We start from the raw sequence: 55,463 nt of genomic DNA, 5'->3' as shown, positions 1-55,463 counted from the left end.
ACCGGGGGCAGCAGCGAGACCAGCATCACCCCGGCGAGCAGCCGCGCGGTCACGACGACGCTCTGCGGCTGTCCCGCCTTGATCGCCACCCCGGAGAAGGCCCACACGAAGACCGCCCCGTACACGGGGTCCCGCCACGCGAAGCGCCCGAGCAGGCCGATGGCCGCGCAGACGGGCAGCATGATCAGCGCCCACGCCGGGGCACTCAGGCCCAGGCCCGTGAAGCCCAGCACCTCCAGCGCCGAGGCCACGGTGAGGACGGTCGCCACGGTGAGCCACCCGGCATACAGGCTGGCGGAGACGCGCAGGACGCGTTCGAGGCCATGCACCCGGACTCGCGGAATCTCCAGCGCGTGGTACAGCCACAGCGCCGTCAGGAATTGTCCGATCAGCACGGCGGTGGACGCGAGACGCCACTCCCGCTGGGTGGCAACGAACCATACGAAGTTGAAGCCCATGTTGACGATCAGGGGCAGCCGGGCGCGGGCGTAGCGCGGATTGTCCCGGCCCGCCCCGAACGCCTGCGCGGCGGCCAGTCCGAGCAGGCCCGGATAGATCGCGCTCCAGATGCCGAACGCGCCGTTGGTGGGCTGAATCAGAATGCCCGTGTTCTGCCGGTCGGAAAGCTGTTCGATGGTCGGCCCGAACCAGCCCCGCGTCCCGCTGAGGACGCCCAGGCCCACGCTGAGAAAGGGCACGACGAGGGCGGCGAGGCGCAACGCACCGCCAGGTTGCCGATCTTCGGGCACGGCGGGCACAGTCGCGGGGGCCGAGCCGACCGCCGCCCCACTCAAACGGCCCGTCACCTGCCGCACGAGGTCGCGGGCAGCGTCCACTGCCGCCGTCGCCACCCGCCGCAGGACCCGGCCCGCCTCCTGCCCGGCGGCCAGCAGAGCCTGGGGCAGGGTGAGGGCGCGCAAAGAACGTACTCCGGTCATAGAGTCCTCCTCGGGGGCGATACGACTTCCTATCCAACAAATCAACCGACCGTTCGATTGATTGAACTACAGTACACTCCTGGGAGGAGGGCAGGTTGTGGCGTCGGGCACACGTTCCAAAAATCCACTTGGGCGTCCCAGGCGGCCCGCAGCGGGCGACGGTGGCACCGACACGCGGGCGACCATCCTCGACCGCGCCGAGGAGTTGCTGGCCGGGCGGGGGTACGCGGGGATGTCGATGGATGACGTGGCCCGTGCGGCGGGCGTCACGAAGGGCACGCTCTACCACCACTTCCCGGAGGGCAAGGACGCGCTGATCGTGGCGGTGGGCGACCGGAGTCTGAGGCGTCACGGGGAGGGGCTGGCGGCGGCCATCTCGTCGGCGGGGGACGCTCGGGCCGGGCTGGAGGCGGTGGCCCGCTGGGTGCTGACGAACAGCGGCGGACCCGAACGGCTCCTGCGGGACAGTGGCCGCTTCCTGCCACCGGAACAGGCCGAGAACATGCGGCGGGGCTTCATGACGCGGATGTACGGGCCGGTGCGCGAGCTTCTGGAGGGCGGGGTTGCCCAGGGTGAGCTACCTCCCCACGACGCGGAGTTCGTGGCCTGGGCCTTTCTGGGCCTGCTGGCGGAGTTCGCCGAGCTGCAACACCTCCTCGCACGCCCCCGCCTCGCCGAGCAGATCGTGAGCCTCATGTTGAATGGCATCGGGGCGGAATAGGTCATCCCAAGTCGTCACGGCAGGGAGTCGTCGTGCCACGTCAACCACGGGGCGCGCGTGCCGGAAGCGGAGAAGTGGAGGAAGGCGGTAATTCCTTCTTCGAGCGGGACGACTCACGACGCGGGGAACTCGTCCACCTGCCCGTTACTCAGAACGAATCCAGAGACCGCCTTGTTCCGGTCCTCACCCTCAGCCGCCCGCGTCGTCCAGCCGGGATGCTCGCCCTCCGCGTCGGGCAGGTGCATCAGGAACGCCTCCAGCCCGTTGCTGAGGAGGCACAGATTGCCGTGCGGCGGATTCTCCAACCAGACTTCGGCGGGGCGGCATTCCCGGAGAGGTGCTAAAAGCTCGCGCAGTTCTTCCACCCCGCGAACCTGAATCCCCTTTCCAGCAAGAATCAGAAGGCACACTCCCACTCGCCAACTGTAGCTGCCCGCCCGGACATGAGACGCGGCCCCTATCCTCTCAGACGGGTTCAGGAAGCTCACGCTAGAGTCTGAGGCACGCCTCAAGCCCACTTCACCCACGTCCCCAAGGAGTGCCCATGAAGAAGTTCCTCGTGACCGCCGCCCTGCTGACCCTCGGAGCGGCCTCCGCCCAGAAGACGCAGATGGAGTTCTGGACGATTGCCCTCGCGCCCCTGTTCAACGACGAGATGAACCGGCTGGTGGCCCAGTTCGAGAAGGAAAACCCGAACGTGGACCTGAAATGGGTGGACGTGCCCGCCACCGCCATCGAGCAGAAGCTGCTGGCCGCCATCGCCTCGGGCCGCCCGCCCGCCGCCGTGAACCTCGCGTCGGACATGGTGGTGAAGATGATGGACCAGGGCGCGCTGGAACCGATGACGTTGACGGACGCGCAGCGCAAGACGTACTTCCCGGCGGCGCTGGGCACCTTCACCTTCGACGGCAAGGTGGCGGGCGTGCCGTGGTACTGGGCACCGAAGGTCGTGGCGTATAACACCGACATCTTCCGCAAGGCGGGGCTGGACCCGGCCAAGCCGCCCCGCACCATCCAGACGATGATTGCGGCGGCGCGGCAGATCAAGGACAGGACGGGAAATTACGGCTTCATGCCGAACATCAACAACCTGAACATGCTCGTCCTCTTTCAGGAGGCGGGGCTGCCCATCTTCGACAAGAGCGGCGGCAAGGCGGTGTTCAACGGCCCCGAGCACGTCAAGCTCCTCCAGACGTACATGGACCTGTACAAGAAGGGCTATTTCCCCGAGGACACCATGCGCCGGGGCTTCACCGCCGCCACCGAGCTGTACTCCAGCGGCAAGCTGGGGATGCTGATCACCGGGCCGCAGTTCATCCTGCGCGTGGAGAACGACAACAAGGCCGTGTACGACGTGACGCGGGTGGCCCCGTACCCCATCAACCTCGCCGGGAACGTCATCCATACGCCGCTGATGGGCTTTTCCGTCCCGAAGGGTGCCCGTGACAGGGCGCTGGCGCAGAAGCTCGCCCTCTTCCTCACGAGCGACGTGAACCAGCTCGCCTTCTCGAAGGTCACGAAGACGACCTTCCCCAGCACCGTGAAGGCCAGCACCAACGCGTTCTTCAAGCAGGGCGGCCAGAACGCCGTCGATCAGGGCAAGCTCGTCGCCAGCACCGAGCTGAAAAAGGCGCGGGACCTGACGCTGGTGTACCCGGACGCCAGCCGCCTGAACAAGGTTTTCAAGGACAACATCGAGTCCGCCATGAGTGGGCAGAAGGGTGCCAAGCAGGCCCTCGATGACATCGTGAAGGCGTGGAACGCGAGCCTGTAAGCGGAGTGATGAGCACTGAGGAATGAGAGATAAGGGGCGGCGCGTGGGCCTGGGAGACTGGGCCGCGTGCCGCCTCCGTTTGGTCTCTGTTCTCTATTCGACTTCGGGAGGCGTTGAGATTCAAGCTCTCTTGAGTGCCATGCTCGTTCACCCCCACCCGGCCTCCCCCCTCAAGGGGGAGGAGCTAACAGCACAAGCTCCTGCTCTTCTTTCTCCCTCTCCCCTTGCGGGAGAGGGGTGGCGAGCCTCGCTCGCCCTTCTTCCCCTCCGAGGTCAACCCATGCGCTTAACTGGCAGTCTCATCCTTCCGTTGCTCCTCTCCCCCGCCCTCGCCGCCCCCCTCCCCGTCACCCCCGTTCCCGCCGCTCGGGCCATTCAACCGGGCGCGACCCTCACACCGCAGCCGAAGAGGGCGGAGTTTCCAACCGGGACGCTTCCCCTCTCCGGCCTCGGCGTGCGGGTGGTCGGCAACGCGCCGGAGTTGGGCTGGGCGGTGCGCGACCTGCGGACCGAGTGGAAGACGCGGCTGGGGGCTGGCCTGCCCGACGGGGGCAGCCGAAGCGTCGTGATCGGCACGCGGGCGGACGCGGGATTGGCGGCGCGGGCGAAGGCGGCGGGCCTCCTCACCGAGGCGGCGGAGGGGTACGCGCTGTGGGTGGACGCGACGGGGGCCTACGTGGTGGGCGCGGATGCGAAGGGGGCGTACTCCGGCGCGCAGACGTTGCGGCAACTCCTCACGCCGGGCGGGCTGAGGTTCGCGCGGGTGCAGGACGCCCCGGCGTTGAGGCAGCGGGTGGCGATGCTGTATCTGGACTCCTCCAGCCAGCCCGTGAACGACCGCCTCATCCCCATGCTCGCGCAGCTCAAGTACAACGCCGTGCTCGTCATGTCCAACTATGTGCAGTGGGATGTGGCGAAGGCGGGCGGCTGGGCACATCCCGGCGGCGCGACGAAGGCGGAGGCGGCCCGCGTGGCGCGGCTGGCGCGGGAGCATGGGATGGAGGTCATCCCCCTCATCGAGACGCTGGGGCACGTCGGCTGGATGTTCCACGGGGGGCGGAACCTCGACCTCGTGCAGGACCCGGACTCGCAAAGTCCCTTCGCCTACGACACGCTCAACCCACAGACCTACGAGCGCGTCGTCTTGCCCGTGCTGCGCGAGGCGGTGGAGGTCTTCAAACCGAAGGTGCTCCACATCGGTCACGACGAGGTGAGGAACCGCGACCGCTTCCCCGCGCGGGCGAACGGGAAGGCGGTAGGCTTCGAGAAGCTGTTCGTGGACGACATGCTTAAGCTCCACGGCTTCCTGAAGTCCAGGGGCGTCGGGACGATGATCTGGCACGACGCGGCCTTCGCGGACAGCGTGGTGGATACCCTCCCGGCGCGGTTGCCGAAGGATATTCAGGTCGCCTACTGGAACTACGAGCCGGGGGCCGACTTCCCGATGCTCGCGCGTATCAAGGCCGCCGGATTCCCGGTGCTGGGCGCGTCGTGGCACGAGCCGGGCAACGCCGAGGGGCAGGCGCGGGCGGCGGCGGGAGCCGGGGCCGTCGGCATGATTCAGACGCGCTGGGCGGGCTACTTCGGCAACGGCAGCCTCTGGGACGGGGCCGCCGAGCAGAGCGTGGCCTACGTGCGGGGCGGGGCGAGCTTCTGGAATCCGGCTGGAAAACCAGTGGACGCAGAGGCCGTGTTCCGCGACCTCTACGCGCCGGGCACCTACCGGAATACGGTGGGCCACCTCGTCAACCTCACGCCGCTCGTGACCCGCAAGCTCACCGACGAGGGCGGGAAGGGCTGGATTCTCAAGGGGCCGGACACCGACCTGCGGAACCTTCCGACCGGGACCGTGCGGGTGGGTGCGTACCGCTTCGACGTGCGCGGGGCCGTGATGCTGCGGGGGAACCGGGCGGCGGCGCGGGAGTTGCCGGAGCGGGTGACGGTGGAGCTGGGCCGCAAGGCCGAGGCGCTGGCCTTCCTCCACACGACGGGCTGGCCCGCCGCCACGAACCGCGAGGTCGTGGGCCGCTACGAGGTGCGCTACGCGGACGGCTCGGTGCAGAACGTGCCGCTGGAGTACGGGCGACACCTCCGCGCGTGGACGGACACCGTGCCCACTAGCCTCGTCGCCGCGCCGGGCTGGGCGGGCAGGACACGTGACGGGCTGGAGGTCAACGTGCCCGTGCTGGAGTGGACGAACCCCAAGCCGGGTGTGGCGATTCAGAGCGTGACGCTGGTGAGCGAGGGCAAGGGGGCCAATCCGACCCTGATCGGGCTGACGCTGATTGGGGGCGGGAGGTAACACCTACTCCGGCTGCACCGCCACCGTGCCGAGGCCGAGCGCGATGTACACGCCCCCGGTCACGTACCTCTGCCGCCGCGCGAAGACCCGGTTGCCTTGCAGCCGCTTGCCGACCGCCCCCGCGAGCAGGGCATACACCCCGTCGCTGAGGGTCGCCAGCACGAGGAACAGCGCCCCGAGGGTCAGGGTCTGGAGGGCGACCGGGCCGCGTTCCGGCTGGATGAACTGCGGCAGGAAGGCGAGGAAGAACAGCGCCGTCTTGGGGTTGAGCGCGTTGACGAGGGCACCCTGCCAGAACACCTAACTCAGCCTCTTCGGAGCCGGGAGGTCGGGCGTGTGAACTTCCTCCTGGGAGAACAAAGTCCTGACGCCGAGGTAGACGAGGTACGCCGCGCCGAGGTACTTCACGGCAGTGAACAGCAGCGCGGACGACAGCACGAGCGCCGAGAGGCCGACCGCCGCCGCGAGGACGTGGAGCAGCCCGCCCACCTGCACCCCCAGCGCGGAGACCAGCCCCGCCCGCCTTCCCTGGTGCAGACTCCGCGCGACGATATAGAGCACCGAAGGGCCGGGCACGACGAGTAGGGCGAGCGCGGCGACGACGAAGAGGGCGAGGGTGGACGGGTCGGGCATGGGGGACCTCCGGTCTGGGTCCAGTTAGTCAGCCTGAGGAGGGCGTGTCAAGTTCGCGGCGGCAAGAGCACCATTCCCATGCGACGATCAGGCCGATGAGCGAGGCGTTGCGGCTGATGGCAGACTATGAATGCTTTCCCCTGTGGTCGGAGGCCGGGAACGCGGACCCGCCGACGCTGTGCCTTTCGCCGGGGCTGACAGCGCGCCTCCTCAATTGGGCAGAGGCTTACGACTCTACGCTCGACCTGAGTGACGCGCCTGCTTCTCTGCCGATGCGCGCGGCCTTCTTGCGGGCTGGAGAGGACGAGTGGCACGCCTTCGAGCGTGAGGAGCACACCTCTTGCGGGAACTGCGGGAAGCTCGGCCCGACCTGCGGATGACGTACTACAGCGTCCTGCTGGGCCGTTCCGTAGAGCCGGAGACGGATGAACTACTCGACCTCTTGAACGACATCGGAGAGGTGGTGGGCGTGCTGTGGCGCTCGGCGTCCGAGGGCGTGCGGCACAAGAGGAGCGTGGTGGGCTTTCTGCGGAACCGGGCCGGGGAAGTCTTCATCCCACGTCGGGCGAGCCACAAGACCCGTTGGCCGGGCGCACTCGACTTCAGCGTGGGCGGGCTGGTGCTGGCGGGTGAGTCCTGCGACGACGCCTTCCTCCGCGAGACACGGGAGGAACTGAATCTCGACGTGGAGGCGTCTTCCTGGCGGCGGGTCGGAACGTTTAGCCCTCTCGACACGACCCTGCGCTGCTTCACTCACGTCTACGAGGTGCCCACCGAGACCACGCCTAACCTCAACCCGGACGACTTCAGCGGCGGCGAGTGGCTGACGCCGAACGAGATCAGGAGGCGGGCAGCAGGGGGAGAGGCGGTGAATGGAGACCTACTGGAAATTGTGAACTTAATGTTCGGCAAGCAGTGACGCCGCCTTCTCTTGCATTCGTATGGCAGAAGGGCGACAACTCCGGGGACTTGTGTTGAACTGTCCCCGATGACTGGTCAAGAACGTCTGTCGGTGGCGATTGTGGGCGGCTCGGGGTACGCGGGCGGGGAGTTCCTGCGGCTGGCGCTGGGGCACCCCCACCTCCACGTGACGCAGGTGACGAGCGAGCGCAGCGCGGGGCAGCCCGTGGCCCTCGTCCACCCGAATCTGCGGGGCCGCACGAACCTCAAGTTCCGCAGGGCCGCCGAGCTGGAGGAGGCGGAGATCGTGGTCCTCGCCCTGCCGCACGGGAGCGCGGCAAAGCGTCTCGCCGAGTTCGAGGGCAAGGGGCGCGTGATCGTGGACCTCTCCGCCGACTTCCGGCTGAAGGACCCGGAGGTGTACCGGGCGACCTACGGGGAGGACCACCCGACGCCGGAGAGGTTGGGCGAGTGGGTGTACGGCAACCCGGAGCTGCACCGGGGGGAGTTGCGCGGCGCGACCCGCATCGCCTGCGCGGGGTGCTTCGCCACGGGGGTGATTCTGGCGCTGTATCCCCTGCTCAAGCTGGGTGTGCTGCTGCCGAAGGACATCATCGCCACGGGCCTCGTCGGGTCGAGCGCGGCGGGGTCGAGCGCGACGGAGGCGAGCCACCACCCGGAGCGGGCGGGGAGCCTGCGCGTGTACAAGCCCGTCGGGCACCGCCACACCGCCGAGGTTCAGCAGGAGTTGCCGGGCAACTTCCCCCTCCACCTCACGGCGATCAGCACGCCGCGCGTGCGGGGCATCCTCACCACGGTTCAGGCGTGGATTCCCGACGGCTACTCGGACCGGGACGTGTGGAGCGCCTACCGCGAGGTGTACGGGGCCGAGCCGTTCATCCGCATCGTGAAGGTGGCGAAGGGGATTCACCGCTACCCCGACCCCATGCTCCTCGACGGCACGAACTACTGCGACCTGGGCTTCGAGATGGACACCGAGTCGGGCCGCGTGGTCCTGATGAGCGCCATCGACAATCTCGTGAAAGGCACGGCGGGGCACGCCATCCAGAGCCTCAACGTCGCGCACGGCTGGGAGGAGCCGACGGGGCTGGAGTTCGCGGGGCTGCATCCGGCCTGAGAAGGTTGACCCGACCCGGCTTCTCCCCCTCAACCTGTTCTTCCAAAACGTTCGAGAGAAGAACAGGGTCATGCTGAGCGCCCCCAAGCATCTCACCTCATGACAGGAGGCCCTTCGCTGCGCTCAGGGTGACAATTCTTCCTTCGTCAACTGCTTCTGGCGACGGGCGACCCCTCTACCCCGGCGGCACCCGTACGATGCTCAGCATGTAGCGCCCGAGGGCCTGGATCGCCTGATAGAAGCGGCCAAACTCGATGGGCTTGACGACGTAGCTCGCGGCGTGGGCCTGGTAGGAGCGCAGGATGTCCTCCTCGGCCTGGCTGGTGGTCAGCATGATGACGGGGATGGTCATCAGGTCGGGGTCGCGCTTGAGCAGGGCGAGGAGTTCGAGGCCGTTCATGCGCGGCATGTTGATGTCGAGCAGGATCACGTCGGGGCGCGGGGCCTCCTCGTCCTTGCCCTCGTGGCGCAGAAAGGCGAGCGCCTCCACGCCGTCGCGGGCGATGTGCAGCCGGTTGGCGATGCCGGCGGCGGCGAAGGCTTCCTCCGTGAGCAGGATGTCCGCCTCGGTGTCCTCGACGAGCAGAATCTCGATGGGGGTGGTCTCGGAGCTGAGCATCGGTGGGTCTCCCGTCCTTCGCCCCGTAGTGTCCTCTACGGTCGTGTTTGCAGCCCCCGGAAGCACTTCACGTTCCCGACACGCGGTCTTGGCGAACTCTTGAGGTGGGACGGGGGAGTCGCCAGGAACCAGTTGTCAAGAGCAATGGGCAGAAGAACTCTTGTGACCCTGAGCGCACCGAAGGGCCTCATTTCTCCCGTTTCTAGATGCTTCGCTGACGCTCAGCATGACCCTTCTCGCCACTGCTTTAGAGCTGTGCAAAGGCGAAGGCCTTGTCATCAGCCTTCTGCCTTCTGCCTTCTGCGTCTTCTGCGGACACCCTCCTCAGCACGGACCGGACCCGACCCCGGTTTTTCTGGCGACTGGATGCTGGCGACTCCGTATGCCCTAGCCTGAGCGCATGAACCTCCTCCAAGCCTCCCTCGCAGGCGGGTCCGCCTTTCGTGAGCCGTCGCAGTTGCTGGACGGGCTGACTCTCGCAGTCGCCTCGCGGGCCGTGCCGGGCGTGCCGTACACGCTCGCGGACGTGCTGACCCACCTCGCCGTGACGGGCCGGGCGAGCCTCGACCTCGCGTCGGGGGGGCGGCAGACGTGGCCGGAGGGATTGGACGTTTGGCCTGATCCGCCCACGACCGAGGAGGGCTTCCGGCGACTCGTGGACGACCTCACCCTGGGACTGGCGGAGGCGCAGGTTCTCGCGGGCGACCCGTCCAGCCGGGCGCGCGACGTGCTGACCGACCTCGCGGCGCACAACGCCTACCACTGGGGGCAGGTGGCGTTGCTGCGGCGTCTGCTCGGCGACTGGCCGGAGGGGGACGAAGCGTGAGGGTCCATGTGGGGAGCCGGAACCCGGCGAAGGTGCGGCCCGTGCGGGACGTGTTCGGGGCATGGTGGCCGGACGCCGAGGTGGAGGGGGTGGACGTGCCGAGCGGCGTGCCGGGGCAGCCCGTCGGGGAGGCGCAGACACGCGAGGGGGCGGTGAACCGGGCGCGGGCGGCCCTCGTGGGCGCGGACTGGGGCGTGGGGCTGGAGGGCGGCGTCACCTTCGAGGGGGAGGAGGGACGGCTCTTCGGGTTCGTGGCCGTGGCGCGCGGGGGACGGGTGGAGGTGGCACGGTCGGCGGAGGTGCGGCTGCCGCCCGTCGTCGTGGCGCGCGTCCGGGCGGGCGAGGAACTGGGCCGGGTGATGGACGAGTTGCTGGGCACGGTGGACGTGAATCGCGGCGTGGGGAGTTTCGGGGCGCTCAGCCGGGGCTTTGTGACGCGGGCGGACGTGTGGCGGCAGGCGGTCGCGTTCGCTACGGTCCCCTTCCTGGAGGCCGGGTTGTACGCTGAGCCATGACCCCAGACGCGCAGGTGACGAACAACGAGGCCGCCCGCCGCTACGAGATCACGCAGGACGGGCGGGTGGTGGGCTTCGCCGAGTACCGCCCCGCCGGAAGCGCGGTGATGTTCACCCACACCGAGATCGAGGAGGGCCACGAGGGGCAGGGTCTGGGAAGCACCCTCGTCCGCGCCGCGCTGGACGACGCCCGCACCCAGGGGCGGCAGGTCGTGCCCATGTGCCCCTTCGTGGCAAATTACATCCGCGAGCACCGGGAGTATGTGGACCTCGTGCAGCCGGGGCAGCGGGGGGTGTTCGGGTTGTGAGGAAGCCGCCAGCGGCCAGCTTCCAGCCGCCAGCAGGGCAGACGGGCTTGTGCTCTCCTCCTGTGTGAGTTGTCCCCGCCGTGGGAACGCACGGTTGACCTGCGACTGAAGGCGCAGAGTCGGGAGTATGACGGTCTCCCCCACCTCCTCCCCCGGCGTGCCGTGGCTCACGCGGTTGACGCTGCTGCTCACCGCCGCGCTGACGATCATGAGCGGGGCGACCATCGCGCCCTCGCTGCCCGCAATGCAGGAGCATTTCGCGGGGTTGCCGAACGCCGATGTCCTCGTGCGGCTGACGGTGACGGTGGTGGGTCTCGCCATCGCGGTGAGTGCGCCGCTGAGCGGATATCTCACCGACCGGGTGGGGCGGCGGCCTGTGCTGGTCGGGGCGATGCTGCTCTACGCGCTGGCGGGGTCGAGTGGGCTGTACGCGCCCGACCTCACGACGCTGATGCTGGGGCGGGTGCTGCTCGGCCTCGCGGTGGGGGCGACGATGACGGCGGGGGCGGCGCTCGTGGCGGACCTGTTCGCGGGAACGGAGCGGGCACGGTTCCTGGGGGTGCAGAGTGCCTTCACCAGCCTCGGCGGGGTGATCTTCCTGCCGCTGGGTGGGCTGCTGGCGGAGGTGGGGTGGCGTGCCCCCTTCGCGGTGTACCTCGCGGCCCTGCTCATCGTGCCGCTGGCGCTGCGGCTGCCGCGCGGGGAGGCGGCGGGTCCGGCCACGGCGGAGGCGGCGAGCGAGCGGGTGCCGTGGCGCACGGTCCTCCCGGCCTACGCGGTTGCGCTGGCGTACATGGTCGTCTTCTACCTGATGCCGACCCAGCTTCCCTACAGGCTGGGCGGGCTGGGCGTTCCCCCGGCGTGGACGGGCTTCGTGATGGGCATCAGCACCTTGTCGGGCGGGGTCGCGGCCCTGTGGTTCGCGCGGCGCGGTGGCACGCGCACGCCGACCCGCACGGCGGGGCTGAGCCTGCTCGCGCTGGCGGTGGGATGGGCGATGGTGAGCCTCGCGCCCTCCGCCCTCTGGGTCGTCCCCGGCCTGATCGTCGGTGGGGCGGGGGCGGGGCTGGTGACACCGAACCTGACCACCTTCCTCGCGGACCTCGCCCCGGCGCACGCACGCGGGCGGGTGATGAGCGGGCTGTCGGCGAGCGTCTTCCTGGGGCAGTTCCTCTCGCCGCTGCTCGCGCAGCCCTTCGTGCGCGGGGGGGACGTGGCCCCCACCTTCGCGGCGGGGGCGGGCGGGGCGGTGCTGCTCGGCGCGGTCCTCCTCGCCGTGAGCTGGAGATTGGCCGCGCGCCGGGCGCTGGCGGGGTGACGCTATCCTGACGCCCATGATCGTCGTCAAGGTGGGCGGAAGCGCCGGAATCGACTATGACGCCGTGTGCGCCGACCTCGCCGCGCGGTGGAAGACGGGGGAACGCTTCGTCCTCGTCCACGGGGGCAGCGGGGAGACGAACCGCATCGCCGAGGCGCTGGGGCACCCGCCGCGTTTCGTCACCAGCCCGAGCGGCTACACGTCGCGCTTCACGGACCGCGAGACGCTGGAAATCTTCGAGATGGTGTACTGCGGCAAGATGAACAAGGGCATCGTCGAGCGGCTGCAACGCCTCGGCGTGAACGCGGTGGGCCTCTCCGGGCTGGACGGGCGCATCTTCGAGGGCCGCCACAAGGACTCCGTGCGGGCGGTCGAGAACGGCAAGGTCAAGGTCCTGCGCGGCGACCACACGGGCACGGTCGAGCGGGTGAACGTGGACCTCGTGAACCTGCTCCTCGGCGCGGGCTACCTGCCCGTCCTGACGCCCCCCGCCGCGAGCTACGAGGGCGTGGCGATCAACGTGGACGGCGACCGGGCCGCCGCCGCATTAGCGGTTGCACTGAAGGCCGACGCCCTGCTGCTCCTCTCCAACGTGCCCGGCCTGCTGCGCGATTACCCGGACGAGGCGAGCCTGATTCGGGAGATTCCCGCGAACGACGTGGAGAGCTATCTGGAGTTCGCGCAGGACCGCATGAAGAAAAAGGTTCTTGGGGCTGCCGAGGCGGTGCAGGGCGGTGTGCGGCGCGTGATCTTCGGGGATGCGCGGGCGGGCGAGCCGGTGAGCGCGGCGCTGGGGGGAGTGGGAACGGTGGTGAGTTAAGCCGTCAGTAAGGCGGCGTGCGCCACGGTCGGGGAGATGAAAGACCCGGAGTTACGCGCCGCCGAGGAAGAGGTGCGAGAGGCGCAGAGGAAAGTTCTAGCTGCCCATATGGAGAAGTGGGAGGAGCGGGGGCCACAGTGGTGGTGGCGGGTTGCGGTCCTTGTTTGCACCGCAGGGTTGGGCTATGCGCTTACCCTGGCGGTCTTCTTACTACGAGAGGGCGTTGTATGGCAAAAACTTCTCTCACCCGCGCTCATTGCCAGCCTCCCACTCTTCCTTCGGCTCTTACCCCCTACCAATCGTCTTCTCCGACGTTTTGACACGGAACTTCTACTTGGCCTCGTCGTGGGGGTCGTGCTGGCGGTCCTCTTCGTCCTCTTTCTATACTGACGGCTGTAGGGGCCTCACCTCTTCGCACGGCGTTATCCTCACCCCCATGCGGGGAGCGGTTCTTGTGTGGCGGGCGGCAGCCCCCCGCCTGTGGCATCACCTCCCGCGCCTGATCGTGGTGAATGTGCTGTGGCTGGTGGCGTCGTGGCCGCTGCTCACGCTGGGGGCGGCGACGCTGACGGCCTACGCCTGGCTACGCCGCGCCGTGTTGGAGGTGGAGGACGAGCGGCGGGAGGGAGCGTCCGTTCCCGAGGAACCGTACTCGTCGCTGCTGCCCCTCCTGCGGCGGCTGTGGTGGCCGGGCAGCCTGTGGACGGGGCTGAACGTGGCGCTGCTCGTGCCGTTGGGAGGCCTCGCGCTGGGGGCGGCGCGGTCGGGGACGCTGGCGGGCACGGCGGCGGGAATCCTTGCCCTGTATGTGGCGTGGTTCTGGCTGGCGCTGCAACCGTTCTTTCTGGACGCTCTGGCCGAGGGAATGCCGCTGCCACGTGCTCTGGCAGAAGCGGTGCAGATCGTACTCGCCTATCCCGCTTACAGTCACTTCAGCGCCCTGCCGCCACTCCTCCTCGCCGGGCTGGCGTGGTGGTTCTCGTCCCTGTGGGCGACCGTGGGCGTGACGGCGCTGCTGCTGTACTGGGCGTGCGTGGCGACCGGGGACCCCGCGCCGCGCCGCAGCCGACCCGTGCGCGACGTGCTGTGAGGCCGAGGTGTAAAGGATGAGCGCATGGCGGATGAATGCGCCCCCCGGTAGGATGGGCGAGTCAGACGGGCGCGCGAAACATAACCGAGGACTCCGGCCAGCACAGGCGGGACCGTCCCCCTCCGCGCCCCGGCTCGCTGACCGATACGAGGTTCGACATGAAAAAGACGTTGTTTCTGCTAACGGTGGCCCTGTTGGGTCAGGCGGGCGCGCAGGCGGTGACGCTGGACCTGTGGGCACACTGGGGGTCCGAGCAGCGCCGCCCGACCATCAACCGCATCATCGAGACGTGGAACAAGAAAAACCCGAATATTCAGGTCAAGTACACCTTCGTGCCCTTCGACCAGCTCCCGACGAAGACGCTGGCCGCCGTCGCCGCGAAAAGTCCGCCCGACGTGGTGGTGATCGATATCCGCACGACGCCGCTGCGGGCCGCCAAGAATCAGGCGAGCAACCTCAGCCGCCTCGGGGCCGAGAGCCTGCGGGCGCAGTTCTACCCGAACCTGTGGGCGACGGCGACCTACAAGGGCGACCAGTACGGCCTGCCCTTCGTGACGGACACGCGCTTCCTGTACTACAACAAGGACCTCTTCCGGGAGGTCGGCCTCAACCCGAACAAGCCGCCGAAGACGTGGGAGGAGCTGGACGCCTACGCGCGGAAGCTCGACAGGAAGACCGGGCCGGTGTACAGCCGCATCGGCTTCCACCCGCTGTACGGCAACTTCGGGCTGGAGAGCTGGGTGGCGAACGCGGGCGGCAGCATCTGGAACGAGGACCTGACGGCCCCGCGCTTCACCAACCCGACCGCCGTGCGGACGCTGGGCTGGCTCAAGGACTGGACCGACCGCCTCGGCGCACGCAACGTGCAGGCGTTCAGGAGCAGCTTCGGCAGCGGGGCGCAGGACCCCTTCATCACGGGCAAGCTGGGCATGATCGCCGACATCGGCGGGTACGCGGCCACCCTGAAGCGGTACGCGCCGAACCTGAACTACGGCATGGTGCGGATGCCCACCCCCACGGGCCAGCCGGGGCCGGGCACGTCCTCGGGCGGCGGCTTCAATCTGGAAGTTCCCGTCGGCTCCAAGCACCCGAAGGAGGCCTACGCCTTCGCCCGCTGGATGGCGACCGAGGGCGCGCGCATCTGGGCGGTGGAGCAGAACGACTTCCCCGGTGCCAAGAACGCCTCTCTCAGCGTGACGACGCCCGCCTTCCGCCTGATGTCGGCCAACATGAAATACACGCTCGTCTCCTCGGCCCCGCCCCTCGCGCCCGGTTACGCCAGCCTGCTCGAAAAGAGCGTGGAGGACGCCGTGTACCGTGGGCAGGACGCGCGGCAGGCGCTGGAAGAGGCGCAGACGCAGGTACAGCGGGTGATTGACAGCAACAAGTGAGGCAGGAGGGCTGGGCAGGGGTTCTTAGGGCAAGCTGTGCTTGCCACCCCTCTCCCCGGCCCTCTGCTTCGCAGCTCTCCGAGTCACCCACAAGGGGAGAGGGAGCAAAAAGAGCAAGAGCTTTTGCTTTTTTCTCCTCCCCCTTGAGGAGGGAGGCCGGGAGGGGGTGAACGGGCAGGGCATCCTTATCAAAGAACCTCCCAACTCCCCCTCTTCCACCGACCCCAACCCAGGAGGAAACCCCTATGTTTTCCGCTCCCACCGGGAACTCCCAGCCGTGAGGGGCACGGCCACCTCTTCCCCTCCCCTGTCCCGCCCGGCCCTGCCGCGCCGCCGTGGGCTGAATGGCCGCCAGCGGGAGGCGCTGTGGGGCTACCTGTTCATCGCGCCGTGGCTGCTCGGCTTCCTCTGCTTTGTGCTGGGGCCGATGCTGTTCTCGCTGTACGCGAGCTTCACGAACTACGACATCACCTCGCGCTTCGACTGGGTGGGCGTGCAGAACTACGTGCGCCTGCTCACCGAGGACACGCGCTTCTGGCGGGCGCTGGGGAACACCGCCTACTACGCGGCGTTCGCGGTGCCGCTGGGCATCGCCACCGGGCTGCTGATCGCCGTGCTGCTCAATCAGGAGGTGCGGGGACAGCGGTTCTTCCGCACGATCTTCTTCCTGCCCAAAGTGCTGACGGGCGTGGCGGTGCTGCTGCTGTGGCTGTGGGTGTTCAATCCGCAGGTGGGGCTGATCAACACGGGGCTGTACCGCCTCGGCGTGGACGAGAACAACCTGCCGCTGTGGTTCGGCGACCCCGCTTGGTCCAAGCCCGCCCTCATCATCATGAGCATGTGGACGGCAGCGGGAAGTTTCATGTTCTATCTGGCGGCGCTGCGGGGCGTGCCGCGCGACCTGTACGAGTCGGCGCAGATCGACGGGGCCTCGCCCGTGCGGCAGTTCTGGGCGGTGACGGTGCCGCTGATCTCGCCCGTCATCTTCTTCAAGATCATTACGGGGATTGCGGGGGCGATGCAGTTCTGGTCCGAGTCGCTGATCCTGACGAAGGGCGGGCCGAGTGACAGCACGCTCTTCTACGGGCTGTACATCTGGCAGACGGCCTTCACCGACCTGCGGATGGGCTACGCCTCGGCGATGGCGTGGATTCTGCTGCTGATCACGCTCCTGATCACGGGCGTGCAACTGTGGCTCTCCAAACGCTGGGTCCACTACGAAGGCGAGGTGCGCTGAGATGGCCCTGACCCGTCCGCAGGTGCGGGTGCGTCCGCTGCCCACGGGACCGGGCCGGAGGGCAGGGGGGGCGTTCCTGGGCCGGGCGCTCGCCTTCGCCGCCCTCGTGGGGCTGTCGCTGCTCATCCTGTACCCGGCGCTGTGGATGGTCTCGACCTCGCTGAAGGCCGACGCGGACGTGTTCGCGTACCCGCCGCGCTGGATTCCCAGCCCCGTCGTGTGGGGCAACTACGCCGAGGCGTGGGCGAGCGCGCCCTTCACCCGCTACGCCGTGAACACGCTGCTCTACGCGCTGAGCGTGACCTTCGGGACGGTGCTCTCGTGTTCGCTGGCGGCCTACGGGTTCGCCAAGCTGCGGTTTCCGGGACGCGACTTCCTCTTCCTGGTGCTGCTCTCCACGATGATGATTCCGGGCCTCGTGACGCTGGTGCCGCAGTACGTGCTGTTCAGCAAGCTGGGGTGGATCAACACGTACCTGCCGCTCGTCGTGCCGAGCTTCTTCGCGGGGGCGTTCTTCACCTTCCTGCTGCGGCAATACTTCCTGGGCATCCCGAACGAGCTGCTGGAGGCCGCGCGGGTGGACGGCGCGAACGAGCTGTGGATTTGGGCGCGGGTCGTGTTGCCGCTCGCCACGCCCGCCCTCGCCACGGTCGCCATCTTCACCTTCGACGGCACGTGGAACGATTACGTCAACCCGCTGCTGTACCTCAACGACGAGCGGCTGTACACGTTGCAGGTGGGCCTGGCGACCTTCCGCTCGGCGAACGACACGCAGTGGCAACTGCTGATGGCCGCGTCGGTCCTCGTGCTGCTGCCCGTCGTGCTGATCTTCTTCGTGTTCCAGAAGTATTTTATCGAGGGGGCGTCGTTGACGGGGAGTGTGAAGGGGTAGGGGGCGGCCAGCTTCCAGCTTCCAGCCGCCAGCAGAAAGAGAAGATCGGCCCCGGATGGCACATTCGCCACCCTCGGGGCCGATTCCCTTTGGCTTACTGCTGGGTCGTGGGGATGTTGAAGGCCTGGAGGTTGACCGTCACCTCGCGGGTCTGCCCGTCGCGGCGGACCGTGAGGCGCACGGAGTCGCCGAGGCGCTTGGCGATGACGGCGCGGCGCAGGTCGTCGCCCTCGGTGAGAGGCTGGCCGTCCACGGCGGTGATGATGTCGCCGCCCGTGGCGATTTCACCCTGACCGTCCGTGGACCCGGTGCTGCCACGTAGACCTGCCTTCTGGGCCGGGCTGCCGGGGTAGACCTGCCCCACGAGGACGCCGGACTCCGGCAGCCCCAGGCGCTCGCGCTCGGCGTCGGGCAGGGCGGTCAGGTCGGTGAACTGGATGCCGAGGGTGGGCGTCCGCAGCTCGCCGCCCGCCTGAAGCTGGGGCAGCAACCTCTTGACGGTGTTCACGGGAATGGCGAAGCCCACGCCCGCGCTCTGGCCGATGCCGCCCGTGAGAATCTGGGTGTTCACGCCGATGACCTGCCCGGCGCTGTTCAGGAGCGGCCCGCCCGAATTGCCGGGGTTGATCGCCGCGTCCGTCTGGATGACGCCCTGGCTGACGCCCTTCGTGCCGACGGGGACGGTGCGCTCCAGGCTGGAGATGATGCCCTCGGACACGCTGAAGTCCAGCCCGAAGGGGGCACCCATGGCGATGGCCTTGAGGCCCACGTCGAGCGCCGAGGAGTCCCCGAGGGGGAGAGGCTTCACGGCACCCTGCGGCAGCCCCTCGGCACGGATGAGGGCGAGGTCGAAGTCGGGGGCGCGGCCAATCACGCGCGCCCTGTACGTCTGCTTGCTGCCGTGGAGGCGGATGGTGATCTCGCTCGCGCCCTCGACGACGTGGTTGTTGGTGAGGATGTCGCCCCCCGCGTTCACGAAAAAGCCGCTGCCCGTGCCCGTGCGTGCGCCGCCGTCGGGGACGGGGAAGCCGAACTGGTCCTGAAGGCGCTGACGCAACTCGGCCTGCGGTCCACTCGCCGTACCCTCGCTCACGCCGATGTAGACGAGGCCATCCTGCCGCGCCTTGACGACCTGCACGGTGTTCGTCTCCGACTGGGTGCGGGCCGCCGTCTCGGAGGAGGGGGAGGGGGAAGCCGAAGTCTGCACGGCTTGAATGGCGGCGGGTGTGCCCGTGGTCTGGGCGCTCGTCCGCTCCGAGAGTTCGAAGCCCACGAACGTCCCGAGCGCGAGGGTGCCGGTGAGGGCGAGCAGGGAGAGGTTCTTCTTCACGTATGCAGTGTGCCGCAGGTCGGTTACGCGGCGGTTAAAGGAGCGCCCCTCACACTCCCAGATATGCCCGGACGATCTCGGGGTCGCCCATCAGCTCGCGGCTCGGCCCCTCCTTCACCAGCCGCCCGAGTTCCAGCACGTAGGTGCGGTCCGTCACCTTGAGCACCTGCCGCACGTTCTGCTCCACGAGGAGGACGGTCAGGCCAAGTTCGCGCAACGAGCCGATCACCCGCATGACCTCCGCCACGACGAGGGGCGCGAGGCCGAGGGAGGGTTCGTCCATCAGCAACACTTCCGGCTCGCTCATCAGGGCGCGACCGATGGCGACCATCTGCTGCTCCCCGCCGGAGAGGGCGGCGGCGGGTGTCGTGCGCTTCTCCGTCAGGCGCGGGAAGAAGTCGTACACCTTCTGGAGGTTGGCCGCCCGGTTCGCCCGCGTGCGGGAGAGGTAAGCGCCCATCAGCAGGTTCTCCTCCACCGTCATCTGCCCGAAGAGCTGACGGCCCATCGGCACGTGCGCCACGCCGAGGTCGGTAATCTTGTGGGGTGGCACGCCGTTGAGGGTGTGGCCCCGGTAGGTCGCCGTGCCCGCGCGGGCCTTCAGCATTCCCGACAGCACGCGCAGGATGGTGCTCTTGCCGCTGCCGTTGCCACCCACCAGCCCGACGAGTTCGCCCTTGTCCACGTGCAGGCCGACCCCGAAGACGACCTGCACCTCACCGTAGGCGACCTCCAGCCCGTCGGCGTTGAGCACCCGGTCGCGGGTTGGAGGAGACGTTTTTTCCAGCAGCGGGCTAGTCATGGTCATCCCCCAGGTAGGCGCGGATCACGTCCGGGTGACTGGCGACGGCCTGCGGGTGCCCCTCGGCGAGGAGTTCCCCGAAGGCCATGCAGATCACGTGGTCGGACAGCGACATGATGACGTGCATGATGTGTTCGACCATCACGATGCCGAGGCCGCTCTGCGCCAGCGTGCGGACGAGGGCCACCATCTCCTGCTGGGCGGGCGGGTTGAGGCCGGCGATGCTCTCGTCGAGGAAGAGCATCCGGGGTTCGAGGGCGAGGGCTTTGGCGATTTCGAGGCGGCGTCGTCGGGCGAGGTTGAGTTCGGCGGCGGGCTGCACGGCCCGGTCGGCAAGACCCACCCGCTCCAGCACGGCGTAGGCGCGGTCCTCGGCCTCCCGGCCCCGGTGGCGCAGGAAGGCGGCCACGAGGACGTTTTCGAGCACGCTCAGGTCCTCGAAGGGCCGCTCGACCTGAAAGGTGCGGGCCATGCCGAGGCGGGCGCGGGCCTGCGGCTGGATGTGGGTCACGTCGCGCCCGTCGAAGGTGACACGCCCGGCGCTGGGGCGCACGAAGCCGGTCAGCGCGTTGAAGAGCGTGGTCTTCCCCGCCCCGTTCGGCCCGATCAGCCCGAGGATTTCGCCGGGCCGCACGGCGAGGCTGATGTCCTTCACGGCGGTGACGCCCCCGAAGCGCACGGTGATGCCCTCGGCGGTGAGGAGGGGAGGCCCTTTCGGGGTGTGGACGGGCTGGCCCGGAAACGTGGTGAGTTCGGGAAGGGGTGGCTGGGTCATCGCGCCGTCCCCAGCCTGCGCCCGCCGCGCGTGAACAGGCCCATGATGCCGTTCGGGGCGAACAGGGTGACGACGAGGATCAGGACGCCGTAGATCAGCAGGTTCGCGCTGGAGAACACCGTGCGGAACACCTCGCCGAAGGTGGCGAGCAGGATCGCGCCGATCATCGGCCCCTGAATGCTCGTCCGCCCGCCGATGACCGCCATGAGCGCAATCTGCACGGAGATGGGCAGTTCGAGCAGGGTGTGCGGCTCGAAGGCTTGCAGGTAGATGGCATAGAGGCTTCCCCCCAGGGCGGTCAGCGCCGCGCTGAGCATGAAGGCGACGAGCTTCATCCGCGCCGGGTCGATGCCGAGCGCCCGCGCACCGTCCTCGTCCTCGCGCACGGCCTGGAGGGCGTACCCGAGGCGCGAGCGGCGGATGAGGTGCGTGACGAGCAGCGTCAGCGTCACGAACGCGAACGCGAGGCCGTACTCCACCTTGCGGTCGAAGAGGTCAAGGCCGAAGAGGGTGGGCAGCTCAGGCATGAACAGGCCCTCCGCGCCGCCCGTCCACTCGGAGTTGATGGCGACGAGCCGGATCACGAGCGCGACGGCGATGGTGGACAGGGTGAAGTAACTTCCCCGCAGCCGGAAGGTCAGCCCGCCCCACACGGCGGCCAGCAGCACGGCGAGGACCATGCCGATCAGGGTGCCCCACCACGGCGCGAGTGGACCGCCGAGGAAGGCCGGGACGCGCTCCGGCGTGGCGAGCAGCGTCATGGTGTACGCGCCGACGCCGAGGAGCGCCGCATGGCCCAGGCTGGTCTGCCCGGCCCAGCCGCCGAGGATGTTCCAACTCATCGCCAGCCCCGCGAAGATCAGGGTGGACACGCCGAAGTTCAGCGCCTTGCCGAACACGAAGGGGTAAGCGAGCATCACCGCGAGGAGCGCCAGGCTCAGCCACACGTTGCCGAAGGTCAGCGCGCGGGGGCGGGCGGCGGGGAGGGGGGCGGCGGTCGTCATACCCGTTTCACCGTCCGCCCGAACAGGCCCTCCGGGCGCAGCAGCAGCACGAGGAGGAAGGCGACCAGCCCGTAGGCGTCGCGGTAGTTGTTGGAGACGTAGAACGCCCCCAGCGACTCGATGACGCCGAGGACCAGCCCGCCCACGACGGCCCCCGGCAGATTGCCCAGCCCGCCCAGCACGGTCACGATGAACGCCTTCGTCGTGTAATTCTCGCCCACCGTGGGGAAGGCGTACAGCAGCGGCATCAGCAGCACGCCCGCGATGGCGGCGAAGGCCACCCCGAGGCCGAAGACGATGGCCTGAATCTGGGTCGTCTTCACGCCCTGCAACTCGGCCCCGAGCGGATTTTGCGCGGTGGCGCGGATGGCGCGGCCCAGTTCGGTGCGGTAGAGCAGCAGGTTCAGGCCCACGATGGCCGTCACCGTCCCCAGCCCAGCGATCAGGAGCGGAATGCTGATCTGCACGCCGCCGAGTTGAAAGGTGTTCGTCGCGTAGGGCACGTTGATGTTCTGCGGCTGTGCCCCGAAGGTCAGCAGCAGCGTGTTGCTCACGATCAATCCGATGCCGAGCGTGGCGAGCATGCTTCCCTCGCCCAATCGGTCCCCGAGGCGCGCGAGGACGAAGCGTTGGATGACGAAGCCGAGCGCGAAGCCCGCCGGGGCCGCCACGAGCAGGCTGAGGTAGGGGTCGAGGTTGAAGGAGCGGAACAGGGCCAGCGTGATGAACATGCCGATGGCGAGAAAGTCGCCGTGCGCGAAGTTGATGACCCGCATCACGCCGAAGATCAGGCTGAGGCCGGTGCCGATCAAGGCATACAGGCCCCCGGTGAGGAGACCCTGCGCGAGCGTCTGAAGGAGGGCGGTGAGGGAGGCCTGGTCCATTGGAACTCCGGGAGATGGGGAGTGGTCAGTGGGGAGTGGCAAAAGCGGTGAGCGTGTGGGCGGTTTACTCCTCCCCCTGAACGCCTGATGTGAAGTACGGATTGGGCAGTGAGGGCGTTTTCGTCGTCCAGTAGGAGGACGAGCGGTGCTCGTCACCCCCCTCCCCGACCCTCCCCCTTGAGGGGGGAGGCCGGGACTGGCACAACTCCGCAGGAGAGGGGGTGAACAAGCCCGGCCTCCCGGAAAACTCGCCCGTCAACTCCCCCAACCCTCGTTCTCACCGCTCGAACTTGATCGCCCGTGGCACCACCGACTTGGGGTACACGGGCACGAACGCCCCGCCCTGAACCTGCTGAGCCACCATCGCCAGCGGGTTCTGGTTGCGGAAGCCCTCGTAGTCCTTGAATTGGATGGGGCCGAAGGCGGTCTGCATCGTCAGGCTCCCCAGGGCCGCCCTCACCTTCTCGCGGTCGGTGCCCCCGGCGCGGCGGATGGCCTCGGCGGCGACGAGGACGCCCGCGTAGGCCTGCGCGGCGTGGTAGCTCGGCTCTTGCCCGCCCAGCGCCTTTTTCAGCTCCACGTTGAGCTTCTGGGTGCCCGCGTAGCGCAGTTGCGGAATCCAGGCGGTCGCCGTGACGACGTTCTCGGCGGCGCTGCCCGCGTCCTTGACGAACTCGGGGAGGGCAAAGCCCGCCGCGCCCCCGGCGAAGAGGCGGGGCCTCAGGCCGACCTCGCGCGCCTGGCGGATCAGGGCCACGGAGTCCTCGGCGTAGGAGACCATCAGGATGCCGTCGGGGTTCCGCGCCTTGATGCGGTTGAGGACCGGGCGGAAGTCGGTCAGGCCCCGGTCGTACCGCTGGTCTTCGAGCACGGTCAGGCCGTATTCCCCGGCGATTTCCTTCGCGGCGTCGGCCACGCTCTTCTCGAAAGCGCCCGTGCCCGCGATCACGGCGAAGGACTTGAACTTGTTGTCGCGGAAGATGTTCAGCAGCACCCGCGCGTACTCGGTGGCGGGCTGGTTGAGGCGGTACACGTAGTCGCTGCCGGGCTTGGTGATGTCGTCGCCGCTGGAGGTGATGACGAGGGCCGGGACCTTCTGCCGGGCGAGGTACTGCGCCTGCGCCTTGACGAGGCTGGAGGAATACTCGTTGATGACGAGGGGCACGCCCGCGTTCACGAGACGCTCGGCGGCGGAGAGGCCCTTGTTCACGTCCGAGGCGTTGTCCTCGATGATCAGCTCGATCTTGCGCCCGAGGATGCCCCCCTTGCGGTTGACCTCGGCCACGCCGACCTTGAAGCCCGCGAGCTGCATCTTGCCGAACTCCGCGAAACGCCCCGTGACGGACGTGATCGCGCCGATCTTGATCGTGCCCTGAGCCTGCGCGGCTCCCGTGACGGCGAGGGTGAGGGCGAGCAAAGCTGCTTTGTGCATGGTTGTCTCCTTGAGTGGAAGAATGGTTGCTGATGGCTGAAAGCTGATGGCTGAAGGCTTACCCTTACGTGTGATGCGCCCGCACCGCTCCCGCCACACGGGTCAGGTGCGCCCGCATGGCCGCCTCGGCACCGGGGCCGTCCCGTTGCCGCAGGGCGTGTTCGACCTCGCGGTGTTCCTCGTGGCTGCGGCGCAGGTGTCGGGCGTCGTTCAGCAACAGCGGCCCAGCGAGCCGCATCTCGCGGGCGAGGAGTTCGGCGTGGCGGGCCAGTCGCGCGTTGCCGCACGTCTGCACGATGATCTGGTGGAAGCGGGCGTCCAGCTCCCGGAAGCTGCGGGTATCCGCCACCGCCGCCGCGCCCTGGGCGTCCAGCACTCCCCGCAGGGCCGCGAGGTCGGGGCCGCCCATGCGCTCCGCCGCGAGACAGGCCGCCAGCCCCTCCACCGCCGCGCGCAGGCTGTACAGCTCCAGCAGGCCCGGCACGTCCAGCCGCGCGACCTCCACCCCCCGCCGCGAGTGCTCCACCGCCAGCCCCTCCCCCACGAGGAGCAGCACCGCCTCCCGCACGGGCGAGCGGCTCACCCCCAGTTGCCGCGCGAGTCCGGGCACGCTCAGCCGACTTCCCGGCGTGAGGTCCCCGGAGAGGATGGCCGAGCGCAACCGCTCCCGCACCGCGTCCACGACCCGCGCGCTGGCGATGGGTTGAAACAGGCTGGCGACACCTCCTTCCATCCGGGCAGGCACAAGGACCCACCGGACAACAGATGAAGCGACGGTTAGAAAACTTGAAGGACAGATGAAGTGTTACATGTAATCGGCAGGAAGGCAAGTTGGGGTCGGCAGATGAAGGTGTTGCTCTGTACCGAGAGCTACGGATCGGAGAGACGAGAACGACGGGCGCGGCATTTCGTCCCCGTAGCGGAGGCGGGCGGAGGTCCGAGGGCCGGGTCATCGGCGGTTCTCGTCTTCCCCGGCCCGGTAGCGGTTGGAATGCGCCGAAGCCTCTACAAGAGAGTCGGAAAAGCTACAGCACGCCCCTTCCATGAATGGAAAATCAAGGCGTGAGGCGAACCGAACCTGTGCGAATTCAGGTCCTCTATGTGGGACAGCAGCGCCACGTCGGTTTCGTCATCGCCTCCGAACACGCGCAAATCCCGGTGGGCACGCTCGCCTTCACCACCCCCCACGGGGAACCCGACGTGCTCATCCCCGTGCTGCTCTCGGCGGGAGGTCAGGTCTACCGGGCGAGCTACTCTCCCCTGCGGGCCGACGAGGACGAGCGGCAGCGGCTGTACTTCGTCGGAGGCCAGTTCCACACGTGGTTCCCGGAGAGGGGGACGGCCACCGCGCGGTCCGCCGGGACCCCACACCCAGGAGGTCGGACCTCCCCCCCTTGACCCGGCGCGGCCTTCCCCTCAGACTCTGGGAACAACCTGAAGGCAACGCTTGCCCGCCCGGCACGACCTCCGCATGACGCATGTGGGGACGACGTGCCGGGCGGTTTCTCTTGGAGGGACGGACATGAACACGAACTGGACGCAGGAGGCACAACACGACCACACGCCGGGCTACACCGAGCGGCTGGGCGCGGGGCTGGGCGAGACGGTGCGCGTGCGGGTGCGCGTGACGCTGCCCGTGACGGGGGTGAAGCTCAAGCTCGTGCGCGTGGGCGAGATCGAGCTGATCCCGGCGCGGGAGGTCAGTGCTGAGATGGGGGGCCTGGAGGGGGAAGGCCGCTGGTTCGAGGCCGAGTTGCCCGTCCACGAGGCGCGGGTGCGGTATGCGTGGCTCCTCCTCTTCCCGGACGATCACCTCAACCTCACAAGGCTGGGGCTGCACCACTCGCGGCGGGGCTTTCGCAACTGGTTCCAATATCTCGCGGGGCACATCTCTCCCGAGTGGGCGTGGCGCAGCGTCTTCTATCAGGTCTTCCCCGACCGCTTCCGCAACGGCGACCCGGCGAACGACGTGCGGACGGGCGAATACGCGTACATGGGCCGCCCGGTCGAGCATGTGGAGTGGGGCACGCCGCTCACGCGGTCGGGCGACGTTCACGCCCATTACGGCGGCGACCTTCAGGGGGTGACGCAGGCGCTGCCATACCTCACCGACCTCGGGGTGAACGCGCTGTGGCTCACACCGATCTTCGTCAGCCCGTCGAACCACCGCTACGACATCACCGATTACCGCCGGGTGGACCCGCACCTGGGAGGGGACGAGGCGTGGGAGGAGCTGGCGGCGGCGGCGGATAGGGTGGGCGTCCGCATCGTGCTCGACGGCGTGTTCAACCACATGGGGAACGAGAACGCGCTGTTTCAGGCGGCGCTGGAGAACGAGGACGCCCCCGAGCGTGCCCTCTTCACCTGGCGGGACGAGCCGGGCAAGCCGCCGTACCACGCCTTTTTCGACGTGCCGACGCTGCCGAAGATCGACTACCGCAACGAGTTCGCGGTGGGCGAGTTCTTCAGCGGCGAGGAGAGCGTGGTGCGCCACTGGCTGCGGCGCGGCGCGGCGGGCTGGCGGCTGGACGTGGCGCACATGATCGGCGTGGGCGGCACCGACGAGGACAACCTGCCACTCCACCGGGCGCTGAAGGAGGCGGCCCGCGAGGTGAGGCCCGACGCCTACGTCTTCGGCGAACGCTTCTACGACCCCGAACACGCGCTGAACGGGCAGGGCGAGGACGGTGCGATGAACTACCACGGCTTCGGCCTGCCCGTCATGCAGTGGATGAGCGGTGAAACGCACATGCGCGAGCCGAGCCGGATGGACGGGCACGAACTCGCGGACATCCTCTGGGACGCCTACCACGCGCTGCCGCCGCAGGTCGCCTTGAGCATGTTCAACCTGCTCGAATCGCATGACATCGCGCGGGCGCTGTTCCGGGTCGGGGATGACCGGACGCGCTTCCTCGCCGCCTTCACGCTGCTGATGGGCTACGCGGGCGTGCCCTGCACCTACTACGGCACGGAGATCGGCCTCAGCCAGCACACGCCGGGCAACATGCCGTGGTGCCGCGAGACGATGCCGTGGGACGAGCGACAGTGGGACACGGAGCTGCGGGCGCGGGTCAAGGCGCTCATCCACCTCCGCCGGGCGACGCACGTTCTCCACGAGGGCAACCTCCGCCTCATCCACGCGGAGGCCGACGCCCTCGCCTTCCTACGCGAGTACACGCACGCCGACGGACGCACCGAGCGGGCCGCCGTGATCGCCAGTCGGCGTGGGGAGGCGCACCCGGTCACGTTGACCCTCCCGGCGGGCGAGTGGCGCGATGGGCTGAGCGCCGAGACTCTAGCGGGCGGCGAGATCACGCTGGATGCGGCGGGCGGGCGACTCCTCCTTCAGGGCTGAGGGAGGCGAGCCAGCGGTCGGCCTCGCGGGGGGAACGCAGCCGGACGACGTGGAGGTGGGGGAACACGGCGAGGAGTTGCGGGGTCTCCCGCCTCCGCCGCCAGTGGGTGCGGAAGAACCACGCCAGAATCCCGTCCCGCGTCAGGAGGTTCACCCCCAGCCGCTCGCGGTTGCCGTTCCACAGTTCCTCGCGCGTCAGGCCGCGCCTCAGTGTCCTTCGCAGGAGTCGCCAAAAGACGACCGGGGCGGGGTAGTCCAGCCAGACGAGCGTATCGGCCCGTGATAAGCCCAGGTCGCGGGCCTTGCTGTAGTTGCCGTCCATCACCCACGCGGGCTGGGCGGTGAAGGCGTCCACCCCGGCGCGGAACTGTTCGAGCGGGGCCTCCTGCCAGTTCGGGAGGTGGTTCCACGCGTCCTGCTCGCCGTGCGGCACACCCAGCCGGGCGGCGATGGCCCGCGCGAGGGTCGTCTTGCCGCTGCCCGTCGTTCCAATCACGAGAATGCGCCGCATCCGGCCAGGAAAACACGGGAGTCCGGGGGAGGGCATCGGCGAAGTGGCTGATCTTGCCTTTGTAGTGTCCACGACCGGGAGAGATCATGCTGAGGTGATGCCGCCCCCCGCTCCTCTCTCCGACGCGGAGTTGCGCCGCCGCCGACCACTCTGGGTCGCCCTCTCGGAGCTGTGGCTCGATCAGGAAGTCACCGAGGACGACCTGCGCCGCATCGCGCGGGTCGCGGCGGCCTCCGGGTACAGCACCGATGAGATCAGCGACATCCACTGGCGGGAGGTGGCCCCCGTGGTCGCGGGCAACCTGCTGGCGGTGGCCGGGGCCTGGAGCGGCTTCGACGAGGACTGGCTGTGCGAGCAGGCGGCACGCCGCGCCGGGGGGCGTCCCCCACGCCTGAACCTCACGCGCCTGTGGGCCGGGCGGCTCCTGACCTCTGAGTGGACGCGCCTCCTCGCCCTGTTGCCGCCCGCCCGCGCCGAGCAGGGGGGTGAGGCGGGAGGTCCCGCACGTCTCCTCCCTCTGCCCCGCTTGTTACACTTTTCCCACATGGCACACGCAACGGACGGGCAACTGTACGCGCAGTGGGTGGAACTGCTGGGCTGGCTGGAGGCGGAGGCCGCCGCACGCGGGCTGGCCTTCCAGAAGGTCGCCGACTTCCCCGACTACATCTACCGCATGGAGCGCCCCTACGACCTGCCCACCACGGTCATGAGCGTGGCGCTGACGACGGGCGGGCAACCTCTCCTCGTCGCGGCGGCCAGTCCCCGACACGTGGACCTCAAGGGCGTCAGTCTGCGGCTGATGGGCGGGAGCAAACACTGGCACCTCCACGCCGGGCAGCGCGGGCTGCTGGAGGGCAAGCGCCCCTTCACCCGCGAGCGGCTGGGGCTGTTGCTGGACGGGGCGTTGAAGGGCGTGGCGTAGGGGAGCGGTCAGGTCAGCCTTAGAGTGAACGGCTCACGGCGGGGCTTCTTGCTGCTCCCCCTTGCGACGCTTGATGTGGATAAAGAGATAAGCGTCCCAGATGTGCTTTTTGCTCCCTCTCCCCTTGCGGGAGAGGGCTGGGGAGAGGGGTGGCGAGCCAAGCTCGCCCTTCTCCCAGACGGCGACAACACTCCTTTTGCCTAATTCACAATTCACATCAAGCGTTTGCGGGGAGGCCGGGTGGGGGGCGGCAGGCAACGCTTGCCCTCTACACATCGCCCTGACGAACCCCCTCAAATTGGCTTCCTCGCGTCCACGATGAGCGAGACGAAGCCGAGCCCGCCTCCCCGGTTGCGGTGGTCCAAGAGCAGAGAGCGGTAGACCGGACCGCTCCTCACGTCCCATTGGTGAGAGTGGAACCGTCCGTCCTCGTCGCAGTATTCGAGCAGTTCGACCTCGAAGCCTGCGCTCTGAAACACGTCCACGAAACGGCGGGCGTCGTACACGATTTTGTGATCGGCGGCGGGGTGATCGGCGGGGCCGGGGCCTCCGACCTGCACCGTGCGCTGATACTCCGGGGCGGGGAAGTTGGCGTCAGGGACGGCGCAGCGCAGGAAGCCACCGGGGTTCAGGAACTCGAAGCACAGCCGGGCGGCGGCGCGGCCCTCGTCCTCGGTCAGATGTTCCCAGACGTGTTCGCATAGCAGGGCGTCGGCCCGGCGCTCCCCGAACCATGCCACCCACGTCGAGCGGTCGAGGAGGTCGAGGTCCTCCCGCTGGGTGGGAATCCAGCCGTCCCACCGCTGCTCGCCCGCGCCGAGGATGACGCGGAGGTTCGTTTCTTCGGGTCCAGAGGGCACGTGCCACACCCTACCCCGAAGCGCCCCTGAAGCTGGCCCTGGCCCAACCTTTAGCGCAGTTGACGAAAGAAGGATGGTCACCCTGAGCGCAACACAGGGCCGTCTGTCAAACGCTCTAAAGGATTCGCTTGTACCGGCTGTACCCCCCCAACGCTTGCTCGCGGGGCATCAGGACCATGACGGTTTCGGCGGGAACCGTGACCGTCAGGCAGGCCGCGTCCACCGTGCCTGCGGGCGGCCCGTTCACGGGACTCAGCAGATCGACCATCGGGGTGCCGTCCATCAGGCCCGCGTTGGCGATCAGCACCCGGTCGGTCAGGGCCGCGCCGGACGGGTTCGCCACCACGACCACCGTCTCCAGCGCCCGCTCGGTGTAGCGCTCGAACGCGAGGAAACGGTCCGACTCGACCAGCCGGAACTCCCCTATGCGCAGCGCCCGGTGCTGCTTTCGCATCCCGATCAACCCTTTGATCCACACGAGTTCCGGGTTGTCGGCGTGTACGAGGTCCCAGCGCATCGGCGCACGGTTCTCGGGGTCCGCCCCGCCGACCATCCCGACCTCGCTTCCGTAGTAGATATTCGGGGCACCGGGCAGCGTGAACTGGAGGGCCTGGACCAGGCGGCGGCGCGAGAGCCTGGGAAGCTGGGTCGCGATGCGCGGGATGTCGTGATTGTCGATGACCACCCAGGACTTGAGCAGCGGTTCGATGCCCGCGTCGCGGACCAACCGGTCGATCCTGCGGCCAGCGGTCGCCGCAGAGATGACGCCTGCGGCCATGTCCAGCACGAGGTGACGGAGGGTGAAGTTCATCACCGCGTCGATGGACTGGAGCCAGGCATCGGGGTAGTTGTTGATCTCGCCGACGATCAGGGAGCCGGGCTTTTCCTCGTGCGCCGCGCGGGTCAGGTCGCGCAGGTAGGCATGGCCCAGTTCGAAGGCGGTGTCGAGGCGCCACCCGTCGGCCCCGTCCCGGAGATAGCTGCGGACGACCGATTCGGGGTCGGCGTAGAGATGGTCCCGGACGGCGGGGTGTTCGAGATTCAGCTCCGGCAGGTTGTGGTAGCCGGTCCAGACCCGCGCGCCACCCGCGTACTGTGGGCCGAGGGCAAACCAGTCCCGCCACACGCTCGCCGGGTTCTTGAGCGCATCCTGAAAGATCGGTGCGTTGCGGCCCATGTGGTTGAACACCCCGTCCAGCACCAGCCTCATGCCCCGGTCGTGCACCTCGCGCGCCAGGCCCCTGAAGTCCTGCCGGTCGCCAAATTCCGGGGAGACCATCTGGAAGTCCAGGGCGTCGTACTTGTGGTTCGTGTAGGCCAGGTGGATGGGATTCAGGTAGAGCACGTCGGCCCCGAGGTGCTGCACATGGTCGAGCCGACGGCTGAGGCTGGCGAGATCACCGCCCCAGAACTCGAGTTCCTGACTGTTGAGCTGTGCGTCGGCCAGGTAGGTCCCGGGGTGCGGCACCTCCGACCAGTCGCGCAGCACTTTGGGCGGTGGATAGAGGTCGCGCTTGGCGTCCAGCCGTACCGACGGTGCGAACCGGTCGACGAGCACCTGATAGACGATCGCCCCGTTGCGCCAATCGCGCTCGCGTTGCGCGAAGGTCTCAGCGGAGGCGGCCTGGTCAACTGTCTTCCCGCTCCTCCATGTCATGCTGGTCGCCCTCCTTGCGGGGATGCCCGCTTCGCACGGGAATCGGGCCAGGCTCACAAGCTTCTCGTACCCTGCGACGAGCTGAGCCGGACCCGGAGACCCCAGGCTTTTTCCGCGACGTGTAGGCCAACTCTTTCTCGCCAGCCGGCGCTTCAGTCGCTCGTTCCCGCGTTCCAACTCGCTCTGCCGATCTCCTTGCAGATCACCCGAAAGCCCCTCATCCCCAAAATCTGACGCCTCACCCCTCCCTCGCTCATGCCATCCGCCAGCCGCCAGCCGAGCAGCAGGGCCAGCACGGGCACGGCCAGCAGCGCCCCGCGTGTGCCCTCGGGAGGCGGGGCGCGGGAGGGAACAACAGTGGCCCCCGGCCCCCGGTCGAGGCGGGACGTGCGGTGGGCAGCCGCCGGGGGCGGGGAGCAGCCGGAAGGTGGACGGGAGAGGGGCTTCCAGTCCACCGTTCCGGGGCACGCTCCCTCCTTGTCACTTGCTTGTCACTTGCTTGTCATTTGCTCGTCACTTGATGTTGGAGTTGATCTCGGCGACCGCCTTCTTGAGCAGGTCGGCGTAGGGTTGGTTGGGTTTTTGCACGGCCTGCGCCGTCGCGGCGGCCCAGGGACCCCACACCGCTCCCATCTCCGGCACGTTGGGCATGGAGGTGCCCGCGCTGATCGCCCGCCCGAAGCCCACGACGATCGGGTCACTCTTGAGGCGGGAGCGCGCCGAGAGGCTCACCGGAATCGTCCCGCTCGCCGTGTAATGCGACAGTTGCGCGTCGGGACCTGTGAGCTGCCGCGCCAGCGCCACCGCCGCCGGCTTGTTCTTGCTGTAGGCGTTCACCAGCACCGCCCGCACCCCCACGAACGGACTCCACTTGCCGGTCGCGCCGGGAGGCGTCGGGAAGTTCACGATCCCGTAATCGATGCCCGCCTTCTTGATGTCCTCCATGTCCCAGGGTCCGGTGTAGAACATCGCCGCCCGTCCACGAACGCACTCTTCGCGGCGTCCTGGCTCAAACCCTCCGGCACGAGGTTGTACTTGTAGCGCAGGTCGTTGAGGAATGCCAGCGCCCTCGCCGTCCCCGCGTTGCCCAGGCCCACGTTCTTCACGTTTAGCGTCCCGCCAGTGTTCTTGAACACGTACCCGCCATACGCGCTGACGAAGCCGTAGCTCTTGTAGGGTTCGGTGACATCGAATAGCAAGCCGAACTTGCCGCTGCCGGTGTTGGCCTGCGCCGCCTTGAGCACCGCCGCCCAGGTCGTCGGTGCCCCCGGCACCAGCTTCCTGTTGTAGACCAGGGCCACCGCCTCGGCGCTCAGCGGCAGGCCGAACAGCTTGCCCTTGTAGGTGAAGGCACCCAGCGCGGTCTTGTCGTAATCGGTCCTGGTCTTCGAGGTGACGTACCGGTCCAGCGGCTCGATCACGCCCGAGGCGGCGTAGCGCCCCAGCCGGTCGTGCGGCTCGGTGGCGATCAGGTCCGGCCCCTGCCCCTTCGGCGCGCTCTGGATGAACTTGTCCTGCGTCTGCGCGAACGGCACGCTCACGATGGTGACTTTGTTCCCCGTGCTCTTCTCGAACGCGGCCACCTGCGCCCGCATCCACGCCAACTCGACCGCCGACTCGGCGGAGGTCCACATCGTCAGGTTCACGGCGGAAGCGCTTCCTAGCAGGCTCAGGGTCAACAGCGGAAAGACCACTCGTTTCATAGCACTCCTCCAGGCCATGCCGGCTCGCGCCCCGCTGGCCGATATGAGACCCGAGTTCGGGTCCCAGGTTGAATGGATGTTCGGCCTCATCTTTTCGTTCCCGCGCCTCCCTGGAGAGGGTCCCGAGTTCCGGGCGGCGGGCGGACCCGGTGCGGTCCGGGGGTGAGGCGGCGCGGCACCACGGGTCCCGCCTCACCCGCCCTGGAGGACGGTGCTCGCCCGCTCGAGCAGGGTGGGGGCAAAGACCCGCGCGCTCAGGCCGCGCTCCTCGCCCGCGAGTGCCCCCAGCAGCACCTCGGCGGCGGCCTCGCCCATCCCGGCGACCGGCTGGGCGACGCTGCTGATGCCGGCCTCCGCCGCCGCCGCGCCCCCATCGAAGCCCAGCAGGAGGTAGTCGCGTCCGGGCCGCACCCCCGCGTCCGCGAGCGCGCGCGCCGCCCCGACGGCGAGGTCGTCGCTGAGGGCCAGCAGGAAAAAGGGTCCCGGTGGCCGCCGCGCGAGGAGCTGCCGCGCCCCCTCCCGGCCCCCCTCCAGGGTGGCGGGCACGGGCACGGTGAGCGCGGGGAAGACGCCCCGCCCCGCCAGCACCTCCAGCACCCCCTCCCGGCGCTCCACGAAGACGGGCGAGTCGAGTTCGCCGGGGACCTCCGCCGCGCTCAGCAGCACGACCGGCAGCCCGCGCGAGAGCGCGAGTTCGCCCGCCATCCGCCCCGCGCCGAGGTTGTCGAAGGACACGCTGTGGTACTCGGGATGGTGCGCGTCCACCAGCACGACCGGCCCCGCGAAGGGCGGGTGCCCGTGGTAGAGCGTGTCGGGACGCTGCGACACGATGAGGAGTCCGTCCGCCCGGTAGAGCAGCGCGCCGGGGTCACGAAAGCGGCGCACGCGCTGACCTCCCATCAGCGGAAACAGCGCGAGGTCGAGGTCTGCCGCCTCCAGCCGCGTGTGAACCGCCGTCAGCAGGGTCTCGTAGAAGGGCGTGCCCGTCATCGGCAGCAGCACCGAGACCGCCCCCGTCTGCCCCGAGCGCAGGCTGCGCGCGTTCAGGTCCGGCGTGTACCCCAGGCTCTCCACCGCCGCCAGCACCCGCTCGCGCACCCGCGCCGAGATGTGCGGGCGACCGTTGAGCACCCGCGACACCGTACTCGCCCCCACGCCCGCCACGCGCGCCACGTCCCGCACCCTCGGTCTGGTCATCCTCCCCCCCCTCGCCCCCACCGGAACACGGCTCGCCCGCGCCCACAAGCGAACACTCGATTTGGTAACGTTGCCAGTTGATGGCATCATGCGGCGGGGAGGCCCGAAAGTCAAGGCGGTCCTGGGGAGGGTTCTGGCACCCTGAGTTCGGGAGGCTGGCGACCTGTGAGCGACCGCAGGCCCTCCCGCCACCGCTCTCCTTCCGGCGCGGCCCTCGTGGGACCCGTCGTGCCGGGGACGAGGGGGGAGGACGCGGACCGTGCAGGCGTGGACGCCTCCCGAACCGGGGAGAGGGATCAACGGTCTCCCGACTGACACAGTCGATTTCCCTCTCTCGCTGGCGGCTGGCGGCTGGCCCCTCTCCCCTACAGCACCCGGAACGCCAGAAACGCCATCCCGACGCCGATCAGCGTGCCCACCAGCACTTCCAGATAGGTGTGGCCGAGCAGCACCCGCAGCGGCAGGGGCGCGAAGCCCTCGCGGACGACGGCGCGCAACTCCTCCACGAGTTCGTTCAGGAGCCGGGCCTGGATGCCGCTGGAGTGGCGCACGCCCGTCGCGTCGTACATGACGATCAGGGCGAAGACGGCGCTGGCGGCGAAAAGGGGGCTGCCGAGGCCCTGGGTGAGCGCCACGCCCGTCGTGAGGGCCGCGACCATCGCGGAGTGGCTGCTGGGCATCCCGCCCGTCTCCATCGCGGCGGCGGGACGCCAGCGGCGCTCCAGGAGCAGAATGAGGAGGACTTTGATCGCCTGCGCGCCCACCGACGCAAAGACGGCGGTCCAGAGCCAGCGGTTGCCGAGGAGGTCTTCGAGAGGGGTGTTCACACTCGCCGGGGAGTTTAGAGCCTTTGCCGCGTTCGGGTGTTGGGCCTTTCCGCCCTCTGCCCTTACCCTTCCGCCTGCTGCCGCTCCGCCGCCGTGACCGTGTTCGCCAGGAGTTGCGCGATGGTCATCGGGCCGACACCCCCCGGCACGGGCGTGAGCGCCCCGGCCACCGCCGCCACGTCCGGGTGAACGTCGCCCGTCAGCGAGGTCTTGCCCTCCGGCCCGCCCGACACACGGTTGATTCCCACGTCCACGACCGTTGCGCCCGGCTTCACCATGTCCGGCGTGAGGAGGTGCGCGCGGCCCACGGCGGCGATCAGGAGGTCGGCCTCCCGCGTCACCGCCGCGAGGTCACGGGTCCGGCTGTGGGCGACGGTCACGGTCGCGTCGGCGTTCAGCAGCAGCGCCGCCATCGGTCGCCCGACGATATGGCTGCGGCCCACAATGACGGCCCGCTGCCCGGCGACGGGGAGGCCATAGTGCGCCAGCAGCGCCATCACCCCGGCGGGCGTGCAGGGCGTCAGGGTCGGACGGCCCGCCCACAGCGCCCCGACGTTGGCCGGGTGGAAGCCGTCCACGTCCTTGCGCGGGTCGATGGCGTGCAGCACCGCCTCCTCGTCCACATGCGCGGGCAGGGGAAGCTGGACGAGGAGGCCGTTCACCCCGTCGTCCGCGTTGAGGCGGGCAATCAGGGCGAGGAGTTCGTCCTGGGAGGTCGTCTCCGGCAGAGCGTACACCGTGCTTCGCAGGCCCACCTCACGCGCCTTGCGGTCCTTGCCGCGCACGTAGCTCATGCTGGCGGGGTCCTCCCCCAGCCGCACGAGGGCGAGGTGGGGCGGGGTGGGCAGCCGCCGGGCACGGGCCGCCGTCTCCGCAAGGAGGGCCGCCGCCGCTGGAGGACCGGCGAGGACGCGGGCGGTCGTGGCCGTCACTCCTGCGCCTCCGCCTTCTTCTCCGGGACGGGATTCAGGCTGCGGCTCAGGCCCGCGAGCACCCCGTTCACGAAGCGGCCCGAGTCCTCGCCGCCGAACTTGCGGGCGATGCGGACGGCGCTCTCGATGACGGGTGGGTGCGGCTCGGGCGTGTGCATCAGCTCGAAGGTGGCGAGGCGCAGGATGTTGAGGTCCGTCTGGGCCATCTGCTCGAAGCTCCAGCCGCGAATGGTGCGTTGGAGGGTGTCGTCCAGCTCGGCCCGGTGCGCCCTCAACCCGTCCACGAGCTGCCGCGCGAAGGCCAGCGCCTCGTCGTTGAGCTGCGGAAAGGTGTCGTCTCCCTCGCGCATCGCCCCCTCGGCGCGGGTGAACACGGCGTCCAGCGGCACGTTCCCACGCTCAGCCTCGAACAGCACCCGGAAGGCGAACTCGCGGGCGGCGCGCCGGGTGCCGACGGGCTGGGCGGCCTTCTCTCGGCGGCGGGTCATAGTCCCTCCGTGGAGAGGACGCTGTGCGCCGACTTCACCGGGCGGAGCGGATGCCGGGTCAAGCGTTCCCCTTCGGCAGCGTCACGCCCAGCACCGTCACGTTCACGGCCTTCACCTTCAGGCCGGTCATGAGTTCCACGTTCTCGGACACCGCCCGCTGGGCCTGCCCCGCCACGCCCACGAGGTTGCGCCCGTACTCGACGTTCAGGCCCACGTCCACGGTCACGTTCTGCCCGTCGCGCGTGACGCGCAGGGCGCGGGGACGGCGCGGGCCGCCGCCCTGCTGGCGCAGCACCTCCCCGACCTTGAGGGACGCGGACGCGACCTCGATGCCCTCGATCCCGTCGAGGGTCGTCTGCGCGATGTCCGTCAGGACACTTCGGCTGATCTCCACTTCCATGCTTCTCGCCTCCGGTGCGGGCCGCCCGTTGGGAAGGCGGCCCGGCAATGGGGGACAGTGTAGCGGGGTGGCGAGGTCCCGTCAGTGGTCAGTGGGAAGTGGTGAGTGGGTCGTGATTTTTCCTACTCCTCTGGAAGGCGCGTAACTTCGACGGCCATTCAGAGCAAGCCCCACTGCCTACTCACCACTCACCACTCCCCGCTCCTCCAGCAACCCCTCCAGCCCCACCTCGTCCAGCACCTTCGTCCCCAGCTCGCGCGCCCGGTCGAGTTTGCCGCCCGCGTCCTCCCCGGCGACGAGGTAATCGGTCTTCCCTGTGACACTGCCCGTCACGCGCGCCCCCTCACGTTCCAGCCTTGCCTTGATCTCCTCGCGGGGGCGCGAGAGGCTGCCCGTGATGACGAAGCTCAGCCCGGCGAGGGCCTGGCCGCGCTGCACGGTCTCCCCAGTCGGGGTGACGCCGTGTTGGCGCAGGCGGCGCAGGAGGTCACGCATGGTCTCGTCGGTCAGGGCGGCGGTCACGCTTCCCGCGAGGATGCCGCCCATGCCGGGCACGGCCTCGATCCGCTCGGGCGTGGCGGCGAGCAGCGCGTCGAGCGTGCCGAACTCGCGGGCGAGGGCCTGGGCACCGCGCTCCCCGACGTGGGAGATGCCGAGCGCGTTGACGAGCCGCCACAGGGGCCGCGTCTTGCTCGCCTCCAGTTGGGCGAGGACGTTGGCCGCCTTCTTCTCGCCGCTGCGCTCCAGGTCGGCCAGTTGGTCGGCGGTCAGCCGGTAGAGGTCGGCGGCGTCCTTCACCAGCCCCACGCTCAGGAGTTGCTCGATCAGCTTCTCGCCGAGGCCGCGCACGTCCATCGCGCCCTTGCTGACGAAGTGGCGCAACCGCTCGTACTGCTGGGCCGGGCAGGCGGGGTTGGGGCAGTAGGTGTTCGCGTCGCCCTCGGCCCGCGTCGCCTCGTGGCCGCACTCCGGGCAGTGGGTGGGGAACGCGAAGGGCACGGCGTCCGGGGGCCGCTTTTCCGGCACCACCCGCATGATCTGGGGAATCACGCCGCCCGACTTGCGGACGACCACGGTGTCCCCGATCCGCAGGTCCATGTCCGCGATGTAGTCCTCGTTGTGGAGGGTCGCGCGGCTCACCGTACTTCCCTCGATCAGCCGGGGCGACAGGTGCGCAAGGGGCGCGAGCTTCCCCGTGCGGCCCACGTTGATGACGATGTGTTCGAGGACCGTCTCGACCTCCTCGACCGGGAACTTGTACGCGATGGCCCACCTCGGCGCGCGGCTCGTGAAGCCCGCCTCGTCCTGAAGGTGCAACGAGTCGAGCTTGAGGACCGTGCCGTCCGCGTCGAACTCGAAGCCCGACCGCCCCGCCGTCATCCGGCGGTGGTAGTCGGCGGCGGCCTCCCGGCCCGTCAGCGTCTCCGAGTACTGGCTGGTGGGAAAGCCGTGCTCGCCCAGCCAGGTCAGGATGTCGGACTGCGAGCGCACGGGCACGCCGTCCCGCTTGCCGAGGGCGTAGAAGATGGCCTTGAGGTTCCGGGAGCGCGTCACCTCCGGGTCCTTCTGCCGGAGCGCTCCAGCGGCCCCGTTGCGGGGGTTCTTCAGCAGCGGCGTGCCCAGTTCCTCCGCCCGCGCGTTGTAGGCGGCGAAGTCGGCCCGCGAGAGGTAGACCTCGCCGCGCACCTCCAGCTCCCCCTTGTGTCCGGCGATCTCGCGCGGGATGCCGGGCACCGTCAGCACCTGCTCCGTCACCATCTCGCCCGTCACGCCGTTGCCGCGTGTGGCGGCCCACCGCAGCACGCCGTCCACGTAATAGAGGTTGACGCTCAGGCCGTCGATCTTGAGTTCGCCCGTGTACGTGAACCCGTCGTGGTCGGGCGGGAGGTTCAACGACCGGGCCAGCCTTTCTTGCCACCCGGCCAGTTCCTCGTCGTCGAACACGTTGTCGAGGCTGGTCATGGGGGTGGGGTGGTTGACGTGCTGGAAGGCCGTGCTGGGTGCCCCGCCGACCTGCTGGGTGGGCGTCGGCCCCACCGCCCAGTCCGGGTGCGCCTCCTCGACCGTCCGCAACTCCCGCACCATCCGGTCGTACACGTCGTCGGGAATCTCGGGGGCGTCCTGCTCGTAATACGCGCGGGCGTGGCGCTCGACCTCGGCGCGCAGGGCGCGGTACTGTTCCTCTGTCACGTCGGCGGCGAGTGCGTCGGCGGGCTGGTCCATGCGGGCAGCGTAGCACCGGGGTTTCGGACGGGCGGGTGCTATTTCACGCACTCAGGGGCGAGCAGAAGGCGGAAGGCTCACCGCCCCACGCTGACCGCTGACCGCTGACGGCTGACGGCTGACGGCTGACGGCTGACGGCTGACGGCTCATTCCCACGGCCAACCGTGAGTTGGATGGATTCTGCATGGCGGGTGATTCACGTATACTCTGGACCGGGTTCAACGTAATCCACCTGAAAGCACGCCCCATCCCCCACTCGGAGGAGATCACATGAAGAAGTTTCTGACGCTTGCCCTGGCCCTGACCACCCTCGCCGCCGCGCAGGACTCCGTGCGCGTGGGGATGGCCTACGACGCGGGCGGCAAGTTCGACCGCAGCTTCAACCAGAGCGCCTACACGGGCGGGCAGCGCGCGGCCAAGACGCTCGGCGTGCAGCTCAAGGACTTCGAGCCGTCCGACCCCAGCCAGATCATCCAGGGCATCCGCTCCTTCGCGGGCGAGGGCTTCGACCTGACCATCGGCATCGGCTTTGCCAACAACGCTTCCATCACGCAGGTCGCCAAAGAGAACCCCGACCTGTACTTCGGGCTGGTGGACGACGTGTCGCCGCAGAAGAACGTGGCGAGCCTCGTGTTCGCCGAGCAGGAGGGCAGCTACCTCGTGGGCTACCTTGCCGGGCTGAACAGCAGCACGGGCGTGGTGGGCTTCGTGGGCGGCATGGACATCCCCCTGATCCACAAGTTCGAGGCCGGGTTCGCGGCGGGGGCGAAGGCCGCCAACCCGCGTGTGCGCGTCATCGCCCAGTACGTGGGCACCACTCCGGAAGCGTGGAACAACCCCGGCAAGGCGAAGGAGATCGCGGCCTCCATGCGCGCGAAGGGGTCGGACATCATCTTCGCGGCGGCGGGCGCGAGCGGCAACGGCGTCATCGACTACGTGAAGCAGACCCAGTGCCTCAAGGCGGGCAACCTGCCCAGCGGCGTGCGTTTCGCCTCCAACAACTTCAATAACGTGACGAAGAGCGCGTCGTACCGTCAGGCCTGCGCGGGCAACACCCGCCCGATGTTCTTCATCGGCGTGGACTCCAACCAGAACTACCTCGGCGACTTCGACAAGAACCCCGCCACGATGAACCACGGCCTGACCTCCATGCTCAAGCGCGTGGACAACGCCGTGTACAGTCTGATCAAGGCCACGAAGGACGGCGGCTTCAGAGGTGGCGAGCGGCGCTTCGGCCTCAAGGAGGGCGGCGTCGGCTACGCGGTGGACCAGTACAACAAGGCGCTGATCTCCTCGGCCCAGGTCGCCCGTGTGGAGGCCGCGAAGGCCCGCATCATCAGCGGCGCGATCAAGGTGCCCACGAAGTAACCTCTTCATCTTCGAGGGGGCGGGCCTGTATGGGTCCGCCCCGGCTCTTTTTCTCGCCTTCCTTCCCCTTCCGCCCCTTTCTCCCCGCCCACACGTGGATTCGGCCTCTGGCCGACCCCAGAACGCCGCCGAGGGGAGGGACCCTCCAGACTCCACGGACAAAGTTGCGTGGGGACGAGTAAGAGCCGTGTTAGGTTCTCAGCCTTCTTATGCCGCGAGAGTCTTGCGGGAGCCGATCCCCTGCGCGGAGTCGGCGACCTGAGCTATGCGCGCAAGGAGTGGAATGAACCAAGCAGTACCGCAAACGGAGTATGAGGAACGGCTGGCCGACGCCCTTCAATTTCAGGCGCTCCTGCACGACGAGGGTCTCGTCGTCGAGGGGCACGCCGAGCGCCTCGCCCAGCTTCGCGCGGAGTTCGCGGCGCGGGGCACGGTCGAGCACACCCCGGACGAGCTGACGCACGGCACCCGGATCGCGTGGCGCAATTCGACCCGCTGTGTGGGCAAGTTCTCCTGGCAGCAACTGCATGTCCGGGACTGCCGGCATCTGCGGGGGGCCGAGGAGGTGTTCGGGGGTCTGGTGGACCACCTGCGGGCCGCCTGCAACGGTGGGCGGACCCGGTTGCTGCTCAGCGTCTTCGCGCCGCAACAGCCCGGTCAGCCGGGGCTGCGGGTCTGGAACTCCCAGCTCATCGGCTACGCGGGCTACCGGCAGGCCGACGGCACGGTGGTCGGGGACCCCGCCAACGTCGAGCTGACCGACGCCATCCGCGCGCTGGGCTGGCCGGGCGGCCCCGGCACCCGCTTCGACCTCCTGCCGGTGGTACTGCACCCGCCCGGTGAGGCACCGCGACTGTTCGAGCTGCCCGCCGACGCCGTTCTGGAGGTGCCGATCACGCACCCCACACTGCCGTGGTTCGCCGATCTGGGCCTGAAGTGGTACAGCCACCCGGCCATCTCGAACATGCGCCTTGACCTCGGGGGCGTGTCCTACACCGCCGCGCCCTTCAGCGCGTGGTACACCGCCGCCGAGATCGGGGCGCGCAACCTGAGCGACGTGAACCGTTACGACATGCTGCCCGAGATCGCCCGGCGCATGGGACTGGACACGCGCCGCGACCGGACGCTGTGGAAGGACCGTGCGCTGCTCGAACTCACGACGGCGGTGATGTTCTCCTTTGAGCGGCGTCAGGTCAGCATCCTCGACCATCACACGGTGGCCCGTCAGTTCGTGCTGCACGAGGAGCGTGAGGCCCGCGCCGGTCGCGTCACCCCCGCCGACTGGCGAACGATGGTCGCCCCCCTGTCCGCCTCCACGACCGCGACCTTCGGGCGCACCTACCCCGACGTGATTCTCAGGCCCAACTTTTTCGACCAGCCGACGCCGTGGGTCGCGCCCCAGGCACAGGAGCCGGAGCCGCCACAGCCGCCCCGTCCGGCCACAGGGCAGTGTCCCGTCCACCCTGTCAACGTCAAGCCCCCCGCCGTCTCCGGCTCCACCTCCCCCGACATGAGCGGACCAGCGGGCGCACCGACGTAGAGGATGCCCGGCCACGTGGCGATGTCCCCAGGGCCGGGGCCGACGCGGCGGACCTGCCGCCGAGAGGTGAAGCGCGACCGGAACGCGTGAACTCTGGGTTAAGCGTGGGACCGACTACAGAGTTCGCCGGGCCTCTAGGGTGTGTTCCGAAGTCCGCCTCCCCCGTGGGCGCGGCGCGGGCCGTCGGCGTCCCACCGGGGCGGGCGGCTTCCGAAGGAGAACCACATGACCCTGAACACCGACCGACTCTCCCGCCGCCTGAGCTGGCGCGGCGTCCTCGCCGGGCTGGTGATGGGCCTCGTCTCGACGCTGACCATCCTCGCCCTCGGCCTCGTCATCACGGCCCTGACCGGGATTACCCTGACGGGCACGGGCATCCAGGCAGGCATCTGGACGGCGGTGGCCGCGCTCGTGGGGGCCTACGCCGCCGGGCTGACCGCCGTGCGCGCGAGCGCCCCCGCCACCCACAACACCGACGGTATCGCCGCCATGACCCACGACGACGCGACGCTGACGGGCCTCGTGACGGGCGGCCTGCTCGTCCTCCTGACCACCCTGCTCGCCCTGAACAGCGTGAGCCGCCTGCTGGGCAGCGCGGGCAACCTCGTCGGCAACGTGGCGGGTGCGGCGGCCAACGCGGGAGCCGCCGCCGGGAGCGAGGCCGCCCAGAGCGGGGGCCTCCAGAGCTTCGTGGACGGCATCACCGAGGACGACGTGGTGGACCTGATCGCCGGGAGCAACGCCGACCTCAGCGAGGAGCAGGTGCAGGCCGCCTCCAACGTGGTGACGGGCATCTTCCGCCGCGCCCGCTACGACCTCGGCACCCAGAACCCGGCCAACATCACCGACTTCGCCGGCGCGCGCCTCAATGCCGTCAAGGAGGCGCTGACGGGCGACCAGTTCGTGACCCGGCTGGAGCGCCAGGGCCTGACGAATGCCCAGGCCACCGAGGTCCGCACCGAAGTCACCGAGCAGGTCAACCGTCTGGAGACGCAGGCCCGCCAGGTCGCCGAGACCGCCGAGGCCACCGCCCGCACCGCCGCCCGCAACACCGGCCTCTCGTGGCTGCTCGGCGCGGGCCTGACGCTGCTCCTCGCCGTCATGGGGGCGAGGAACGCCGCCACCCACCGCGCCATCGCCACGCTGCCGACCGACCCGACCCGCCGCTAGGTTCCCTCTTCACGCGCCGTCTCCCAGGGTGGAGGCGGCGTCTTTCGTTGCCGATGACCTGACCAGTTGAGGTGAACTGCGGATCGGGCGAAAGAAGCATCTTCGTGATTAATGGTGGAGAAGGGCAAGCACGCCTGACGCGCTCGCCCTTCTCCTGCGCCTCAAGCGTCGTGAGGCAAGAGTGGGCCGGTTTCCCCTACGCTGGTCCCATGTCCCGCCGTTTCCCATCCCGTCTGCGCCCACTTCTGACCGCGCTGCTGCTCGTGCTGCTCGGCTATCTGGTGGGCACGGGGCAGCGGGTGGTCGTCCGTCCCCCGCTCGTCGTCGGGCAGGACGCCGCGTATCCGGGGGCGCGGGCGGTCGCCACGCTGGAGCGCGCGCCGCAGCCCTTCCTCGACATCCGGCCCGTCGGGCGTGAGGCGGACACGCTGCTGGTCTTCTATCCGGGCGGCTTCGTGCGTCCGCAGGCGTACGAGTGGCTGGGCACGGCCCTTGCCGGGCGGGGGGTGCGGACGGTCATCCCGGTCTTCCCGCTCGACCTCGCGTTCACAGGTACGGGTCGGGCGGATGCGCTCATCGACCGTCTGGGGGCGGGCAAGCGGGTGTTTCTCGCCGGGCACTCCCTTGGCGGGGCGGCGGCGGCGGGCTACGCGGCCCGGCACGCGGGGCGACTCTCCGGCCTGATCCTGATGGGGGCGTACCCGGCGGGCAACGTGAGCCTGCGCGACTCGGGGCTGCAGGTGCTGTCCCTCCTCGCGGAGCGCGACGGGGTGGCGGACGCGGGGGAGGTGCGCGGCGGGCTGGCGCGTCTGCCGCCGGACACCCGGCTCGTCGTGCTGCCCGGTGCCGTCCACTCCTCCTTCGGGCGCTACGGGCCGCAGCGGGGCGACGGGCGGCCCACCGTGCCCAGAGCGGTCACGGAGGCGCAGATCTTCCGGGCGGTGCTGGAGTTCATCGCGGAACCGTAAGGGCGGGCGTCACCACTCGAAGAAGAGGGCGTCGCCGCGCGGGAGGTCGCGCCAGTGGCGGAGTTCACGGGCGGCTTGTCGGTCCAGCGCGGTCAGATCGGACGCCGTGAAGGGCGAGTTCAACCAGCTCGCGTCGGGCACCAGCCACCCCGCCCCCTGCCACCAGGAGGTGAGGGGTGGAATGTCCACGTACTCCCGCCCCCACTCCTCGGCGGCGGGCCAGCGAATGAAGCCGAGGACAGGGGCGAAGACGCTCACCCGCATCCGCACAGTCAACCCACCTCGAGGAGACGCCCAGTTCACGGCATGATGGATGACGTAGGGGCGCGGAGTTCGCTCCAGCGGTGCCGGAGTCCAGCCCGTCTCCCAGCCGCAGCGATAGAGGTCGGCTTGAATATGCGGTGAAGGGTTCTCCTCCAACCGCGCCAGATCGTCCGCCAGCCACACCTCCGCCACGGATGGCACGCGACCCCTCCCCTATCCCAGCGCCGCCCGCAGCCGCTCCACGTCCTCGCGCCACGCCTCCGCGTCCTGTTCATCGGCCCAGAGGTCGGGGAGTTCGCTGTCCTCACCGAGCACACGGCCCAGCGCCTCCCGTGCAAGGTCGCGTAGAGGTTCGAGGTCGGCGGGGTGGGCACCTTCTACCCACGCGCGCAGTCCGGCGTCGGTGATGCGGTCCGTCTCGCCCGTCAGTGCAGCGACCAGCACCTCGGCGGCGGCAAGGGTGCGGTGGCCCTCCTCGGCGGCGAGGAAGTCCGTGTCGGGGTCCAGCGCCACGTCGAACGCCTCGGCGAGCGCGAAGGCCCCGTCCTGCGCCACCTCCTGCGCGAAGGCCGCGCCGACCTCGTTCTCGAAACTGCCGATGCCCCAGATGTTCATGGGGGACAGGCTAACGCCCGTGGGCGCTGTCGTGGTCGGGGTGAATAGAGATCAGATGCAGGGTGTCTCCCGTGCGGGTGCAGAGCAGACGGTTTTTCTGACTGACGCACAGGGTGTACAGCGTCTCGCCGTTCGGTCCGGTTCGTGAGTGCACCTTCTCCCAGTTCAAGCCGGAGGCACGGGAGAGCGTGTCCCAATCCAATGTGTACAGCCGGGCGAGCGTGTTCAGGACGGCATGCCGCTCCGCTTTCTCCAAGCCGAAGAGGTCGCGTTGGAAAGTAGGTACGTTGAGGTCCAGACGCAGGGCGCTCATGCGTCACGGAGTTTGGCGAGTTCCTCGGGTGTTGTCTCACGTGCCGGATTCTGCGCCAGCCACTCAAACGCCTCTCTAAGCTTCACCTGCATCTCCGGCGTGTGCAGCCAGCGTTCGTTGTCGGGGATGACGGTGGCGGTGCGGATGCGCCACACCCCCGGCTCAGGCTGCTCGATCAGGACCGTGCGCCCGGCGTACTCCTTACCGAGCGAAATCTGACCGCTCGCGCCGATCACCTTCAGCTCCGTCTTGCCCTCGCCGTCCCTGATTGTCATGCCTTCATGCTATCAAGCGGGCAGGAAGATCGTTTCACCCCGTCACCCCCGTTCGCAGCCAGTAGGCGCGGTCTGGACGGCCTTTCGCTTCCGTCTCACGCGCCGCGCGTTCGTGGTCGTAGGGCAGGGCGTGGTGAGCGACGTGCCAGCCCACGGGGGTGCGGGTGAGCGTGGCATACCGCGCGTGCGGACTGCAGTTCTCCACGACGTAGGGGAACGGTGCCTCGTCCGTGTACGCGGGCTGCCCGACGCTGCCGGGGTTGACGACGAGCGGCCCGCCGGGAAGCTGCACCACGCGCGGCAGGTGGGTATGGGCGCAGACGACGACGGACGCGCTGACCTCCCCGAGCCGTTCCCGAATCTCGTGGACCGTGGCAGGCCGCGCCCCTTGCGGCGTCACCGTCAGCATCAGGTGGGTCGTGTTACTCGTCGGTGTGCCGTGGCAGCACAGCACGTCATCGAGAGTCAGGGTGAGGGGCAGGCCCGTCAGGAACGCCCGCGCCTCCGCCGAGAGGCCGAGTTCGGATACATCCGGCTCCTCGTCGTGGTTGCCGCGCACGCCGGGAAAGGCGGTCAGGCGGTCCACCGTCCCCTGTGGATCAACGCTGCCCCACACCACGTCTCCGAGGTTGACCGTCACGTCCGCGTCCTGCTGCGCGATGTCTTCTAGCACGGCGTCGAGGGCGTAGGTGTTCGCGTGAACGTCGGCGATCAGGGCGAGGCGCATAGGTGATGATGGGCCAAATCAGGTCTCGTCCGCGAGCGGGTCGGCGTTCTGAAAGTGGTGGTGAGGTTGGGAGGCCGAGGAAAACCCGGCTAGAAACTCCGGCGTCTGTTGCTTCGTCTTGGGCTTGAAGCTGCCCCTGGCAACCGCCCAATCGAAGGCGCTCATATCGAGCGGATACCACGTCAACATGCCCTGCAACCCATGTTCTCGGACCCACGCCTCACCCTTTTCCAGAGTCGTGAAGACGGCGGCGGGATGCTGCGCCCATAGGCCCATGAACACCCAGACGCCGGGCAACTCTGGCGTTTCGACCATTCCGGCCATTCAGACGCCCGCCCTTTCCCGCCCATACCGCTCCTCCACATACTTTTCCAGCAGCTCCTGGAAGTCCTCGGCGATGCGCGGCCCCCTCAGCGTGGTGAGCAGCTTGCCGTCCTGATAGACGGGGGCGCGGGGGTCCTCGCCCGTGCCGGGAAGGGAAATGCCGATGTTGGCGTGCTTGCTCTCGCCGGGGCCGTTGACGACGCAGCCCATCACGGCCACCTGCATCTCCTCCACGCCGGGATATTTCGTCTTCCACTCGGGCATCGTGTCGCGGATGTAGTCCTGAATCTTCTGCGCGAGTTCCTGAAAGAAGGAGGACGTGGTGCGCCCACAACCGGGGCAGGACGTGACCTGTGGAAGAAACTGGCGGAGGCCGAGGCTCTGGAGCATCTGCTGGGCGACCTCCACCTCCAGCTTGCGGGGGGCACCGGGTTCGGGCGTCAGCGAGACGCGGATGGTGTCGCCGATGCCGTCCACGAGGAGCGGGGAAAGGGCCACACTGGAGGCCACGATGCCCTTCATGCCCATGCCCGCCTCGGTCAGGCCGAGGTGGAGGGGGTAGTCGCACAGCGGCGCGAGCTGGCGGTAGACCTGCCACAGCTCGGGCGCGGAGGAAACCTTGACCGAGATGATGATGCGGTCGTGCGGCAATCCCAGCTTCTCCGCATACCGGGCCGAGTCGAGGGCCGAGACCACCATCGCGTCGATCATCACGTCGGTGCCGCTCTTGGGGCTGCCACGCCGTGCGTTCTCGTCCATCAATCGGGCGAGGACCTGCTGATCGAGGCTGCCCCAGTTCACGCCAATGCGGACGGGCTTGCCGTGCTGTTTGGCGACCTCGATCATCGTGGCGAAGTTGGCGTCGTGGTGCTGCCCCGCGCCGACGTTGCCGGGGTTGATGCGGTACTTGGCGAGCAGGCGTGCCGTCTCCGGGAACTCCGCGAGGAGGATATGCCCATTGTAGTGGAAGTCGCCGACGATGGGCACGTCGATGCCGACCTCGTGGAGCCGGGCGACGATCTCGGGAACGGCTGCGGCGGCCTCGCGCGTGTTGACGGTGACGCGCACGAGTTCGGACCCCGCGCGGGCGAGCTGAGCGACCTGAATCGCGGTGGCCTCGGCGTTCGCGGTGTCCGTGTTCGTCATGGACTGCACGACGACGGGGTGCGCGCTGCCCACGGGCACGTTGCCCACCCAGGTGGTCACGGTCCGGCGGCGCGCGGGGTTGAGGGCAGCGGTCATGGCCCCAGTCTAAGCGTGCGGGGGCGGGACGTTTCAGGCGGGGGCGAGGCCGCGCCCCAGAGACGCCAGAGCGCGTCGAGAGGCCGTCCGCGTCGGCACGTCCCGGCGACCCTTCGGTTCTCCCCTCTGTACGCTCGATGTGAACTGCGACTTCAGGGAAAAGCACGTTTTCGTCGTCCAGCAGAAAGACGAGCCGCGCTCGTCACCCCTCTCCCCGGCCCCCTCCCGCAAGGGGAGAGAGGGACAGGAGCACGTCTATGACACTCGCCTTCTCCTGCACATCAAGCGTTCTGTGGGACAGCGCCCGTCCGCCCACCCTGCACTCGAAGAAGCCTGCCGTCTTCTCATCACTCAACCCTTCACCCCCCCGCACACGCCCGCCCGGCCACCCGCCCGCTGAACAGGCAGCCGCCCAGGAAGGTGCCCTCCAGCGAGCGGTAGCCGTGCATCCCGCCGCCGCCGAAGCCCGCGACCTCGCCCGCCGCATACAGGCCGGGCATCGGCTCGCCCCCCGGCTGGAGGACCCGGCCCTGCAAATCCGTCTCCAGCCCGCCCAGCGTCTTGCGGGTGAGGACGTTCATGCGAACGGCGATCAGGGGGCCGCCCGCCGGGTCGAGGATGGGTGCGGGCGGCGAGACGCGGATCAGGCGTTCGCTGAGCAGGCCACGTGCCCCGCGCACGAGGGCGAGTTGAGTGTCCTTACCGACCTCGTTCGCCAGTTGCGCGTCGCGGTCCCGCACCTCGCGTTCCACGGTGGCGTACTCCACCTCGTCCGTGCCGACGAGGGCGTTCATACCTGCCACGAGGTCACGCAGATTGTCGCGAATCACGAAGTCCGAACCGTGGTCCATGAAGGCCTGCACCGGCCCCTGCACCCGGCCCGTCGCGCGGCGCAGGGTGAGGCGCACGCTCCGGCCCGTGAGGTCGGGGTTCTGCTCGCTGCCGGAGAGGGCGAATTCCTTCTTGATGATGCGGCGGTTGAGGAGAAACCACGTGTGGGGGTAGCCGTGCCGCGTCACGTGCGTCAGCGTGGCGAGGGTGTCGAAGCCGGGGTAGTGCGGATGGGGGAGCCGCCGCCCGGTCGGGTCGAGCCACAGACTGCTCGGTCCCGGCAGGACGCGGATGCCGTGGCCCGGCCAGATGGGATTCCAGTTTCGCAGCCCCTCGGTGTAGTGCCACATACGGTCCTCGTGGATGAGGTTCGCGCCCGCCCGCGCCACCGCCCCCTGCAACTCGCCGTCCACATGCCGGGGCACGCCCGCGACCATGTGGGTGGGAGGTGATCCCATACGCTCGGTCGGCCAGTTCCTCCGCACGAGGTCGAGGTTGCCGCCGATGCCCCCGGAGGTAATGACAACCGCGCCCGCGTTCAGATTGAAATCGCCCACCACGACGCGCGAACTCGCCTCACCCCGTCCCACCTCGGAGGGTTCAAGAACATCGCCGGAAACGCCGTGGACGACCCCGTTCGTGACGTTTAGGCCCCGGACGCGGTGGCGAAAGCGGAACGTGACCCGGCCCGCCGCCGCGTGTGTCCGCACCCGGCGCTCGAAGGGTTCGAGCACGCCCGGCCCGGTGCCCCAGGTGATGTGGAAACGCGGCACGCTGTTGCCCGGTGCCCCTGCCCCCTGCCCGCCGCGCTCGGCCCAGCCCACGGCGGGGAAGAAGCGCACGCCCTGGGCACGCAGCCACGCCCGCTTCTCCCCCGCCGTGAAGTCGAGGTAGGCGTCGGCCCAGCGCCGGGGCCAGTGGTCCTCGGGGCGGTCGAAGCCTGCCGTGGCCGCCCAGTCGCGCCCGGCCAGCTCGCGCGAGTCGCGGATGCCCAGCCTGCGCTGCTCCGGCGAGTCGATGAGGAACAGGCCGCCGAAGGACCAGTACGCCTGCCCACCGAGCGATTGCTCGCCCTCCTGATCGAGCAGCAGCACGCGCTTGCCCGCGTCGGCAATTTCAGCGGCGGCAGTCAGCCCGGCGAGTCCGGCACCGACGACGATCACATCTGCATCATGGGTGGGCATGGGGAACCTTTCGGGAGGGGAACGGCGAGGGGCCGCCCCCGTGGGGGAGGAGCGTGGAAGGGTGCATGGACGGTGAGGCCCAGTAGACTGCCTTCTCCCGACCGTGGCAACTGGAGCGGAGCGAACCCTTACAACTCCTCGAAGTAATCCACGTCCAGGCGACGGATGCTGTAGGTCTCGCGCGTCAGGACGCCCACGCTGTAGTCGATCATCAGGCGGGCCAGCGTCTCCCCATCGAGCAAAATAATGTTCCCGATTTGAGCGGCAGTTGTCTTTGCGCCGTCGCTGAAGCTAGACGTGGTGATGAACACGCCTTTGCTGGCACGGTGGAACGTCAGGCTTCCGGCGAAGGTTCTAATCTCCGGGCTATGGACAGGGTTAGACCAGCGTTTGGCTTGCAGATACACGCGATCCAGGCCCAGGGGGTCCTGTTTGATCATGCCGTCGATGCCATTGTCACCGCTCCGGCCCAACGCCTGCCCTGCGTCACGTACATTTCCGCCGTAGCCCATCGCTACCAGCACTTCAACCACCAGCCGCTCGAATTGGGTGGGCGTCAAGCCCTGTACCTGTGCGAGGAGTTCCCTGGTCAAGGCCGCGTTCAGGCTGGCGTAGAGCGCAGCCAATTCTTCCTCCGGGGAAAGAACAGGTGCTCCGTTCTCAGGAGTTGGTGGCGTGGTGGTGGGACTGGCTCCCGTTCGGGGTGCCTGAAAGGTCTGAAACTCAGGAAAAGCCTCCAGCATCTGGGTATGGATGGGTTCCTGGTGCTCACGCAGGAGCGTCCGTCCGCGTTCCGTGACCCTCACCCAGCCCCGTTGCGGACTTTCTAGAGCGGCGGCTTTGAGCAGGTACGTTTTCGCCCAGCCGATCCGGTTCATGTAGGTGGCCTGCCGTCCACTGGGAAGAAGCTCCGCCATCTCCTCCTCAGACAGCCGAAACTGCTTGGCCAGGGCGGCGTAAATGTCCTGCGTTCTTCTGGGTTCACCGTCTATTAGAAGCTGGAGCAGCGGACGCATGAACGTCTGATAGTCGGGAATGGGCACCCCAGCAGTGTAGAAAAAAGCCGCCGACCTCCTCTCCCCAGGTCAGCGGCCCCTCAATACTCGTCCCCAACCCTCATCCCTTCAATCCGTGTACGCCCCCACCGCCGCGCTGCTCACCAGCTTCGCGTACTTCGCCAGCACGCCGCGCTTGTAACGCGGTTCGGGGGCCACCCACGCCGCGCGCCGCCGCTCCAGCTCCGATTCGTCCACGTGCAGGGTGAGTTGCAGCGTCTCGGCGTTCAGCTCGATGGTGTCGCCCTCCTGCACAAGGGCGATAGGGCCGCCCACGTAGGCTTCCGGCGCGACGTGCCCCACGACCAGCCCGAAGGTGCCGCCGCTGAAACGCCCGTCGGTGATCAGGCCCACGGAGTCGCCCAGGCCCTTGCCGATGATGGCCGAGGTGGGCGAGAGCATTTCGCGCATGCCGGGGCCGCCCTTCGGTCCCTCGTAGCGGATGACGAGCACATCCCCGGCGCGAATCCGGTCGCCCATGATCGCCGCCATGCACTCCTCCTCCGAGTCAAAGACGCGGGCGGGACCCGTGATCTTGATGCTCTTGAGGCCGCTGATCTTGGCGACCGACCCCTGTGGCGCGAGGTTGCCACGCAGGATGGCGAGGTGCCCCTGCGTGTAGATCGGCGTCTCGAAGGGGAGGATCACGTCCTGCCCCGCGTCGGGCGTCTCCGGCTCGTCGGCCAGATTCTCGGCGACCGTCCGGCCCGTCACGGTCAGGCAATCGCCGTGCAGGAGGCCCGCCTTCAGCAGCATCTTCATCACGCGCGGGATACCGCCCACCTCGTGCAGGTCGGTCGCCACGTACCGCCCGCTCGGCTTGAGGTCGCAGAAGACGGGCGTGCGCTCGCGGATGCGCTCGAAGTCCTCCAGCGTGAGGTCGATGTCGCAGGCGTGGGCGACCGCCATGAGGTGCAGCACGGCGTTCGTGGAGCCGCCGACGGCCATGATGACGGTGATCGCGTTCTCGAAGGCCTCTTTGGTCAGGATGTCGCGCGGGCGGATGTCCTGCTCGATCAGTTTGATCAACGCGCGGGCGGAGTCGGCGCTGCTCATCGCCTTTTCCGCATCCACGGCGCTCATGGTGGAGGAGAAGGGCAGGCTCATCCCCATCGCCTCGAAGGCGCTGCTCATCGTGTTCGCCGTGTACATGCCGCCGCACGAGCCGTTGCCGGGGCAGGCGCGCTTCTCGATCTGCTCGAAGTCATCGCGGCTGATCTTGCCCGCTCCGAACGCGCCCACGGCCTCGAACACGGAGACGATGGTGAGGTCCTTGCCGTCGTAGTGGCCCGGCTTGATCGTGCCGCCGTAGACGAAGATCGCGGGGATGTTCAGCCGGGCAATCCCGATCATCGCGCCGGGCATGTTCTTATCGCAGCCGCCGACCACGATCACGCCGTCATGACTCTGGCCGCGCGAGACGGTCTCGATGGAATCGGCGATGACCTCGCGGCTGACGAGGCTGCACTTCATCCCCTCCGTGCCCATGCTGATGCCGTCGGACACGGTAATCGTGCCGTACACCTGCGGCATCGCGCCGCCCTCGCGGATGGCGTCGGTGATATGGCCCGCCAGCTCGCCCAGCCCGTTGTTGCAGGGCGTGATGTTGCTCTGAGCGTGCGCCACGCCGATGATCGCCTTCTCGAAGTCGCCATCACCGAAGCCGACCGCGCGCAGCATCGCCCGATTGGGGGCACGCTCGTCGCCCTGCGTGACTTGGTGGCTGTTCCAGTTGAGCTTGCGCTTGGTCGCCGTGTCGGTCATGCCCCCAAGCTACGCCAATCCTCCAGCCCAACAGGAACGGTGACACAGACAGGCGGGGCTACGACCGCTGCAACCCCTTCTCGGTCAGTTGCACGCTCTCCAGGTCGAAGCCGAAGGTGGCCTTCGCGCCCTGGCCGATGGCGGTCTTGACCTGACCCAGCAGCGCCGGGTTCTTCTTGGCGGCCTGCACATAGCCGCTCACGAGCATGGTCTGGATGAGCATGCCCTCGGCGATCTCCTGCTTCTGCGCGTCCGTCGTCCTGGCGAAGCCGGGGGTGCGCGACATCGCGCTCACGAACTGCTGGCGGACGGCAGTCACCAGCGCGCGGCTGGGGTCGTCGTCGCGGCCCCGCATGCCGTACCACGCCGTGATGAAGTAGACGGTCAGCGTGTCGGCCACGTCGTTCGTCTTCAGGCCGTACTTGGCGATGCCCTTGCCCGCGAGCGCGATCACGTCCTGCGAGGCCAGCGCCCGCTCCAGCTCGGCGGCGGTCTTGGGGTCGGTGGCGCGCACCCGGCTCACGATGCCCGCGAAGTTGCGCTTGCGGACCTCCGGGCTGGGGCGGAAGGTGGTCGAGACGGACGCCGTGGGAGCCGCCCGCTGCGCCTCCGACTGCGTGAGGGCGTCCAGCGAGAGCGTGTTCGTGAGCTGCCCCATGTCGAACACGCCCTGCGCCCTGGGCGGCGAGAGAAACGTCAGCATCGTCGTCAATACGCCTGCGGCCACTGCCCGCCCGGTCCACCTCATAGGTCCGCCTCCTCACCACTCTGGGTTGACCGCGAGTGTACCGGGTTCGGGGGTGGGGGAAATACAGGCTAAAGAAGAAGAGGGGGTGGTGCCCTCTTGTCCTTCCCTTATGGGTCAGGGGGATGACGTGTTCCTACTCGGCGGTCCTTACCAAGCCACCCGCCCGCTCCACTCGCTCCACCCCACTCGGCTCCGGGCGACGCCGCGCGAGGACGGTGAGCAGGGTCAGTCCGGCGAGGCCGCTCAGGCTGAGGGGGGCGAGAATCGGGATGTCGCTGCCGCCGCCCATGCCTGCGGGCGGGGCACCCGTGGGGGCCGCACTCGTGCTCGTCGCCGAGACGCTGACGGTCGTCGTCTGCGCGCTCCGGGCGGCGTCCTCCGCGATCTCCTTGCGGTGTTCGTTCGCCCCGTACAGGCCAGAGAAGGTGAGTACCGCCAGCAGCGCCACCACCACGCCCTGCACGACGCGCTGACGCCAGAAGGCGAGGAGCGTCACGGCGAGGCCCACGAGCGTCGCGGCGAATCCGATAATCTGCGTACCCCTTTGGAAGTGGTCGTACAGCACCAGTTCCACGGCGAGGAACGCGAACCCGGCGGCGCAGATCACCAGCACGAGGTCGGGGAACCGGGGGCGGAGGCGCTGGCTCAGGCGATTCAGGGTCATGCCTGAAGGGTAGGCGGGGGGTGTGCAGGGACCGTCCGGACCGTGTGCAGGTCCTGTCCAGGCGCGTCACGTCGGAGGGGAAACGAGAGGGAGCGATCCTCCCGAGTCGCCCGCACCCTCACTGCCGCCCTCAGCCGATATTCAGGCCCACGTCGAACGTCGCCCGGTACCCCTGCTCCGGGCTACCCGTGAGGTTGAGCAGGAGCTGGTTGCCGCCGTTGCGGTAGATGCCGTCGTTCGCGTTCAGGACGTTGCGCCGACCCTTGCGGTTATAGGGGGCGCGGGCGTGAACGCGGTCGGTGACGGCCTCGGGGAAGAACAGTTGCGACGTGAACTCACCCGTGGCCTGCCCGGAGGTGTTCAGGGGCTGCAACTTGAAGTGAATGTGGACGGCGCGGCCCGGATACCAGCCGGGATAGACGGTCGTGAAGGTCGCCCGGCCCCGCGCGTCCGTGACCTGAGCGCCCCGCAGGAAGTCGCCGCTGTTGCCCTCCACGTCCGAGTACACACCGAGGGCGTCGCACTGCCACACGTCCACGAGGACGTTCGAGCGGGGCTGGCACGCGTTCGCCGCCACGCGTGAGGTCACGAACTCCAGCGTCAGCGGCACGCCCGCGCTGACGGCACCGCCTCGGGTATCGCGGCGGATGTCACTGCGGCGCAACCTCTCGTCCACGAAGTACGGTCCCTCCGTCATGGCGGGGCGCACCACGCAGCCGGGCAGGCCCGCCCCGCCGCTCGCGCCCGCGCTCGTGCCGCCTGACCCACCGGCGGGAGGAGGCCCGCGCCGCTGGGCGAGGACGCTGCCGCCCACCGCCAGCCCCGCCCCGCCGAGGCCGAGCAGCCGCAGGGCCGCACGCCTGCTCAGCAGGGTTCCGATCATCTCGTCGTCGTTGTCCTCGTCGTGGTGATTCTGGGGGTGCGGGTTCATGGCAAGCCTCCTTGAAGGGTGGGGGTAGCTTAGCCCCCGTGAGTTAAAGGGGGGTTGGAACGAAAGGTGATCTGCTCCCCTAACTGCCTTCCGTAGAGTGGGGAGGTCATGGGTATTCGTGTAGGTTTTTACTTCGGCGGTCCGGATGGCCTCCTCTCCTGCTTCTTGAACTCACCCCTGGATCAATTTCAAGAATTTCTCGTCGAAACTTCCAACGAGTTTCCGGGCGACATCAGCTCAACAAGCCTCCAATTGGTGGAAGAGGTCAAGTCAAGTGGAGTTCACGCGTTGAAGAGGGCAACAGTCCTCGACTACAAGTCGGTAGACGTGTTTATAGCAGATTGGATGCTCTTTCTAGATGTGGGGCACAAGTACAAGCTCGCCGGGGCGTCAGACAGTTGGATCAAAGTCCACAACTATAAAGAGCTACGTGACGTTTTTGAGGCAAGAGGGTTTACCGAAATCGCCCGCCTGCTCACGTACATACCCGATGGGAGACCGATCTTGAGACATGAACTACTCCACCCCTTCTACGCTGAGGACGAGGTTCTGAAAGTGGGTTACTGGACCTCCGAGGAGGCAAGGTTTCTTCGGGAGGCCATAAGCGAGCTGAGTGGAGAAGAGTGGTCTGACGGCCTGACAGATTTTATGAGGGCGAACGAAAAACGAGCTGCCAGCCGACTTCGAGCGTTGTTTGTAGTACAGTATGAGGGCGTTTTCGTCCGCTCAGTGGCTCAGGGTCAGGCTTACCCTGG

At 68.6% G+C, this 55,463-nt stretch carries 57 protein-coding genes and 3 pseudogenes (1 of these 60 running past the window's edge); 25 read left to right on the top strand and 35 right to left on the bottom strand.

Annotation, left to right across the window (positions count from 1 at the left end):
• Positions 1-938: the 5' portion of a TspO-related membrane protein gene (locus V3W47_RS14510; protein WP_331825939.1), read on the bottom strand. 40 nt of this gene lie to the left of the window's left edge; only the first 938 of its 978 coding nucleotides appear in the window; its start codon is at positions 936-938; its stop codon lies off the left edge, out of view.
• Between the two features lie 97 nt (positions 939-1,035).
• Here V3W47_RS14510 and V3W47_RS14505 point away from each other — a divergent pair, with 97 nt between their 5' ends.
• Positions 1,036-1,659, top strand: a complete 624-nt coding sequence (locus tag V3W47_RS14505) for a TetR/AcrR family transcriptional regulator (RefSeq protein WP_331825938.1) — start codon at positions 1,036-1,038, stop codon at positions 1,657-1,659.
• Between the two features lie 113 nt (positions 1,660-1,772).
• On the opposite strand, the gene V3W47_RS14500 is transcribed toward V3W47_RS14505, so the two are convergent.
• On the bottom strand, positions 1,773-1,964 hold the full coding sequence (locus V3W47_RS14500; RefSeq protein WP_331825936.1) for a hypothetical protein: 192 nt from the start codon (positions 1,962-1,964) through the stop codon (positions 1,773-1,775).
• Between the two features lie 239 nt (positions 1,965-2,203).
• On the opposite strand from V3W47_RS14500, the gene V3W47_RS14495 reads away from it, so the two are divergent.
• Together V3W47_RS14495 and V3W47_RS14490 are read left to right on the top strand one after the other, a co-directional pair.
• A complete protein-coding gene (locus tag V3W47_RS14495; RefSeq protein ID WP_331825935.1) occupies positions 2,204-3,433 on the top strand; it encodes an ABC transporter substrate-binding protein in 1,230 nt (409 codons plus the stop codon).
• Positions 3,434-3,743: 310 nt separating this feature from the next.
• A complete protein-coding gene (locus V3W47_RS14490) occupies positions 3,744-5,735 on the top strand; it encodes a beta-N-acetylhexosaminidase (protein ID WP_331825934.1) in 1,992 nt (663 codons plus the stop codon).
• Positions 5,736-5,738: 3 nt separating this feature from the next.
• Here the strand turns inward: V3W47_RS14490 and V3W47_RS14485 are convergent.
• Positions 5,739-6,368: pseudogene (locus tag V3W47_RS14485) on the bottom strand (LysE family translocator).
• Between the two features lie 95 nt (positions 6,369-6,463).
• Between V3W47_RS14485 and V3W47_RS19755 the strand changes: the two are divergent.
• The 3 genes from V3W47_RS19755 to argC all read left to right on the top strand — a co-directional run bounded on the left by V3W47_RS19755 (position 6,464) and on the right by argC (position 8,406).
• Positions 6,464-6,748 carry an immunity protein CdiI family protein gene (locus V3W47_RS19755; RefSeq protein WP_503623869.1) on the top strand — a complete coding sequence of 95 codons (285 nt, stop codon included), beginning with the start codon at positions 6,464-6,466 and terminating at the stop codon, positions 6,746-6,748.
• Positions 6,709-7,287 carry an NUDIX hydrolase gene (locus V3W47_RS14480; RefSeq protein WP_331825933.1) on the top strand — a complete coding sequence of 193 codons (579 nt, stop codon included), beginning with the start codon at positions 6,709-6,711 and terminating at the stop codon, positions 7,285-7,287. Before V3W47_RS19755 ends, V3W47_RS14480 begins: the two co-directional genes overlap by 40 nt.
• Before the next feature lie 69 nt (positions 7,288-7,356).
• Positions 7,357-8,406, top strand: a complete 1,050-nt coding sequence (argC, locus tag V3W47_RS14475) for an N-acetyl-gamma-glutamyl-phosphate reductase (RefSeq protein WP_331825932.1) — start codon at positions 7,357-7,359, stop codon at positions 8,404-8,406.
• 175 nt (positions 8,407-8,581) lie between these two features.
• Here argC and V3W47_RS14470 read toward each other — a convergent pair whose 3' ends face one another.
• Positions 8,582-9,025 carry a response regulator gene (locus tag V3W47_RS14470; RefSeq protein ID WP_331825931.1) on the bottom strand — a complete coding sequence of 148 codons (444 nt, stop codon included), beginning with the start codon at positions 9,023-9,025 and terminating at the stop codon, positions 8,582-8,584.
• A 400-nt stretch (positions 9,026-9,425) separates the two neighbouring features.
• On the opposite strand from V3W47_RS14470, the gene V3W47_RS14465 reads away from it, so the two are divergent.
• The 10 genes from V3W47_RS14465 (at position 9,426) to V3W47_RS14420 (ending at position 17,422) form a co-directional block, all read left to right on the top strand.
• A complete protein-coding gene (locus V3W47_RS14465) occupies positions 9,426-9,851 on the top strand; it encodes a DinB family protein (protein WP_331825930.1) in 426 nt (141 codons plus the stop codon).
• On the top strand, positions 9,848-10,366 hold the full coding sequence (yjjX, locus tag V3W47_RS14460; protein WP_331825929.1) for an inosine/xanthosine triphosphatase: 519 nt from the start codon (positions 9,848-9,850) through the stop codon (positions 10,364-10,366). The genes V3W47_RS14465 and yjjX overlap by 4 nt, the downstream gene beginning before the upstream one ends.
• The gene (locus V3W47_RS14455; RefSeq protein WP_331825928.1) at positions 10,363-10,674 is read left to right on the top strand and encodes a GNAT family N-acetyltransferase; all 312 of its coding nucleotides are present in this window, start codon (positions 10,363-10,365) and stop codon (positions 10,672-10,674) included. The genes yjjX and V3W47_RS14455 overlap by 4 nt, the downstream gene beginning before the upstream one ends.
• Before the next feature lie 127 nt (positions 10,675-10,801).
• A complete protein-coding gene (locus V3W47_RS14450; protein WP_331825927.1) occupies positions 10,802-11,992 on the top strand; it encodes an MFS transporter in 1,191 nt (396 codons plus the stop codon).
• 16 nt (positions 11,993-12,008) lie between these two features.
• Positions 12,009-12,812 (top strand): [LysW]-aminoadipate kinase, encoded by an 804-nt coding sequence (locus V3W47_RS14445; RefSeq protein WP_331825926.1) that lies wholly within the window; start codon positions 12,009-12,011, stop codon positions 12,810-12,812.
• A 36-nt stretch (positions 12,813-12,848) separates the two neighbouring features.
• On the top strand, positions 12,849-13,202 hold the full coding sequence (locus tag V3W47_RS14440; protein ID WP_331825925.1) for a hypothetical protein: 354 nt from the start codon (positions 12,849-12,851) through the stop codon (positions 13,200-13,202).
• A 46-nt stretch (positions 13,203-13,248) separates the two neighbouring features.
• Positions 13,249-13,902, top strand: coding sequence for a hypothetical protein (locus tag V3W47_RS14435; protein ID WP_331825924.1), 654 nt, complete (start codon positions 13,249-13,251; stop codon positions 13,900-13,902).
• Between the two features lie 158 nt (positions 13,903-14,060).
• Positions 14,061-15,293 carry an ABC transporter substrate-binding protein gene (locus V3W47_RS14430; RefSeq protein ID WP_331825923.1) on the top strand — a complete coding sequence of 411 codons (1,233 nt, stop codon included), beginning with the start codon at positions 14,061-14,063 and terminating at the stop codon, positions 15,291-15,293.
• Positions 15,294-15,570: 277 nt separating this feature from the next.
• Positions 15,571-16,530, top strand: a complete 960-nt coding sequence (locus V3W47_RS14425) for a carbohydrate ABC transporter permease (RefSeq protein ID WP_331825922.1) — start codon at positions 15,571-15,573, stop codon at positions 16,528-16,530.
• A gap of 1 nt (position 16,531) precedes the next feature.
• Positions 16,532-17,422: a carbohydrate ABC transporter permease gene (locus tag V3W47_RS14420; RefSeq protein WP_331825921.1), complete on the top strand. Its 891-nt coding sequence runs from the start codon at positions 16,532-16,534 to the stop codon at positions 17,420-17,422.
• A gap of 94 nt (positions 17,423-17,516) precedes the next feature.
• Here the strand turns inward: V3W47_RS14420 and V3W47_RS14415 are convergent, their stop codons facing one another.
• From V3W47_RS14415 to V3W47_RS14385, 7 genes are all read right to left on the bottom strand, one after another.
• Positions 17,517-18,752 carry a S1C family serine protease gene (locus V3W47_RS14415; protein WP_331825920.1) on the bottom strand — a complete coding sequence of 412 codons (1,236 nt, stop codon included), beginning with the start codon at positions 18,750-18,752 and terminating at the stop codon, positions 17,517-17,519.
• 49 nt (positions 18,753-18,801) lie between these two features.
• Positions 18,802-19,554, bottom strand: a complete 753-nt coding sequence (locus V3W47_RS14410; protein ID WP_331825919.1) for an ABC transporter ATP-binding protein — start codon at positions 19,552-19,554, stop codon at positions 18,802-18,804.
• Positions 19,547-20,329: an ABC transporter ATP-binding protein gene (locus tag V3W47_RS14405; protein WP_331825918.1), complete on the bottom strand. Its 783-nt coding sequence runs from the start codon at positions 20,327-20,329 to the stop codon at positions 19,547-19,549. Before V3W47_RS14405 ends, V3W47_RS14410 begins: the two co-directional genes overlap by 8 nt.
• Positions 20,326-21,333 (bottom strand): branched-chain amino acid ABC transporter permease, encoded by a 1,008-nt coding sequence (locus V3W47_RS14400; protein ID WP_331825917.1) that lies wholly within the window; start codon positions 21,331-21,333, stop codon positions 20,326-20,328. The genes V3W47_RS14405 and V3W47_RS14400 overlap by 4 nt, the downstream gene beginning before the upstream one ends.
• The gene (locus tag V3W47_RS14395; RefSeq protein ID WP_331825916.1) at positions 21,330-22,217 is read right to left on the bottom strand and encodes a branched-chain amino acid ABC transporter permease; all 888 of its coding nucleotides are present in this window, start codon (positions 22,215-22,217) and stop codon (positions 21,330-21,332) included. Before V3W47_RS14395 ends, V3W47_RS14400 begins: the two co-directional genes overlap by 4 nt.
• Positions 22,218-22,494: 277 nt before the next feature.
• On the bottom strand, positions 22,495-23,649 hold the full coding sequence (locus V3W47_RS14390; protein ID WP_331825915.1) for an ABC transporter substrate-binding protein: 1,155 nt from the start codon (positions 23,647-23,649) through the stop codon (positions 22,495-22,497).
• Positions 23,650-23,713: 64 nt separating this feature from the next.
• The gene (locus V3W47_RS14385; RefSeq protein WP_331825914.1) at positions 23,714-24,394 is read right to left on the bottom strand and encodes a GntR family transcriptional regulator; all 681 of its coding nucleotides are present in this window, start codon (positions 24,392-24,394) and stop codon (positions 23,714-23,716) included.
• 317 nt (positions 24,395-24,711) lie between these two features.
• On the opposite strand from V3W47_RS14385, the gene V3W47_RS14380 reads away from it, so the two are divergent.
• Positions 24,712-25,047, top strand: coding sequence for a hypothetical protein (locus tag V3W47_RS14380; RefSeq protein ID WP_331825913.1), 336 nt, complete (start codon positions 24,712-24,714; stop codon positions 25,045-25,047).
• Positions 25,048-25,171: 124 nt separating this feature from the next.
• Positions 25,172-27,004 (top strand): alpha-amylase family glycosyl hydrolase, encoded by a 1,833-nt coding sequence (locus tag V3W47_RS14375; RefSeq protein WP_331825912.1) that lies wholly within the window; start codon positions 25,172-25,174, stop codon positions 27,002-27,004.
• On the opposite strand, the gene V3W47_RS14370 is transcribed toward V3W47_RS14375, so the two are convergent.
• Positions 26,961-27,515, bottom strand: coding sequence for an AAA family ATPase (locus V3W47_RS14370; RefSeq protein WP_331825911.1), 555 nt, complete (start codon positions 27,513-27,515; stop codon positions 26,961-26,963). The genes V3W47_RS14375 and V3W47_RS14370 overlap by 44 nt on opposite strands.
• Between V3W47_RS14370 and V3W47_RS19715 the strand changes: the two are divergent.
• Positions 27,454-27,951 (top strand): annotated as a pseudogene (locus V3W47_RS19715) (DUF7079 family protein); the annotation flags it as partial. The gene V3W47_RS14370 and the pseudogene V3W47_RS19715 sit on opposite strands and share 62 nt — an antisense overlap.
• A 108-nt stretch (positions 27,952-28,059) precedes the next feature.
• Entirely contained in the window at positions 28,060-28,437 is a 378-nt protein-coding gene (locus tag V3W47_RS14365) for an NADH-quinone oxidoreductase subunit 15 (RefSeq protein ID WP_331825958.1), read from the top strand.
• A gap of 293 nt (positions 28,438-28,730) precedes the next feature.
• Here the strand turns inward: V3W47_RS14365 and V3W47_RS14360 are convergent, their stop codons facing one another.
• The 10 genes and pseudogenes from V3W47_RS14360 to ligA all read right to left on the bottom strand — a co-directional run bounded on the left by V3W47_RS14360 (position 28,731) and on the right by ligA (position 38,724).
• The gene (locus tag V3W47_RS14360) at positions 28,731-29,297 is read right to left on the bottom strand and encodes a class I SAM-dependent methyltransferase (protein ID WP_331825910.1); all 567 of its coding nucleotides are present in this window, start codon (positions 29,295-29,297) and stop codon (positions 28,731-28,733) included.
• Positions 29,298-29,412: 115 nt separating this feature from the next.
• A complete protein-coding gene (locus V3W47_RS14355; RefSeq protein WP_331825909.1) occupies positions 29,413-30,954 on the bottom strand; it encodes a glycoside hydrolase family 13 protein in 1,542 nt (513 codons plus the stop codon).
• A 152-nt stretch (positions 30,955-31,106) separates the two neighbouring features.
• A complete protein-coding gene (locus V3W47_RS14350; protein WP_331825908.1) occupies positions 31,107-31,409 on the bottom strand; it encodes a hypothetical protein in 303 nt (100 codons plus the stop codon).
• Positions 31,410-31,467: 58 nt separating this feature from the next.
• Positions 31,468-32,657: pseudogene (locus V3W47_RS14345) on the bottom strand (sugar ABC transporter substrate-binding protein).
• 192 nt (positions 32,658-32,849) lie between these two features.
• Positions 32,850-33,854, bottom strand: a complete 1,005-nt coding sequence (locus V3W47_RS14340) for a LacI family DNA-binding transcriptional regulator (RefSeq protein ID WP_331825907.1) — start codon at positions 33,852-33,854, stop codon at positions 32,850-32,852.
• A 365-nt stretch (positions 33,855-34,219) separates the two neighbouring features.
• Complete coding sequence (locus V3W47_RS14335) at positions 34,220-34,681, bottom strand: divergent PAP2 family protein (RefSeq protein WP_331825906.1); 462 nt, start codon at positions 34,679-34,681, stop codon at positions 34,220-34,222.
• A gap of 62 nt (positions 34,682-34,743) precedes the next feature.
• Positions 34,744-35,613 (bottom strand): bifunctional methylenetetrahydrofolate dehydrogenase/methenyltetrahydrofolate cyclohydrolase FolD, encoded by an 870-nt coding sequence (folD, locus tag V3W47_RS14330; protein ID WP_331825905.1) that lies wholly within the window; start codon positions 35,611-35,613, stop codon positions 34,744-34,746.
• Positions 35,610-36,101, bottom strand: coding sequence for a transcription antitermination factor NusB (gene nusB / locus V3W47_RS14325; RefSeq protein ID WP_331825904.1), 492 nt, complete (start codon positions 36,099-36,101; stop codon positions 35,610-35,612). Before nusB ends, folD begins: the two co-directional genes overlap by 4 nt.
• Before the next feature lie 58 nt (positions 36,102-36,159).
• A complete protein-coding gene (locus V3W47_RS14320; RefSeq protein WP_331825957.1) occupies positions 36,160-36,501 on the bottom strand; it encodes an Asp23/Gls24 family envelope stress response protein in 342 nt (113 codons plus the stop codon).
• 177 nt (positions 36,502-36,678) lie between these two features.
• On the bottom strand, positions 36,679-38,724 hold the full coding sequence (gene ligA / locus V3W47_RS14315) for an NAD-dependent DNA ligase LigA (protein WP_331825903.1): 2,046 nt from the start codon (positions 38,722-38,724) through the stop codon (positions 36,679-36,681).
• 271 nt (positions 38,725-38,995) lie between these two features.
• On the opposite strand from ligA, the gene V3W47_RS14310 reads away from it, so the two are divergent.
• The 4 genes from V3W47_RS14310 to V3W47_RS14295 all read left to right on the top strand — a co-directional run bounded on the left by V3W47_RS14310 (position 38,996) and on the right by V3W47_RS14295 (position 43,771).
• Positions 38,996-40,093: a BMP family lipoprotein gene (locus tag V3W47_RS14310; protein WP_331825902.1), complete on the top strand. Its 1,098-nt coding sequence runs from the start codon at positions 38,996-38,998 to the stop codon at positions 40,091-40,093.
• 283 nt (positions 40,094-40,376) lie between these two features.
• Complete coding sequence (locus V3W47_RS14305) at positions 40,377-41,633, top strand: nitric oxide synthase oxygenase (RefSeq protein ID WP_331825901.1); 1,257 nt, start codon at positions 40,377-40,379, stop codon at positions 41,631-41,633.
• Positions 41,634-41,858: 225 nt separating this feature from the next.
• A complete protein-coding gene (locus V3W47_RS14300; protein WP_331825900.1) occupies positions 41,859-42,803 on the top strand; it encodes a hypothetical protein in 945 nt (314 codons plus the stop codon).
• A 209-nt stretch (positions 42,804-43,012) separates the two neighbouring features.
• On the top strand, positions 43,013-43,771 hold the full coding sequence (locus V3W47_RS14295; RefSeq protein ID WP_331825899.1) for an alpha/beta hydrolase: 759 nt from the start codon (positions 43,013-43,015) through the stop codon (positions 43,769-43,771).
• A gap of 9 nt (positions 43,772-43,780) precedes the next feature.
• Here the strand turns inward: V3W47_RS14295 and V3W47_RS14290 are convergent, their stop codons facing one another.
• The 13 genes from V3W47_RS14290 to V3W47_RS14230 all read right to left on the bottom strand — a co-directional run bounded on the left by V3W47_RS14290 (position 43,781) and on the right by V3W47_RS14230 (position 54,708).
• Positions 43,781-44,236 (bottom strand): hypothetical protein, encoded by a 456-nt coding sequence (locus tag V3W47_RS14290; protein WP_331825898.1) that lies wholly within the window; start codon positions 44,234-44,236, stop codon positions 43,781-43,783.
• Positions 44,237-44,248: 12 nt separating this feature from the next.
• Positions 44,249-44,650 (bottom strand): DUF4259 domain-containing protein, encoded by a 402-nt coding sequence (locus V3W47_RS14285; RefSeq protein ID WP_331825897.1) that lies wholly within the window; start codon positions 44,648-44,650, stop codon positions 44,249-44,251.
• Positions 44,651-44,660: 10 nt separating this feature from the next.
• Positions 44,661-44,963 (bottom strand): hypothetical protein, encoded by a 303-nt coding sequence (locus V3W47_RS14280; RefSeq protein ID WP_331825896.1) that lies wholly within the window; start codon positions 44,961-44,963, stop codon positions 44,661-44,663.
• Positions 44,960-45,238, bottom strand: a complete 279-nt coding sequence (locus V3W47_RS14275) for a hypothetical protein (RefSeq protein WP_331825895.1) — start codon at positions 45,236-45,238, stop codon at positions 44,960-44,962. The genes V3W47_RS14280 and V3W47_RS14275 overlap by 4 nt, the downstream gene beginning before the upstream one ends.
• Before the next feature lie 34 nt (positions 45,239-45,272).
• Positions 45,273-45,965, bottom strand: a complete 693-nt coding sequence (locus tag V3W47_RS14270) for a metallophosphoesterase family protein (RefSeq protein WP_331825894.1) — start codon at positions 45,963-45,965, stop codon at positions 45,273-45,275.
• Between the two features lie 18 nt (positions 45,966-45,983).
• Positions 45,984-46,280, bottom strand: a complete 297-nt coding sequence (locus V3W47_RS14265; RefSeq protein WP_331825893.1) for a DUF7710 domain-containing protein — start codon at positions 46,278-46,280, stop codon at positions 45,984-45,986.
• A 9-nt stretch (positions 46,281-46,289) separates the two neighbouring features.
• Positions 46,290-47,531, bottom strand: a complete 1,242-nt coding sequence (gene ispG, locus V3W47_RS14260) for a flavodoxin-dependent (E)-4-hydroxy-3-methylbut-2-enyl-diphosphate synthase (protein WP_331825892.1) — start codon at positions 47,529-47,531, stop codon at positions 46,290-46,292.
• 359 nt (positions 47,532-47,890) lie between these two features.
• Positions 47,891-49,546, bottom strand: coding sequence for an FAD-binding dehydrogenase (locus V3W47_RS14255; protein WP_331825891.1), 1,656 nt, complete (start codon positions 49,544-49,546; stop codon positions 47,891-47,893).
• A 128-nt stretch (positions 49,547-49,674) separates the two neighbouring features.
• Positions 49,675-50,589 carry a restriction endonuclease gene (locus tag V3W47_RS14250; protein ID WP_331825890.1) on the bottom strand — a complete coding sequence of 305 codons (915 nt, stop codon included), beginning with the start codon at positions 50,587-50,589 and terminating at the stop codon, positions 49,675-49,677.
• Positions 50,590-50,670: 81 nt separating this feature from the next.
• Entirely contained in the window at positions 50,671-52,365 is a 1,695-nt protein-coding gene (gene ilvD, locus V3W47_RS14245; RefSeq protein WP_331825889.1) for a dihydroxy-acid dehydratase, read from the bottom strand.
• A 58-nt stretch (positions 52,366-52,423) separates the two neighbouring features.
• Positions 52,424-53,113 (bottom strand): DUF6683 family protein, encoded by a 690-nt coding sequence (locus tag V3W47_RS14240; protein WP_331825888.1) that lies wholly within the window; start codon positions 53,111-53,113, stop codon positions 52,424-52,426.
• Between the two features lie 133 nt (positions 53,114-53,246).
• On the bottom strand, positions 53,247-53,777 hold the full coding sequence (locus tag V3W47_RS14235) for a hypothetical protein (protein ID WP_331825887.1): 531 nt from the start codon (positions 53,775-53,777) through the stop codon (positions 53,247-53,249).
• Between the two features lie 130 nt (positions 53,778-53,907).
• Entirely contained in the window at positions 53,908-54,708 is an 801-nt protein-coding gene (locus tag V3W47_RS14230; protein ID WP_331825886.1) for an intradiol ring-cleavage dioxygenase, read from the bottom strand.
• Between the two features lie 108 nt (positions 54,709-54,816).
• Here V3W47_RS14230 and V3W47_RS14225 point away from each other — a divergent pair.
• On the top strand, positions 54,817-55,463 hold a 647-nt coding region (locus tag V3W47_RS14225), incomplete at its 3' end, for a hypothetical protein (protein WP_331825885.1).

It is taken from the genome of Deinococcus sp. YIM 134068, from assembly GCF_036543075.1.
Taxonomy (GTDB): domain Bacteria; phylum Deinococcota; class Deinococci; order Deinococcales; family Deinococcaceae; genus Deinococcus; species Deinococcus lichenicola.
Note: the sequence above shows the minus strand (reverse complement) of the source record. Positions and strands in the feature narration are given on the sequence as shown.

Coding starts and splice junctions, on each gene's coding strand:
- V3W47_RS14230 (WP_331825886.1), bottom strand. CDS start 54,708: ATGAACCCGCACCCCCAGAATCACCACGACGAGGACAACGACGACGAG.
- V3W47_RS14310 (WP_331825902.1), top strand. CDS start 38,996: ATGAAGAAGTTTCTGACGCTTGCCCTGGCCCTGACCACCCTCGCCGCC.
- V3W47_RS14420 (WP_331825921.1), top strand. CDS start 16,532: ATGGCCCTGACCCGTCCGCAGGTGCGGGTGCGTCCGCTGCCCACGGGA.
- V3W47_RS14370 (WP_331825911.1), bottom strand. CDS start 27,515: ATGCGGCGCATTCTCGTGATTGGAACGACGGGCAGCGGCAAGACGACC.
- V3W47_RS14265 (WP_331825893.1), bottom strand. CDS start 46,280: ATGGTCGAAACGCCAGAGTTGCCCGGCGTCTGGGTGTTCATGGGCCTA.
- ligA (WP_331825903.1), bottom strand. CDS start 38,724: ATGGACCAGCCCGCCGACGCACTCGCCGCCGACGTGACAGAGGAACAG.
- V3W47_RS14235 (WP_331825887.1), bottom strand. CDS start 53,777: ATGACCCTGAATCGCCTGAGCCAGCGCCTCCGCCCCCGGTTCCCCGAC.
- V3W47_RS14390 (WP_331825915.1), bottom strand. CDS start 23,649: ATGCACAAAGCAGCTTTGCTCGCCCTCACCCTCGCCGTCACGGGAGCC.
- V3W47_RS14240 (WP_331825888.1), bottom strand. CDS start 53,113: ATGAGGTGGACCGGGCGGGCAGTGGCCGCAGGCGTATTGACGACGATG.
- V3W47_RS14450 (WP_331825927.1), top strand. CDS start 10,802: ATGACGGTCTCCCCCACCTCCTCCCCCGGCGTGCCGTGGCTCACGCGG.
- V3W47_RS14320 (WP_331825957.1), bottom strand. CDS start 36,501: ATGGAAGTGGAGATCAGCCGAAGTGTCCTGACGGACATCGCGCAGACG.
- V3W47_RS19755 (WP_503623869.1), top strand. CDS start 6,464: ATGAGCGAGGCGTTGCGGCTGATGGCAGACTATGAATGCTTTCCCCTG.
- V3W47_RS14440 (WP_331825925.1), top strand. CDS start 12,849: ATGAAAGACCCGGAGTTACGCGCCGCCGAGGAAGAGGTGCGAGAGGCG.
- V3W47_RS14430 (WP_331825923.1), top strand. CDS start 14,061: ATGAAAAAGACGTTGTTTCTGCTAACGGTGGCCCTGTTGGGTCAGGCG.
- V3W47_RS14405 (WP_331825918.1), bottom strand. CDS start 20,329: ATGACCCAGCCACCCCTTCCCGAACTCACCACGTTTCCGGGCCAGCCC.
- V3W47_RS14465 (WP_331825930.1), top strand. CDS start 9,426: ATGAACCTCCTCCAAGCCTCCCTCGCAGGCGGGTCCGCCTTTCGTGAG.
- V3W47_RS14375 (WP_331825912.1), top strand. CDS start 25,172: ATGAACACGAACTGGACGCAGGAGGCACAACACGACCACACGCCGGGC.
- V3W47_RS14495 (WP_331825935.1), top strand. CDS start 2,204: ATGAAGAAGTTCCTCGTGACCGCCGCCCTGCTGACCCTCGGAGCGGCC.
- ilvD (WP_331825889.1), bottom strand. CDS start 52,365: ATGACCGACACGGCGACCAAGCGCAAGCTCAACTGGAACAGCCACCAA.
- V3W47_RS14445 (WP_331825926.1), top strand. CDS start 12,009: ATGATCGTCGTCAAGGTGGGCGGAAGCGCCGGAATCGACTATGACGCC.
- V3W47_RS14305 (WP_331825901.1), top strand. CDS start 40,377: ATGAACCAAGCAGTACCGCAAACGGAGTATGAGGAACGGCTGGCCGAC.
- V3W47_RS14400 (WP_331825917.1), bottom strand. CDS start 21,333: ATGACGACCGCCGCCCCCCTCCCCGCCGCCCGCCCCCGCGCGCTGACC.
- ispG (WP_331825892.1), bottom strand. CDS start 47,531: ATGACCGCTGCCCTCAACCCCGCGCGCCGCCGGACCGTGACCACCTGG.
- V3W47_RS14410 (WP_331825919.1), bottom strand. CDS start 19,554: ATGACTAGCCCGCTGCTGGAAAAAACGTCTCCTCCAACCCGCGACCGG.
- V3W47_RS14270 (WP_331825894.1), bottom strand. CDS start 45,965: ATGCGCCTCGCCCTGATCGCCGACGTTCACGCGAACACCTACGCCCTC.
- V3W47_RS14470 (WP_331825931.1), bottom strand. CDS start 9,025: ATGCTCAGCTCCGAGACCACCCCCATCGAGATTCTGCTCGTCGAGGAC.
- V3W47_RS14255 (WP_331825891.1), bottom strand. CDS start 49,546: ATGCCCACCCATGATGCAGATGTGATCGTCGTCGGTGCCGGACTCGCC.
- V3W47_RS14395 (WP_331825916.1), bottom strand. CDS start 22,217: ATGGACCAGGCCTCCCTCACCGCCCTCCTTCAGACGCTCGCGCAGGGT.
- V3W47_RS14275 (WP_331825895.1), bottom strand. CDS start 45,238: ATGACAATCAGGGACGGCGAGGGCAAGACGGAGCTGAAGGTGATCGGC.
- V3W47_RS14285 (WP_331825897.1), bottom strand. CDS start 44,650: ATGAACATCTGGGGCATCGGCAGTTTCGAGAACGAGGTCGGCGCGGCC.
- V3W47_RS14435 (WP_331825924.1), top strand. CDS start 13,249: ATGCGGGGAGCGGTTCTTGTGTGGCGGGCGGCAGCCCCCCGCCTGTGG.
- V3W47_RS14355 (WP_331825909.1), bottom strand. CDS start 30,954: ATGACATGGAGGAGCGGGAAGACAGTTGACCAGGCCGCCTCCGCTGAG.
- V3W47_RS14295 (WP_331825899.1), top strand. CDS start 43,013: ATGTCCCGCCGTTTCCCATCCCGTCTGCGCCCACTTCTGACCGCGCTG.
- argC (WP_331825932.1), top strand. CDS start 7,357: ATGACTGGTCAAGAACGTCTGTCGGTGGCGATTGTGGGCGGCTCGGGG.
- V3W47_RS14455 (WP_331825928.1), top strand. CDS start 10,363: ATGACCCCAGACGCGCAGGTGACGAACAACGAGGCCGCCCGCCGCTAC.
- V3W47_RS14300 (WP_331825900.1), top strand. CDS start 41,859: ATGACCCTGAACACCGACCGACTCTCCCGCCGCCTGAGCTGGCGCGGC.
- nusB (WP_331825904.1), bottom strand. CDS start 36,101: ATGACCCGCCGCCGAGAGAAGGCCGCCCAGCCCGTCGGCACCCGGCGC.
- V3W47_RS14340 (WP_331825907.1), bottom strand. CDS start 33,854: ATGACCAGACCGAGGGTGCGGGACGTGGCGCGCGTGGCGGGCGTGGGG.
- V3W47_RS14365 (WP_331825958.1), top strand. CDS start 28,060: ATGGCACACGCAACGGACGGGCAACTGTACGCGCAGTGGGTGGAACTG.
- V3W47_RS14280 (WP_331825896.1), bottom strand. CDS start 44,963: ATGAGCGCCCTGCGTCTGGACCTCAACGTACCTACTTTCCAACGCGAC.